This is a genomic window from Oceanobacillus profundus (assembly GCF_003515705.1).
GTDB lineage: Bacteria > Bacillota > Bacilli > Bacillales > Amphibacillaceae > Oceanobacillus > Oceanobacillus profundus.
Genome location: NZ_QWEH01000006.1, coordinates 173,015 through 224,284, shown reverse-complemented (window position 1 = coordinate 224,284; position 51,270 = coordinate 173,015). Strand labels below are relative to the sequence as shown.

The 51,270-nt window shown below is 38.0% G+C and carries 56 protein-coding genes and 1 pseudogene (1 of these 57 running past the window's edge); 16 read left to right on the top strand and 41 right to left on the bottom strand.

The window, feature by feature from the left end; genetic code table 11:
- Positions 1-57: 57 nt before the first annotated feature.
- The gene (locus D1B32_RS11380; RefSeq protein ID WP_118889388.1) at positions 58-603 is read right to left on the bottom strand and encodes a hypothetical protein; all 546 of its coding nucleotides are present in this window, start codon (positions 601-603) and stop codon (positions 58-60) included.
- 581 nt (positions 604-1,184) lie between these two features.
- Here D1B32_RS11380 and D1B32_RS11375 point away from each other — a divergent pair.
- The gene (locus D1B32_RS11375) at positions 1,185-1,424 is read left to right on the top strand and encodes a hypothetical protein (protein WP_118889387.1); all 240 of its coding nucleotides are present in this window, start codon (positions 1,185-1,187) and stop codon (positions 1,422-1,424) included.
- A 220-nt stretch (positions 1,425-1,644) separates the two neighbouring features.
- On the opposite strand, the gene D1B32_RS11370 is transcribed toward D1B32_RS11375, so the two are convergent.
- The 3 genes from D1B32_RS11370 to D1B32_RS24250 all read right to left on the bottom strand — a co-directional run bounded on the left by D1B32_RS11370 (position 1,645) and on the right by D1B32_RS24250 (position 3,234).
- Positions 1,645-2,019, bottom strand: a complete 375-nt coding sequence (locus D1B32_RS11370; RefSeq protein ID WP_147379898.1) for a hypothetical protein — start codon at positions 2,017-2,019, stop codon at positions 1,645-1,647.
- A gap of 221 nt (positions 2,020-2,240) precedes the next feature.
- Positions 2,241-3,095 (bottom strand): metallophosphoesterase, encoded by an 855-nt coding sequence (locus D1B32_RS11365; RefSeq protein ID WP_240033776.1) that lies wholly within the window; start codon positions 3,093-3,095, stop codon positions 2,241-2,243.
- Positions 3,070-3,234: a hypothetical protein gene (locus D1B32_RS24250; RefSeq protein WP_240033775.1), complete on the bottom strand. Its 165-nt coding sequence runs from the start codon at positions 3,232-3,234 to the stop codon at positions 3,070-3,072. The genes D1B32_RS11365 and D1B32_RS24250 overlap by 26 nt, the downstream gene beginning before the upstream one ends.
- Before the next feature lie 195 nt (positions 3,235-3,429).
- Here D1B32_RS24250 and D1B32_RS11360 point away from each other — a divergent pair.
- A pseudogene (locus D1B32_RS11360) lies at positions 3,430-3,704 on the top strand (aldo/keto reductase); the annotation flags it as partial.
- Positions 3,705-3,863: 159 nt separating this feature from the next.
- On the opposite strand, the gene D1B32_RS11355 reads toward D1B32_RS11360, so the two are convergent.
- Positions 3,864-5,348: a hypothetical protein gene (locus tag D1B32_RS11355; RefSeq protein ID WP_118889385.1), complete on the bottom strand. Its 1,485-nt coding sequence runs from the start codon at positions 5,346-5,348 to the stop codon at positions 3,864-3,866.
- Between the two features lie 220 nt (positions 5,349-5,568).
- Positions 5,569-7,032 (bottom strand): sodium/proline symporter, encoded by a 1,464-nt coding sequence (locus tag D1B32_RS11350; protein WP_118889384.1) that lies wholly within the window; start codon positions 7,030-7,032, stop codon positions 5,569-5,571.
- Positions 7,033-7,143: 111 nt separating this feature from the next.
- On the opposite strand from D1B32_RS11350, the gene D1B32_RS11345 reads away from it, so the two are divergent.
- Positions 7,144-7,854, top strand: coding sequence for an L-2-amino-thiazoline-4-carboxylic acid hydrolase (locus D1B32_RS11345; protein ID WP_240033774.1), 711 nt, complete (start codon positions 7,144-7,146; stop codon positions 7,852-7,854).
- 76 nt (positions 7,855-7,930) lie between these two features.
- Here D1B32_RS11345 and D1B32_RS24140 read toward each other — a convergent pair whose 3' ends face one another.
- From D1B32_RS24140 to D1B32_RS11310, 8 genes are all read right to left on the bottom strand, one after another.
- Entirely contained in the window at positions 7,931-8,068 is a 138-nt protein-coding gene (locus D1B32_RS24140; RefSeq protein WP_205126981.1) for a hypothetical protein, read from the bottom strand.
- 6 nt (positions 8,069-8,074) lie between these two features.
- A complete protein-coding gene (gene phnX / locus D1B32_RS11340) occupies positions 8,075-8,869 on the bottom strand; it encodes a phosphonoacetaldehyde hydrolase (protein WP_118889383.1) in 795 nt (264 codons plus the stop codon).
- Entirely contained in the window at positions 8,866-9,960 is a 1,095-nt protein-coding gene (locus D1B32_RS11335) for a 2-aminoethylphosphonate--pyruvate transaminase (RefSeq protein ID WP_118889382.1), read from the bottom strand. Before D1B32_RS11335 ends, phnX begins: the two co-directional genes overlap by 4 nt.
- A 28-nt stretch (positions 9,961-9,988) precedes the next feature.
- Entirely contained in the window at positions 9,989-10,831 is an 843-nt protein-coding gene (locus D1B32_RS11330; protein WP_118889381.1) for an ABC transporter permease subunit, read from the bottom strand.
- Positions 10,831-11,616: a phosphonate ABC transporter, permease protein PhnE gene (gene phnE / locus D1B32_RS11325; protein WP_118889380.1), complete on the bottom strand. Its 786-nt coding sequence runs from the start codon at positions 11,614-11,616 to the stop codon at positions 10,831-10,833. Before phnE ends, D1B32_RS11330 begins: the two co-directional genes overlap by 1 nt.
- A gap of 12 nt (positions 11,617-11,628) precedes the next feature.
- Positions 11,629-12,393, bottom strand: a complete 765-nt coding sequence (gene phnC / locus D1B32_RS11320) for a phosphonate ABC transporter ATP-binding protein (RefSeq protein ID WP_118889379.1) — start codon at positions 12,391-12,393, stop codon at positions 11,629-11,631.
- 82 nt (positions 12,394-12,475) lie between these two features.
- Entirely contained in the window at positions 12,476-13,507 is a 1,032-nt protein-coding gene (locus D1B32_RS11315; protein WP_118889378.1) for a PhnD/SsuA/transferrin family substrate-binding protein, read from the bottom strand.
- Between the two features lie 18 nt (positions 13,508-13,525).
- Complete coding sequence (locus D1B32_RS11310) at positions 13,526-14,659, bottom strand: phosphonoacetaldehyde reductase (RefSeq protein WP_118889377.1); 1,134 nt, start codon at positions 14,657-14,659, stop codon at positions 13,526-13,528.
- A gap of 235 nt (positions 14,660-14,894) precedes the next feature.
- Here D1B32_RS11310 and D1B32_RS11305 point away from each other — a divergent pair, with 235 nt between their 5' ends.
- The gene (locus D1B32_RS11305; protein WP_158586242.1) at positions 14,895-15,668 is read left to right on the top strand and encodes a DeoR/GlpR family DNA-binding transcription regulator; all 774 of its coding nucleotides are present in this window, start codon (positions 14,895-14,897) and stop codon (positions 15,666-15,668) included.
- Here the strand turns inward: D1B32_RS11305 and D1B32_RS11300 are convergent, their stop codons facing one another.
- The 19 genes from D1B32_RS11300 to D1B32_RS11210 form a co-directional block, all read right to left on the bottom strand.
- Entirely contained in the window at positions 15,669-15,860 is a 192-nt protein-coding gene (locus D1B32_RS11300; RefSeq protein ID WP_118889375.1) for a hypothetical protein, read from the bottom strand.
- A 308-nt stretch (positions 15,861-16,168) separates the two neighbouring features.
- Positions 16,169-17,605, bottom strand: a complete 1,437-nt coding sequence (locus D1B32_RS11295; protein ID WP_118889374.1) for a glycoside hydrolase family 1 protein — start codon at positions 17,603-17,605, stop codon at positions 16,169-16,171.
- 53 nt (positions 17,606-17,658) lie between these two features.
- Positions 17,659-18,591 carry an ROK family protein gene (locus D1B32_RS11290; RefSeq protein WP_118889373.1) on the bottom strand — a complete coding sequence of 311 codons (933 nt, stop codon included), beginning with the start codon at positions 18,589-18,591 and terminating at the stop codon, positions 17,659-17,661.
- Positions 18,592-18,664: 73 nt separating this feature from the next.
- On the bottom strand, positions 18,665-19,690 hold the full coding sequence (locus tag D1B32_RS11285) for a LacI family DNA-binding transcriptional regulator (protein ID WP_118889372.1): 1,026 nt from the start codon (positions 19,688-19,690) through the stop codon (positions 18,665-18,667).
- A 91-nt stretch (positions 19,691-19,781) separates the two neighbouring features.
- Positions 19,782-20,633: a carbohydrate ABC transporter permease gene (locus D1B32_RS11280; protein ID WP_095310187.1), complete on the bottom strand. Its 852-nt coding sequence runs from the start codon at positions 20,631-20,633 to the stop codon at positions 19,782-19,784.
- Positions 20,630-21,583 carry a carbohydrate ABC transporter permease gene (locus tag D1B32_RS11275; RefSeq protein WP_095310185.1) on the bottom strand — a complete coding sequence of 318 codons (954 nt, stop codon included), beginning with the start codon at positions 21,581-21,583 and terminating at the stop codon, positions 20,630-20,632. The genes D1B32_RS11280 and D1B32_RS11275 overlap by 4 nt, the downstream gene beginning before the upstream one ends.
- 181 nt (positions 21,584-21,764) lie before the next feature.
- Positions 21,765-23,060: an ABC transporter substrate-binding protein gene (locus D1B32_RS11270; protein ID WP_095310183.1), complete on the bottom strand. Its 1,296-nt coding sequence runs from the start codon at positions 23,058-23,060 to the stop codon at positions 21,765-21,767.
- 452 nt (positions 23,061-23,512) lie between these two features.
- Positions 23,513-24,481 carry a sugar phosphate isomerase/epimerase family protein gene (locus D1B32_RS11265; RefSeq protein ID WP_118889371.1) on the bottom strand — a complete coding sequence of 323 codons (969 nt, stop codon included), beginning with the start codon at positions 24,479-24,481 and terminating at the stop codon, positions 23,513-23,515.
- Between the two features lie 90 nt (positions 24,482-24,571).
- On the bottom strand, positions 24,572-25,612 hold the full coding sequence (locus tag D1B32_RS11260) for a Gfo/Idh/MocA family protein (protein ID WP_118889370.1): 1,041 nt from the start codon (positions 25,610-25,612) through the stop codon (positions 24,572-24,574).
- A 122-nt stretch (positions 25,613-25,734) separates the two neighbouring features.
- Positions 25,735-26,451, bottom strand: coding sequence for a ThuA domain-containing protein (locus D1B32_RS11255; RefSeq protein WP_118889369.1), 717 nt, complete (start codon positions 26,449-26,451; stop codon positions 25,735-25,737).
- A 48-nt stretch (positions 26,452-26,499) separates the two neighbouring features.
- Positions 26,500-27,582 carry a Gfo/Idh/MocA family protein gene (locus tag D1B32_RS11250; RefSeq protein ID WP_118889368.1) on the bottom strand — a complete coding sequence of 361 codons (1,083 nt, stop codon included), beginning with the start codon at positions 27,580-27,582 and terminating at the stop codon, positions 26,500-26,502.
- Between the two features lie 26 nt (positions 27,583-27,608).
- The gene (locus D1B32_RS11245) at positions 27,609-28,430 is read right to left on the bottom strand and encodes a carbohydrate ABC transporter permease (protein ID WP_095310172.1); all 822 of its coding nucleotides are present in this window, start codon (positions 28,428-28,430) and stop codon (positions 27,609-27,611) included.
- A 12-nt stretch (positions 28,431-28,442) separates the two neighbouring features.
- Positions 28,443-29,774 (bottom strand): carbohydrate ABC transporter permease, encoded by a 1,332-nt coding sequence (locus D1B32_RS11240; RefSeq protein ID WP_118889367.1) that lies wholly within the window; start codon positions 29,772-29,774, stop codon positions 28,443-28,445.
- A gap of 322 nt (positions 29,775-30,096) precedes the next feature.
- Complete coding sequence (locus tag D1B32_RS11235) at positions 30,097-31,428, bottom strand: ABC transporter substrate-binding protein (protein WP_379601771.1); 1,332 nt, start codon at positions 31,426-31,428, stop codon at positions 30,097-30,099.
- Between the two features lie 152 nt (positions 31,429-31,580).
- Complete coding sequence (locus tag D1B32_RS11230; protein WP_118889366.1) at positions 31,581-32,333, bottom strand: SDR family oxidoreductase; 753 nt, start codon at positions 32,331-32,333, stop codon at positions 31,581-31,583.
- Between the two features lie 15 nt (positions 32,334-32,348).
- Complete coding sequence (locus D1B32_RS11225) at positions 32,349-33,332, bottom strand: LacI family DNA-binding transcriptional regulator (protein WP_118889365.1); 984 nt, start codon at positions 33,330-33,332, stop codon at positions 32,349-32,351.
- Between the two features lie 323 nt (positions 33,333-33,655).
- A complete protein-coding gene (locus D1B32_RS11220; protein WP_187393147.1) occupies positions 33,656-35,224 on the bottom strand; it encodes a BCCT family transporter in 1,569 nt (522 codons plus the stop codon).
- A 125-nt stretch (positions 35,225-35,349) separates the two neighbouring features.
- The gene (locus D1B32_RS11215) at positions 35,350-35,847 is read right to left on the bottom strand and encodes an LURP-one-related/scramblase family protein (RefSeq protein WP_118889363.1); all 498 of its coding nucleotides are present in this window, start codon (positions 35,845-35,847) and stop codon (positions 35,350-35,352) included.
- Between the two features lie 117 nt (positions 35,848-35,964).
- Entirely contained in the window at positions 35,965-37,296 is a 1,332-nt protein-coding gene (locus D1B32_RS11210; protein ID WP_118889362.1) for a BamB-related PQQ repeat family beta-propellar protein, read from the bottom strand.
- A 285-nt stretch (positions 37,297-37,581) separates the two neighbouring features.
- On the opposite strand from D1B32_RS11210, the gene D1B32_RS11205 reads away from it, so the two are divergent.
- Positions 37,582-38,706, top strand: coding sequence for an NADH-dependent flavin oxidoreductase (locus D1B32_RS11205; protein WP_118889361.1), 1,125 nt, complete (start codon positions 37,582-37,584; stop codon positions 38,704-38,706).
- A 109-nt stretch (positions 38,707-38,815) separates the two neighbouring features.
- On the opposite strand, the gene D1B32_RS11200 is transcribed toward D1B32_RS11205, so the two are convergent.
- Both D1B32_RS11200 and D1B32_RS24135 read right to left on the bottom strand, forming a co-directional pair.
- The gene (locus tag D1B32_RS11200) at positions 38,816-39,415 is read right to left on the bottom strand and encodes a histidine phosphatase family protein (protein ID WP_118889360.1); all 600 of its coding nucleotides are present in this window, start codon (positions 39,413-39,415) and stop codon (positions 38,816-38,818) included.
- 13 nt (positions 39,416-39,428) lie between these two features.
- The gene (locus D1B32_RS24135; RefSeq protein WP_187393148.1) at positions 39,429-39,578 is read right to left on the bottom strand and encodes a hypothetical protein; all 150 of its coding nucleotides are present in this window, start codon (positions 39,576-39,578) and stop codon (positions 39,429-39,431) included.
- On the opposite strand from D1B32_RS24135, the gene D1B32_RS24600 reads away from it, so the two are divergent.
- Both D1B32_RS24600 and D1B32_RS11190 read left to right on the top strand, forming a co-directional pair.
- Complete coding sequence (locus D1B32_RS24600; protein ID WP_118889359.1) at positions 39,530-39,805, top strand: LysR substrate-binding domain-containing protein; 276 nt, start codon at positions 39,530-39,532, stop codon at positions 39,803-39,805. The two genes, D1B32_RS24135 and D1B32_RS24600, sit on opposite strands and share 49 nt — an antisense overlap.
- Before the next feature lie 152 nt (positions 39,806-39,957).
- Positions 39,958-40,221, top strand: coding sequence for a hypothetical protein (locus tag D1B32_RS11190; protein WP_095310146.1), 264 nt, complete (start codon positions 39,958-39,960; stop codon positions 40,219-40,221).
- Between the two features lie 257 nt (positions 40,222-40,478).
- Here D1B32_RS11190 and hpaB read toward each other — a convergent pair whose 3' ends face one another.
- Positions 40,479-41,921, bottom strand: a complete 1,443-nt coding sequence (hpaB, locus tag D1B32_RS11185; RefSeq protein WP_118889358.1) for a 4-hydroxyphenylacetate 3-monooxygenase, oxygenase component — start codon at positions 41,919-41,921, stop codon at positions 40,479-40,481.
- A 179-nt stretch (positions 41,922-42,100) separates the two neighbouring features.
- Entirely contained in the window at positions 42,101-43,249 is a 1,149-nt protein-coding gene (locus D1B32_RS11180; RefSeq protein ID WP_118889357.1) for an ArgE/DapE family deacylase, read from the bottom strand.
- Positions 43,250-43,656: 407 nt separating this feature from the next.
- On the opposite strand from D1B32_RS11180, the gene D1B32_RS11175 reads away from it, so the two are divergent.
- The 3 genes from D1B32_RS11175 (at position 43,657) to D1B32_RS11165 (ending at position 44,977) form a co-directional block, all read left to right on the top strand.
- Positions 43,657-44,133, top strand: coding sequence for a DinB family protein (locus tag D1B32_RS11175; protein WP_118889356.1), 477 nt, complete (start codon positions 43,657-43,659; stop codon positions 44,131-44,133).
- Positions 44,134-44,225: 92 nt separating this feature from the next.
- Positions 44,226-44,615 (top strand): VOC family protein, encoded by a 390-nt coding sequence (locus tag D1B32_RS11170; protein WP_118889355.1) that lies wholly within the window; start codon positions 44,226-44,228, stop codon positions 44,613-44,615.
- Between the two features lie 41 nt (positions 44,616-44,656).
- Complete coding sequence (locus tag D1B32_RS11165; protein WP_118889354.1) at positions 44,657-44,977, top strand: hypothetical protein; 321 nt, start codon at positions 44,657-44,659, stop codon at positions 44,975-44,977.
- Between the two features lie 201 nt (positions 44,978-45,178).
- Here D1B32_RS11165 and D1B32_RS11160 read toward each other — a convergent pair whose 3' ends face one another.
- Complete coding sequence (locus tag D1B32_RS11160) at positions 45,179-45,625, bottom strand: AraC family transcriptional regulator (protein ID WP_118889353.1); 447 nt, start codon at positions 45,623-45,625, stop codon at positions 45,179-45,181.
- A 220-nt stretch (positions 45,626-45,845) separates the two neighbouring features.
- On the opposite strand from D1B32_RS11160, the gene D1B32_RS11155 reads away from it, so the two are divergent.
- Positions 45,846-46,685 carry a GNAT family N-acetyltransferase gene (locus D1B32_RS11155; protein ID WP_118889352.1) on the top strand — a complete coding sequence of 280 codons (840 nt, stop codon included), beginning with the start codon at positions 45,846-45,848 and terminating at the stop codon, positions 46,683-46,685.
- Positions 46,686-46,698: 13 nt separating this feature from the next.
- Positions 46,699-47,376, top strand: a complete 678-nt coding sequence (locus D1B32_RS11150; RefSeq protein WP_118889351.1) for a DNA alkylation repair protein — start codon at positions 46,699-46,701, stop codon at positions 47,374-47,376.
- Between the two features lie 255 nt (positions 47,377-47,631).
- Here D1B32_RS11150 and D1B32_RS11145 read toward each other — a convergent pair whose 3' ends face one another.
- The 3 genes from D1B32_RS11145 to D1B32_RS11135 all read right to left on the bottom strand — a co-directional run bounded on the left by D1B32_RS11145 (position 47,632) and on the right by D1B32_RS11135 (position 49,121).
- Positions 47,632-47,913: a hypothetical protein gene (locus D1B32_RS11145; protein WP_118889350.1), complete on the bottom strand. Its 282-nt coding sequence runs from the start codon at positions 47,911-47,913 to the stop codon at positions 47,632-47,634.
- Positions 47,907-48,578, bottom strand: a complete 672-nt coding sequence (locus D1B32_RS11140) for a hypothetical protein (RefSeq protein WP_118889349.1) — start codon at positions 48,576-48,578, stop codon at positions 47,907-47,909. The genes D1B32_RS11145 and D1B32_RS11140 overlap by 7 nt, the downstream gene beginning before the upstream one ends.
- A gap of 141 nt (positions 48,579-48,719) precedes the next feature.
- Complete coding sequence (locus D1B32_RS11135; RefSeq protein ID WP_118889348.1) at positions 48,720-49,121, bottom strand: MarR family winged helix-turn-helix transcriptional regulator; 402 nt, start codon at positions 49,119-49,121, stop codon at positions 48,720-48,722.
- Positions 49,122-49,366: 245 nt separating this feature from the next.
- Between D1B32_RS11135 and D1B32_RS11130 the strand changes: the two genes are divergently transcribed.
- The 4 genes from D1B32_RS11130 to D1B32_RS11115 all read left to right on the top strand — a co-directional run.
- Positions 49,367-49,642: an ArsR/SmtB family transcription factor gene (locus tag D1B32_RS11130; protein WP_118889394.1), complete on the top strand. Its 276-nt coding sequence runs from the start codon at positions 49,367-49,369 to the stop codon at positions 49,640-49,642.
- A gap of 177 nt (positions 49,643-49,819) precedes the next feature.
- A complete protein-coding gene (locus D1B32_RS11125; protein WP_095310123.1) occupies positions 49,820-50,203 on the top strand; it encodes a methylglyoxalase in 384 nt (127 codons plus the stop codon).
- Positions 50,204-50,323: 120 nt separating this feature from the next.
- On the top strand, positions 50,324-50,794 hold the full coding sequence (locus tag D1B32_RS11120) for a GNAT family N-acetyltransferase (protein WP_118889347.1): 471 nt from the start codon (positions 50,324-50,326) through the stop codon (positions 50,792-50,794).
- A gap of 328 nt (positions 50,795-51,122) precedes the next feature.
- Positions 51,123-51,270 carry the 5' portion of a polysaccharide deacetylase family protein gene (locus tag D1B32_RS11115; protein ID WP_118889346.1) on the top strand. 713 nt of this gene lie beyond the right edge of the window, so only the first 148 of its 861 coding nucleotides appear in the window; its start codon is at positions 51,123-51,125; its stop codon lies off the right edge, out of view.

Below are 51,270 nucleotides of genomic sequence, written 5' to 3'. Positions count from 1 at the left end.
AAGTGCAGCGCAAGGTGTTAGGAGGTTCTTTCCCTACTGGCAAGAACCTCCTAACACCTAACAATTTATATAAAGTGGCTCACTTTTTAAGTGATCGCTCTGGCTCAATTTCCTATTGACAAAAACACCCGTGAGAATCTTTATACAGCCTTCTTTGGTTTCAAGTAAGTAAACCCTTTTGTAAGACCCTAGTAATTGTAATAATACATTTCGGAAATCTTCAAAGTCCTCTTCATCTGGGATTCCTTGATTGCAAATGAGATGATATACATCATGCAACTCTACTTTTAATTGATTTCTTTTATGCTTCCTTTTGATTTTACGGACATAGGTCGGTTTGCTATACGCATACATTTTCTGACTGGGTATGAACCTCTTTACACATTCAGATCCAATTTTTGCTTCTTCTTTCGTCTTGACGTTATAAACCACGTAATTACTTTCATATATTGCTGCACCACACAACTCACAGTTCCAACTAAAATTCACCTCATAACTTTTAATTCTCCCTATACATATCCACTCAGCCATTGCTTGATTAAATTCGTCAGCTTTACTTTTATCTAGAAGTCTTTCTATAAATATTCTTCTTAGTTGGCACATAACTAACACTCCTTCAGAAATTTTTGTAAAAAAATAAAGTGCTAATCCCTAGGGAATAGCACTTTATACAATGATTATTATCCAAAAAGGTCACTCATAGCGACCTATCTTAAATATTTTTTAACTCCTATATATAAACTATATATAAGCACCTCTGAAATCACACATTCCTATTAAATTTAACAATATTTCCTTTTTTACTCTCAAAAATTTCATTTATTTTATTATAGGGCAAATCAGAATCAGAAATTTGTATGATCTTAAGGAATTAAATATACAGTTCAAGTAGCCATAATTTCGCAATTGAAGGTATTTATGACTGCTTCCTATAATAACAGGGGGTAAATAAGTGGTAAAGTCCCTAATTATGAAGTAAAGTATCTATTCGCTATCCTAAACTTTTTTATAAACTTCAAACAACCATTAAAATCTGGATCGCTACGTTACCCATACGAAGACGTTATTTCAAATTTAACTGTTACGTATCGACTTATTCGACTGGTATTAACTGTATGCATAAATCATTTTATAATTTTAAAAAATATTGTTACAATTAAGTTAAAAACGGAAAAGGTGCTTTTATGAAATGGCAAATACCACCACATGGAGAAATGTACAAGCTTGTTGCAACAAGGAAACATAAAGGCGATATTAGTTTAATCGTGCTCTACAATGGGCAACGAAGGGAATACAGTTGGAAAAATGTCCCCAATCTAAAGGATAAAGGATTAAAGGATTACCTATTATCCATGAATGAAGGGATAACGAAGGGTATTTATGATGTTGCTCTTTTGGATGAAGAATTGGGCCCCCTATTCTAATGGGGGATGTTTGTATAATTGGGGCTATACCCCTCCCTCTTCTTTTTCATCTTATTAATAAGTTATAATTTTTATAGAATTATCTATCCACGATTTACTCTTTTTCAAGATCGTGTTATTTAGTTCGCAACGCTACATACTTATTCATATTGCTTCATACCCCGCTCAGTCGCTAATTCTCTCATTTTTTTCAATTTCAAGTGCTTTAAATTCTTTGAGTTTAAAGGCGATTTTTCGGAAAAATATTATTAACCATTTCTTCGATTTTCAATTTCTTCTCAGAATTTATACAAGATTGGTTGTATGCATTAATTTCTTCTTTTAACTTCTCTACGGCATCTTCTTCGTTCCGCCCAAACCCTTTGCATATACGGTATCCATAGCTTCTGGCAGTAAAAAAGTCATCTTCCTTCTCAATAATAACAGGCATAAAAATGGGCATTTCAATGATACTATCTGTCGTCGTTTCTTCTAGTGTATCTTTGAGTAGATCAAAAACATCCTCGGGCGAAATTGACGAATTCTGTTTTGTTCTTTCTGAAATTCTTTTCGCTACCTCTTGTAAAAAATCCAGTTCTTTTTGACTATCCTTCATTTCATTACCTCCATTTTTTACAATGCATAACCTAAGTATAGGCATGCAATATTTCAAAACAACCTTTACTTTATCAAAATTAGCATATAAATCCTCTACATCTTGTTCATTATACACTCTTCCAAACTTCTCTTCCCATAAAACTGATATATATATAGAAGAAAAAGACAAAGCGAAGGATCTCGCTTTGTCAAAACTAACGCATTATGAAACTATATTGATTATTGCACCCTCATCTCTGCATGATAATCGTCTATAATCGCCTGTATCTCCGGATCTGCCGGAACATTTGTAACATCGTAGAGGAAACCATCGGATTCTACCAACTTCATTTTACCGTCAACGACTTCATAAACTAGGTCTAGGCGACCCAAATAATGTTCTTGTTCTCCACCCGCTTGAGTAATTGGCACCATTAACTCTCCATTGAATTCGTATTCTGGCGTTTCGATAACCTTATGTGTATCTGCTCCGATTACTGCTGAAACTCCAGGAACCTGAGCCAATTTGTGATCTTCTTCGTTTCCAGCATGCGAAAGAACAATGTTAATGTCCGACTTCTCACTCACCTTAGGAAGCAATGCATTCAACGCTTTGACCGGTTCGATAAATTCAAGGTCTACAACGTCATTCCAACCGCGAATTTCCGGCTTCATCGAGGTAAGGCCGATCATACCAACTTTAACGCCAGCAAAAGTGAAATTCTTCCAAGGCTTGACATTCTGAAGGTATTTTCCGGTATCCCTGTGAATGACATTCCCCGTAAGGAATTGGAAATTCACGTTGCGGTGGTAGTCCTTTAACTGTTCATAACGGCTGTCCGGTGTACCCTCTCCGGCAGGGTAAACGCGGAAGTCGTTATTTCCGAGAACCATGGCATCATAGTCCAACTCTTTCAAAAGAGACGTCTCCAACTCTCCTTGCCCCGCCTGGAACTCGCCACGCAGGAACACATCTCCGCCATCGACGAGAAGCACATTCTCCTCTTTATTACGTACATCCTCAATGATGGTGGCATACTTTGCAATCGAATTGTGGTGAACGGTTCCATCATCCAGTGTGGTGATGATGACCATGAAAGTCATTCGTCTGTAGAATGGTAAGTTCAAATGTCTCGCCTTCCTTGAGCTTTGCCGCATCAGCCGTAACAGGCATTGCAATAAAAGCGGCAGCCATCGCCAGTGAAAAGCACTGCTTCAACAAATTCTTTCTCATTTTCTATCTCCAATCAAATTTTGATAATATTAGAGACTCTATTAAATTATAAAGCAAGGGAGTAAATCTATGATTAACACTAGGTTAAGATCATGTAAAATGGAGTATCTATTTCCATAAGCGCATAAAGCATAAATTAAATGGTATGAGCCCAATTAAAAACTGAACTCATACCATGTTAACTGCTTATATAATTTAGAAGCGTGGTCACCATTAATGCAAGGCCAACTACTAGATCCCCCTACTCTAGTTGACTTGGCTAATAAATACAAAAAAACAGTGCCTCTATCATATTAAGATGGGGTTTGCAAAATGGTGTTGTCACCATTCCTAAATCAACTAAAGAACAACGGATCCTGGATAATTCAAATGTTTTCGATTTTGAGCTTTTGGATGAGGACATAGAACGTATTGACAGCTTGAACCAAAATTTAGGGGTGGGACCAGATCCTGATAATATTGACTTTTAATTAATTGCCTATCCAATGAATCTAAAAAGATGCACTCTATAATCATCTTTTTTAGGTTTATGGAACTCTAAGCTCATCTATTTATGATAAGGTCCCCCGCAAAATATCTAAGTAATCGCTACATTATTCTCTTTAAAGATTGTACTTAGCTGTCAACACTTATTCATTTATTACTCTTAACTCTTGTTCTAATTCTTTAAAAAAATAAGAATCATATTCCTCAAATACATTAGAAAATCTGTTACCTACAACTATATTAAGATTAGAAACTACTCGTGGGTATAAATGATAATTAGGAGAAATCCAATACCCAAACTGCGCTAATTCATCAGAATGCAATGATTCTATAGCTAAATAATTTTGTGTTCTATAATCTAAGTACTCAAAAAAAGTATTTATTCCATTGATTCTAGTGGAAATCCACAAGATTTTTTGCAATGCAAAAATATTAACTACCCATGTATCTTTATACTTTTCCTCTAAATATCTATTAGATAACTCTGCTAAATCTAAATATTCGTCTAGCACAACTACTATTTTATAAATTTTTTTATTTTTTGTTTTACTAATCTTTAATACTTCTTTTCTCTCCTTTTTATTGTTAGAGTTATAATAAATAACATTATTATTATTTAATAAATAATCTTTTCCTCTTTGACATTGCTTGCATGCTTTCACAATAACATCTTTAAAGTGCTTTTCTATTGTTGATGTTGCATCTTTTCCTATAAAAATACTTTTAAAATTTTGAGACTTACATTCTATGAATAAAATTATATCTTCAAATGTTATAATTAAATCTTGTTCATTTCCCTTATTGTCATATAAGGTATGATATATATCTTCAAAAAAATTTCCAATAATATCTTTTGAATATGTCTCTAAAACATCACCTTTTTTGTCATTAGATTTTTCATTTTCTAGAATTCCTCTTAAAATATTTTCGAATAAATGATGTGTTCGCGGTACATATAAACCATCAGAAAACTTTATTCCTAGTTTTCCTTTAAAGACGGTTCTTAAATTAACTTTAATAAACATTTTTTCATTAATTTCATTACTATCTATAAATAAGTTATCAAAATTCTTGTGTTTTCTAAATTCTTCTTTCAAAATTTTATTTTTAATATACAGATTATTGGTCGATGCTAATAGGATCAGCAAATTATAAAAATTTCTATTTACAGATAAACCGTATATATCTTCAGATAATTCATCAAAATACTGGAACAACTTAAAATATTCATATGCATGAATAGAAGGATAATCATATTTGTAATTAAAATATCTTCTAAAATCATTTCTTTCAAGTCCATTATTAATTACTTTCTTTGACTCTAAATGATATATTTTCTCTATTATAATTATAAATATTTCTTTTTCCGCAGCTAAATCAAATTTACACTTACCAAAAGTCATAATATTAGTCTTATACAAAATAAACATAGAACTTAACTCTACGGATAACCTTAAAGAAAAATTAAATTCTTCTGAATCTTTTTGTCTATCTTGTATAACTTGATTAAAAATTTGGGCTCTTTCTATCCTATTTAATTTTCTATAATGTATCTTAGCAAATCTAATTACTTCAGCTATATCGGTATAGCTGTTTATTTCTTCCATAATTTTTTTATAATCAGCCATATACAATCTATCATCCTTTTTATTTCATTATGTATCTCGATCTATCTGTATTTATTTGATTTTATCATACCAAAAACACCTAAAACGTTTTTAAATAAGGTTTTAGGTAGTTTTTTGATAAACCTGATTTACTTATAACAAGGGTCAACGTATGATAAATGAGAGATACTAATATATTTGACTATCACAAACATCCCATAAATGAAATACAGTCATCCTGTTAAGCTGTCGCTCCTACCTCTTCTCTATCATCCTGATACAACAAGCTAAAAACAATCCCAACAACTAAACATACAAAAAACGTTCCAGCCCTAGCCGATACAATCGCCTCCAGTGGAGATAACGTCCAAATAATCGCACTGAAAAATCCTGTTATAATCGTTGCGATTACACCAATTCCAGATGTTTTTTTCCAAAAGAATGTTAATAGTACGACGACAGAGAATGTATTTCCTATTCCTGCCCAAGCGAAGCCGACGACTCCACCGACGAATGATTCCGATAACAATGAAATAATGATTCCAAGGATCCCACTGACAATCCCTGTAATCCTTGTTATTCTTAAAATGTTACGTTCTCCTGCTTTGATTCCCATTGTCTTGTGAATAATATCTTCACTAACAGATGTCATTACAACTAATAGTTGAGAGGAAGCCGTTGACATAATTGCTGATAAAATAGCCGCAATGATGATTCCTGCTATCCAAGGTGGTAATAACTCAGAAACCATGTAAGGTAAAACCATTTCCGCATCTGTTATCGTATCCGATTTATAAAGAACAGATCCAAAAATCCCCACCAAAAAGGCACCGATATACACAACAATCGTCCATAATATTGCAACCCATCTCGCAGTTTTAAGTTCTTTCTCATTCTTAATTGCCATAAAACGCGTACTCAATTGTGGTTGACCACCGAGAAAACCAAAGAACCAAGAAAAGTTCGTTAATAACATTGCTCCAAGGACCAGACCAGAAAGACCACCAAACCATTGATCTCCTCCATTACCCATGGAAGCTAGTGACGCGCTTATGGATAAATCGCTTTGCTGTATTTCTATGAAAGCTGCGATTGGCACAATAATAAATGCAAGCACCATTAGCGCACTTTGAACTGCATCTGTCCACACAACAGACAAAAATCCACCCATGCATGAATATGCAATAACAATGGCAGCGACGACGATTGTCCCTATGGTAATATCGATTCCAGAAATCGAATATAATGTTTTTCCTGTTCCGGAAAACTGACCAGCGATATAAAATAGAGAAAATGCCCCCATAATAATTGCAGACAACAGGCGAATGATTGTACCATGCTTTGGATATTTTACTGCAAAATAATCTGGCAGTGTGAATACATTATATTTTTTTCTCTCTTGAAAAAATTTCTTAGCTAAGAAAACCCATGAAAATATAATTCCGACAAACATTCCAGAAAGTAGCCAAATACCAGATAAACCAGCTAGATAAATAAAACCAACCGCACCTAGGAACATATAAGCAGATTCTGCCGTCGCCCTTTCAGAGAAGGCTAACACCCATCCAGGTATCTTTTCTCCACCTAGAAAGTAATCCGATGATTTCATTTCTTTTCGACTAAAATAAACACCAATTCCTAATACAATAAGTAGATAAATAGCTATTTCTATGTAGATAATAATACTTTCTGGTGTTAAACTCATGATTTCTTCCCTCTAATTCCTAGTAAACTAATAGATTTACATTTATAATAGACTTAGTATAATATAATTACTAATATTGTCAAACTATTAACATAAAGGAAGTGTATTGTTTTGGGCGAAACAAAGATTCATATACCACCATTGTCGATGGACACCATTACTGCCAAACTTTTTACACATTTAGAGAAGTCTGTTATTACTGCGTTTGGAGAAGATGGAAAAGTTTTGCTTCAGCAAGGTGTTGAAAAGTTTGGATATAAAGATGCAGAGGAAATTGCCCTGCAAGCTACCAAGGATGGAGAAATTCATCGATTATATAGCTACATCCCAAGGAATCACCAAGCAGAGAAGAAATATGGAGATCTAACCATCTATGCTTTGATGGCTAAACTGTTTGCTCAAATTTCGAAAGCTGTTGTTGATCAATTCGGCGACAAAGGAAAAGATGCAATTCGTGAAGGTGTCCGTACTTTTGGCGAGGAGCGCGGTCTTGGAATAGCGCAGCGCGCACGAGTAAATGGAGAAAAGAATACGAGAGAAAACTACTTAACGAACTACGATATGGGTAGAAGTGAACTATTCACTTATACAACCGAATATAAAGAAGGAGAAATCGAGCAAAACTTTACAGTATGTCCGTTTGGTCAGCAATGGGCAGATGATGAGATGCATGAATATGGAATTTTATATTGCGAAATGATTGATCCCGCTGTAGCCAGAGGTTACAATCCCGAATTTAAAGTTGAACATGATAAATATGTATTAAAAGATGGACATTGTCATTTCCGCTTTAAATTGGAAGACAATAAATACAATGATTAATCAAAAGGAGGCCGTTCTAAATAACATGACGGCCTCTCTCATTTTAAGTTAGTCTTTGATTTTTATTCATTATCTCTTATTCTAAACTAACAATCATCTCATCATAAACAAACGGAAGCTTTCGCAATATCTGTTGCAGATCCTCATTTTCATACAAGTCATCAAAAACATCCAATAGGTCTATCAAAACGATGAAGACTGACCCCAAATCCAAACCCGCTTACTCTAAAATAAGCTGATTAATTTGCTCAATTACTCCAGGCAGCTCGCCCATTGACTTGATTGTATAATCTGCACCATTTTGTTTAAAAGTTTGTTCTGTTTTAGCGATAATTTCTTCTTGCTCCACTTCAGACAGCGCATCGAATTCAGCTTCGCTTAGACCCATTTCAGAGCTGCCAATAATAACACCTACAGCCCAAACACCCGCACTGTTCGCCTCTGCAAAGTCTGGGATGGTATCCCCTACTTTTACGACGTTGCGAGCTGCTGATAATTTCAATGCTTCCATGTTGCGGTAAATCATATAAGGGTACGGTCTGCCTAATGAGTCTGTTCCATCAGGTGTGATATAAAAATCTGGACTATAGCCTTTTTTCGCTGCTTCTGGAACAACAACATCCATCATCTTTTGCGTGTAGCCGGAAGTGGAACCAATTTTCAGCCCTTGGCTTTTTAAGCTTTCCACAGTCTCAAGAACCTCTGGCTTCGGATCGGTATACGTTGCTAATGTTTCCATTAGGGAAGATTCAAATGCCTGAAACAGATTCTCTACATCTTGTTCATTAAACGCTCTTCCATATTTCGTTTCCCATAAACCGGAGATTCTCGGCATCTCCAGCATCGCACGAATATGATCAATCTTAAGCAGTCCCATCGGTTCTCTTGCTTCTTCTATTGTCACGTCTATCCCTGCGTTTTTAAAAATATTAACAAATGCATTTACCGGTGCAAAACATCCAAAATCAACTGTTGTTCCTGCCCAATCAAATATTACGCCTTCAACCTTTTTCATTTTACCACCACTCCCATATATTCTTCGATTACACTGCATAATGTTTCGATATCTTCCTCATGGATTTCTCCAATGTTCCCAATTCGAAATGTATTGACTTCTGTCAGCTTTCCTGGATAAAGCACAAATCCTCTCTCTTTCACATAGAAATAAAAGTCCTCAAACTGAAAGCTGTCATGCGGGAAAAGAAACGTTGTAATGATTGGTGATTGCTTTTCCTCCGTTATATACGTCTGGAATCCAACCTTCGCTAATTTCTCCCGTAGTAGTTGATTATTATGCTGATAACGTTGAAATCTTGCTGGAATCCCTCCTTCTTCTATTAATTCATCAATTGCTTTAGAAAATGCTGCTACAACATGGGTTGGCGATGTGTAGCGCCATTTTCCGTCCTTGTCCATTTCCTTCCATTGGTCATATAAATCTAATGATAAACTGCGGGCATTCCCTTCACACGCTTGAAGCTTATCCAGCTTCGCAATGACAAAGCCAAACCCAGGAACACCCTGAATACATTTATTGGCACTGCTAATTAAATAATCAATACCGAGAGCACGGACATCCATTTCCACTCCAGCAAAACTGCTCATCGCATCGATAATAAGTGTTTTCTCATATGCTTTAGCAAGATCAGAGACCATCTCAATTGGATTTAGTATTCCTGTTGTTGTTTCACAATGAACCATGACAATATGTGTAATCTGCTGGTCCTCTTCTAAAATACATCTTAGTTCAGCTTCATCTGGATATGCATTGTATGCAACACTATATTGCTGGTATTGCAGACCAATAGAATCAGCTATTTTGACAATACGCTCTCCATAAGCACCATTCGTTATGATTAATGCTTTATCCTGCTTTTTCAATGAAGTTGTCATCACCGATTCAACTGTGAAAGTACCACTTCCTTGCATTAATACCGTTGTATATTCATCAGCGGTCACCCCTGCGAGTTCAAGAAGCTGCGTTCTTATTTTTTGGGTAATATTCTTATAATCTTGATCCCATGTACAGCGATCAAAGAGCATTTCCTCTTTCACTGTAGCTGTTGTTGTTAATGGACCTGGCGTTAAAAGCTTGTAAGAATTCATGTTTTCTATATCCTCCTTCATCTATCATTTAATCAGAAGTTGCTGGAAAGAAACGTTTTTTCAAACGAGTTGAAACTACCTCTAATAGAATGGCAACAACTAGAATGGCGTAGGTAATAAAGCCGACCTCCCGCATATCAAAGTAGAAGCTGGAAGCCATAAATAAATCAAATCCAATTCCGCCTGCACCAGCAGCCGCTCCCATTGCCACTGCTACACCAAAGTTGATTTCAAACCGTAAGAAAACCCACGATAATAAATAGGTAAAGGTAGACGGTAATACACCACTTTTTACGACATGCCACCAGTTCCCGCCAGTTGATCGCACTGCTTCCAAGATTCCCTTATCGACTTCTTCAAATGCTTCCGAAAATGCTTTAACTAAATATGCAATCGAATGAAATAACATACCAAGAACCGCCGCCTCACTTCCCAACCCAGCGGCAATCGCAAAGATCAACACCCATAATACGGTTGGAACAGCCCGAATAAATGCAACAAATACGCGAACAATTCTTGCTAAGCCTAAAGGGGCTAAATTGGTTGCAGCCATTAAAGAAAGGAAAAAGGCAATAATGGCGCCAATAACCGTAGCTAAGAATGCTAGACTAAGCGTTACCCCAACTTGATAAATGGCTTCTCCTAAACTGAAATGACTTAATGCCGGCTCCAGAAACATCACTTTCAAGTTATACGCTGTTTCTGTAATCGCTGATCCTAATTCCAGTCCTGCATAGTTAAAGAATAGAAAGGCAACAAATGTCAAGAGGGTTAGAACACCCAATGTGCTCCTTAAGACTCGATCACCTTTATTACCCGATTTTATATGAATACGGCCGTCTTTCTTTCGCTTTATATAGGTTGCTTCCATTATAGAATCACCTTCCGCACATAATTTGACATAAGGTCGACAACAATAACGGTTATGACAATACATAATGTCACAAGCGCTACGACATTATAATTTAACATCTTATAATACATATCAAAGGTATATCCAATTCCTGTTCCTGTTAAGATTCCTACCAATGTAGCATTTCGAATGTTGGTTTCCACCATAAACAACACCCAGCTGATCATCTGTGGCAAACATTGTGGAATAACAGCCTTACCCACGATTTGGAAATAAGTAGAACCTGTTGCAGTCAATGCTTCAACAGAACTTTGGCTCGCTTCATCAATCGATTCAATAAATGCCCTTGTTAAAAACCCTACCGTTCCAACAAATAGAGCGAGAAAGCCTGTTACGGAATTTTGTCCAAAAGAAATAAGCAAAACCAACGCCCACGCAACAACTGGGATATTTCTTGATACGGAAGCAATAAAACGGGCAAATACACTTAGAAAATTATTTACTTTTGTCACTTTTGAACCGAATACCCCTAAGAAAAGAGAAACAACAGCTGCTATCGTTGTTGCCGCTATCGACATAAAGGTAGTTTCAGCTAGTTTTTCCAAGATGGTTGGCAATTTATCGAGCGTTTCCTGCGTCACCATTAGATTCGAAAACATCCAGCCGATAGCTTTAGGGATTGTCGCTAACCCATCTACAAAGTTAAATGATGTAATAGCTGCTGATAAATAGGTTAGAACGATGATGATGAGAAGAAAGATTACTGTCTGCCATCTGTTTTTTCGCATCTTTTTTTCATTCACAGTCATCTCTCCTTACGCTGTTATTAAATCTTCCGTTTTGGATCCGTAAATTTTGTTAATTTGCTCTTCATAAAGTTCATGACTTGTTCCAGTAAATACAATTTCACCTTTATTTAAACCGATAATACGGTCTGAATAATGTTGCGCCACATCCACTTGATGTAAATTCACCAAACATGTAATGCCCATTTCCGTACTGATTGATTTTAAAAGATCCATGATAACCTTAGATGAATTCGGATCCAGTGAAGCAATCGGTTCATCACATAAGATAAGTTTTGGTTCTTGAATAAGCGCTCTGCATATCCCTACACGTTGCTGTTGACCACCACTTAATTGGTCACATCGCTTATATGCGTGTTCATGAATTCCTAGTTTCTCCAACAGGTAAAAGGCACGTTCTTTTTCTGCTTCTGTATATCTTCCTAACAGTCCCTGCAGTGTTGTTTTATAACCAAATCGGCCATGCAGTACATTCTCAATCACGGTCAAACGAGGCACAAGATTATAGTGCTGAAACACCATCCCAATATTCGCTCGCAAATTTCGTAATTCTTTTTTATTTAAATTTCCAACATCATGATTGTTAAACATAATCTTTCCTTCATTAAATTCAACCATTCGATTAATGCAACGCAGCAAGGTAGATTTACCAGCACCAGAGGGACCAATGACAGAAACTAGTTCTCCTGCGTTTATTTCAAAATGAATATTCTTTAATATTTGTTTGTCGGCTGTATATGATTTCTCTAATCCTTCTACTTTTAACAATGACATGTGTATTGACTCCTTTTTAGAGCATATTGAGTAAGATTACGCATCGTAAGTACACGCTTCCTGGTTTCATTTCCCTCTACTATTATTTCGAAATTTCGCGAATTGGATCATACCATTCATCTTCCACTGGCAATAGTCTTTCTTTGTCACTTTTAGAGAATAAAGCGCTCTGTTCTGAATCTTCAGGGGCAAAGATTTTTTCATTATTTGCTACTTTATCTGAAGTTAATAATTCTTGAATTTTATCAAAATCCGCTTGTCCGATGACATCCATATTCACAACAAATGGTTCATTTAATACTGGGTCAGAGCTCATTAATGTAAATTCTTTGCCTGTAACTGCATTGAAAGGTTCCGCTGCATTTTCTTTCACGCGATAAACAGCACCAACCGTATTTTCTTCTCCTTCAGCAAGCTCCACATATTCTTCCACGCAAGTATCACAGAATGCTGCAACATCTGCATTTCCCGATAACAAATTGACTGCAGAACCTTGGTGAGAGTTGCCAAATAATACTTGGGAGAACAATGGCCCGCTCCCCATTAAATCCTCTTCCGTTAAATCTGCATATGCTTCTTGTTGCGAGAAATGTTCAATAATACTGGATGATGGAACTTTAAACCCTGATGTTGAACTATTGGATACAAATGAAAATCTTGTATCTGCAATCGTATCAAGGGAGAATTCCCCGTTTTCTTTAAACTTGTCTTGCTCGTCCACATTCACCGCTAACCAGCTATAGTATTTAGCATCGTCCAATGTTCCCGATTCACCCGATTTTACGGCTAGCGTTTGAACCGCATCATTTCCGTTATTCGCTTCTACATATCCTTGTGAACCCATGAATGCAAGGTCCGCATTGTTGTTGACTAACGTTTCAATCGCAATCGAGTAGTCCGTTGTTAATTGATGCTCTACCTCTTTACCTGTAGCCTCTGAAATAAGTCTTCCAATTTCATCACGAGATGATTTCAAATCATTACCAGACTCGTTCGGATACCAAACAATTTTAATCACATCATCTGCTGTTGCACTACCACTATTACCGTCACCACATGCCGTTAACAAAACAGCGAACACGGCGATCATTATCAATAAAAGTTTTGTTTTCATATATTTCACTCCTTATCCTTAATAAATAGATCGTAGAATTTGTTTGACATCTTCCTGAGTTAAAGCAACGGGATTATTATCCATTCTTCCTTTTGTAAAGGCTTTTGCAGCAACTTTCTCGATTATTTCTTCATTCGCATTGTAATCTCTGAGCTTGCTTGAGGAACCTGCCAGCTGAAGGAAATGCTCGATAAGACCTTGAACTTCACTGCAGCTGCTTACCCCAAATGCTTGTAACAACTTATCGTTCTCCATAATCGAGTCAAAATTGATTTTCATTACGTTAGCCAATGTAATACTTGCTGCTATCCCATGGACCATTCCTAGTTCCATTGTCAGAGGATAGGATATCGAGTGACAGGCAGTCGTCCGGGTGTTACTAAATGCCAATCCTGCGTACAAGCTACCCAAAGCTATTTCATTTCTATAGGTAAATTCATCGGGCTGATTTAATACCTTTTCAAAGTTGTTAACAATACGTTTGATCGCTTCTAATGAATAGATTCTTGAAATTTCATTGGAGCTTTTTGACCAATAAGCTTCCGTCGCATGGCATAATGCATCTAAAGCAGTTGATGCCGTTAATCCTTTTGGTAACGATCCAGTAAGCGTCGGATCAATGATGGCTGCATATGCATATAAGCGTTCACTATCAACCGACATTTTTACTCCGTTAGCGCAATCCCAAATCGTTGCCCAGCAAGTAACCTCAGAACCAGTACCTGATGTTGTAGGAATGCCAATCCAAGGTACGATGTTTTGATTTTCTGCATATTGCTTTTGTTCGATCATGGTACGTAATGCAGAGACAGACTCGATTTTCAAATCCTTTAATGCAGCTAATGATTTCGAGAGATCCAGAACACTGCCTCCTCCAATTCCTACGATGCATTGATAATCAACGTTTGCAATTTGCTTATAGTAATGAAACAAGTCTTCCACATCCGGATTGGATATGTTCACTTCTATCTGTTTTACTTCATAATTCTCAAGGTATTTATAGAGATTACGTCCAGCAGCAGATTCTGAAAAGTCGCCTCCCCGATGTAAAAGGACAATCTTGCTGATTTGAGGTTCGATTGTATGGAGTACCTCTTCCATGACATCCATGGTATCTATTTTAATGTTGACAGGATTGTAATAGTTTCCCATTATGCTATTTCCTCTCTTTGTCGTATTTTCTTTTGCGGTACAGTGCAAGATTAATCGGTATTTTGCTGTTTTTCAAGTGGTTTTACAGTTTATTTACATAACATTTACGCTTTTTACATAAAATGCGCGCAATATTTACTTTACAAAATGCTATTTTTTGCTTTATTTTGCTTTTTTATAATATGTGTTATGATTTATATACATGGAATATAAAGGATGATGGGAGAGCTGGATGATGTTACAGGAGCAAAGACATCAAATGATTGAATCCTTTTTAAAGCAGCAAAAAGCTGTAAAAGCTTCAGAGCTTGCTACTTTATTAGATATCTCTATTGATACTGTACGGAGGGATTTAGAGGTTCTTGAGAAAAAAGGAGTCGTAAAACGAGTACATGGCGGGGCTGTATTAACTCAAAAAAGTGATAATGCATTAAACAGACTTTTTAATGAGAGAGAAGTCAAAAATCGAGAAAAAAAACAAGAAGCTGCCACAGTAGCGATTGAATTAATTGAAGAAGGGCAGGCAATTGCCCTGAACGGCGGGACAACGACGATCGAAATTGCGAAAGTACTTGTTAACAAGTTTAAGCGATTAACGATTATTACAAATGATCTTCGGATTCTATCGATTCTTGGAGAAAATAAAAACTTCAATGTTATCCTCACCGGCGGCTTTTTTAATCCAGAGGAATACACGTTATATGGAAAACAATGCGAAGAAATTCTATCTAATTTTAATATTGATATTGCTTTTCTTACGGTAAACGGATTATCACTTGAACATGGTTTAACCGATTTTAGAATGCATGAAGTAGGCGTTATTCAATCCCTTATCTCACGTTCAAAACATAAAGTAGTCGTTGCTGATTCATCCAAGTTTGAGACATCTTCTTACATCAATGTATGTCCACTAAAGGATATTGATCTAATTGTTACGGATAGCTCACTTCCATCTGACATCGCGGAGGAATATAGTAAACAAGCTATTCGGATTCTTTCTCCAAACTAATCAAAAGCCAGCTGCAAGACCGGATTGCAAGTCACCAAGCATCAACCCAATTCCCGCCGGAAATGCTGCGCTGACCCCAGCGAGAATCGCTTTGTTCCACGGCAAGGGGGTTCTTTTAATTTCAAATGCTTGGATTAATGTTTTTATGAATGTTGAATCCATGAAAGCTGTATGTTTGTTTCTTTTTCCCATCCAAGCTACTCTCCTTTACGAATACCGTTAATCTATGTTAATTATTCCACATTCAAACAAAAAGTCTGATTCTAGTATAGGATAAATACCACGGAATTATAAAATGAAACTTTTCGGCGTTACTTCTAATTTTGAAAAATTAATGCTAACTTCTATCACCCTACTAAAACTATGCTAGCTAACAAAACACAACATAAGTAAAAATATGTTGTGTTTACATGGTAACAATAGAATCAGAAGGGCAGCCCACCCGCTCCCCTAGTTTAAAGTAGCGTAATAGGCCTGCCCCCTGTATTTATTAGATGCAATTACAGTTTGCTTCCATTCGTTTCAATGACTTCTTTATACCAATCATAACTTTTCTTTTTGATACGGCGAAGATCATGGTTACCTTCTTCATGTTGATTTACATAGACAAATCCGTAGCGTTTTTGAAAACCGTTCAGCCAGCTTAGCAGGTCTGTAAACGACCATGTACAGTAGCCGAGTATGTCTGCTCCATCGCTAATAGCCTCTTGTATCGCTTTCAAATGAACGTGAAGATAATGAATACGGTAATCATCATTAACGACATCGCCTTCCTCGAGCTTATCATATTCTCCTAAGCCGTTTTCGCTGATTAAAATCGGTAATTGATATCGATTTGTGATGCGGCGCAGGGCGATTCGCAAACCCGTCGGATCAATGTTCCAATCCCAATTTGTTCTTTCGAGATGTTCATTTTTAACAGTTTTATAAAGACCTGGTACACCCGTATCTTGTGTCGTACCTTTCTTTCCGGATGTATTCATTTTCCCTTCAGACACACCGTCTAACGGGTTCTTCTCAAATGTAGTGGTTTGATAATAGTTCAGTCCCATAAAATCGGGTTGTCCTTCTTGTAATAATGCAGCGTCACCGCTTTCGACTGTTGGAGCCAAGCCTTTTCTTTCTAGATATTTCCAAGCTACCTGAGGATACGTCCCCCATGCATAGATGTCCAGCCACCAATGCGCATTTAACTCTTCCGCATTCTCCGCGGAAAGAATATCCTCCGGCTTAGAGGATGCTGCATAAGAAGGTGAATACGCAAAGCTTGGACCTATCTTTCCATCCGGTACATATTTACGGAACTCTTTGATTGCACTTGCATTTGCGAGATTTGCATGATGGTTGACTTGATAAAAAAGCTTTTCATCCTTTACTCCCGGTGGATGAAGGGCCGTTCTGTATCCAAAACTAGTGAAAATGTTTTGCTCATTCAAGCTCACCCAATATTTAACACGGTCGCCGAAATGCTTGAATAAAGTAACCGAATAATTGGTAAAATCTTGGACAATCTCACGGGATTCCCAACCACCGTATTCGTCTTGAAGCGCCTGTGGTAAATCCCAATGATAGATGGTTAGAATCGGTTCAATTTTGTTCTTAATTAGTTCATCGATTAAATCACTGTAAAATTGGATGCCTTTTTCATTTACTTCCCCTTTCCCCTCAGGAAAAATACGGGACCATGCAACAGAAAACCGATACGTTTGCAAGCCCATTTCGGCCATAAGACGAACATCTTCTTTATATCGATGGTAATGATCGACCGCGGTATCACCAGTCGTGCCTTTAAAGGTTTTACCCGGAATCCGGACAAATTGATCCCAGTTGGAAGGTCCCTTCCCATCCTCGTCCCATGCACCTTCTACTTGATAGGCAGCAGAAGCAGATCCCCACATGAATTTACTTGGAAAAGGTTCTAACTTTTTGTGTATCATCTTATTCCCTCCTATGTATCTATTTTGCTTGCCCCTATGTTAACGCTTACTTATCAACTTAAGGCTTCACACTGTTTGTTGGATTGAAGATCTTGATTTCTTTGTAAAAAATGATATAGTGCTCCAATTAAATTGGAGTCATTGCCAAATTGGCATATTTGTACTTGAATATCTAAACATGCATCACTCGGTTTCATAATCTTAAGCTTTTCATTAATTTGATCGATGAACCCTTCACGTTTACTAATTGCACCGCCAATTAGTATTTTTTCAGGGTCAATAATATACTGCAAGTTATAAATCCCTACTGCTAAACGTTTAATGAATTTTTCAATTTCATCCTGTACGTCTAGGTCGCCCCCATCAGCCATCTTAAACACCTTGAGTCCATCAAGCGTATTTGGGTCCATGTTTTTGCGCCTTGCAACATGCATAACCAAGCCTCGAGTTGCAGCAAGCGAGCTCCAGCTCTCCCCTATCGGCTGGTTCAGATAATCTTCAAGAATCATATAACCGAATTCACCGCCGAAAAGACTGTTACCATGACGAACCTTCTTATCTAATACTACTGCCCCACCGATCCCAGATCCGATAACAATACAAATATAGTCATTAATCCCTTTAGCAGCACCAATCCAGCCTTCTGCTAATCCTGCACAATTCGCATCATTTTCCAGTTCAACCGGAAGTTCTGTGCGTACTTGTATCAGTTCCTTTATATTTGGACCATGAATATAAGAAACAGCTGTTAATCCTTTAATATATCCTGATTCCACATCTACTGCTCCAGGCATACTTAAGGCGATACCACTTAGTACGTGACTTTTTTGAAATTCCTTCACCACTGAATCAATTGTATTTACAAAAGACTCAATGCCATCTTTCGGTGTTGGAATAGAAGATTTTTCTAAAAAATGGCCTGCCCCATCCATAAGGGAATATTTTATTGCGGAACCACCAACATCAAAAACTGCATAATAGTTCACCAAAAAACCTCCTAACATCCCATACAAATCATGTTGTTATTGTTTTTTAAAATAAGCATGAAGCAATGTGAATTTACCAGAAGGTTTTATTCGTTCCACATGACTCTCTAACAACGAGTTCTGAGTCCGTAAACACGGGCTTTAATTTCGATTTACCTTCAATTAAATCATTTAACATATAGGCCGATAATTTACCGATTTTCTCCTTATCCTGTTTAACTGTAGTGAGTTTAGGATTACTATAACGACAAGCAGCAATGTCGTCACATCCGACAACTCGGATATCAGTTGGCACATGTAATCCAGCTTCTTTAATAGCCCTTAGTGCACCTAATGCCATTAAGTCTGATGCAGCGAAAACAGCTTCTGGATAATCCTTCAATTCAAGCATCCGCTTCATGGAGATATAGCCGCTTTCTTCTTGATAGTCACCGTATTGAATCCACTCATCTCTTATATCAAGGTCAAACTGACTCATTGCATCTTTGAATCCTTTTAACCTGAAATTAGAAATGACCGAATCGCGCATCCCACCGATATATCCGATCTTCCGAAGGGAACTCAGATAAAAATATTCGACTACTTTTCTTGATAAATTCACATTATCCGTCATGACATAGCTTGCTCTAGGACCTTTCAACTGAATATCAATCCCAATACAAGGGAAACCACTTTCCGCGAGTTCAAAAGTAGCATCCTCCACTTCCTCACCAGCAATTACCAAACAGCCGTCTACGTTAAAATGCTTGCATCTGGCTAAATAACTTCCTTCATCTTGTAAAAAATGTTCATTGGAAAACATTAAGATATCGTAACCTAGTAATCCAATATTCTTCTTAAAGGTTGAAATTACTTCATTGAAATATGGATGCGTCATATCAACATTGATCTTACCAGCATAAATAAGACCGATGAGATTTGATTTTTTTGTTGCCAGTGAGCGAGCAGAAAAATTAGGTGCATACCCCATTTCGTTAATAACTGCCATGACTTTATTCTTTGTTTCCTCACTAATTCCCTTATAATTATTTATTACTTTTGAAACAGTCGCTTGTGAAACCCCTGTCATTTGTGCAATGTCTTTTATCGTTAATCCCATCGTATTATCTCCTCTAATCCCTGCTAAATGTCTTTCCTACTGTTAGATTACTAAGATTCATAGAGTGAAACAATAGCCAGACAGGAAAAACTCATGATTTTACAGATCCCTCCGTAATACTAGAAATAAATAAGCGGTTAAATAATAAGAAAATGATTAATAATGGAACGGTAGCCCAAAATACTCCAGATAAAATCATGCCGAAATCGATATTATTCGTATTGCTCAACTGTGCCAATGCAACTTGAATTGTATAGCTATCCGGATCTCTTAGAACCGTAAACTGCCATAGGAATTCTCCCCAAACCGCAGTAAAGACAATAATTCCAAGTGTCGCAAATGCTGGTAAGATGATAGGCAAGACAATTCTCCAATAGATTCGGAAGTTTGAACACCCATCTAATTTCGCAGCTTCTATTAATTCATCCGGAACCGCGCCTGAAATATATTGTCGCATCAAAAATATCCCTAAAGGATTTAAAAAGGATAAAATCATAACTCCCGCTAAAGTGTCTAGAAGTCCTGCTTTCGAAATTAAAAAGTATTGCGGAATTAATCCTAACTGTGGCGGGATAATCATGGTTACTAGAATTGCGACAAAAAGGATATTTTTCCCTGGGAATTTAAACTTCGCAAAAGCAAAGCCTGCTAATGAACTAATGAACAGAACGACAATCGTAACGACCACACACAGTACAAACGAATTCCACATCCCACCAAAGAAATCAATTTGATTTAATACCTTATTAAAATTTTCAACCAGCATATTTCCTGGTGTAAGTGTTGGTGGTATTGTATTATAGGCAGCACTTGGCCGTGTCGCCATTACAAACATCCAATAAAAAGGAAAAAGAGAAAGGATTGAAGCAATGCATAAAAACGAGTAAACGACTATGCTGCCAATGGATAATTTTTTTCGATGCTTTTGGATTTGATTACTCATTTCTGAACACCTCTCTTTTTCCTACCAAAGCCTTGAACTAATCGTAAATTAATCACAGCAAATAACGTAATGATGACCAACAGAATAATTGCTGTTGCGGAAGCTGTTCCAAACGACTGTAATCTAAAGGCATCCCGGTACAGGTACATGACAATCGTCATCGCTTCGTCCCTTGTAAAGGCATCAGCCCCTAAGAATACAGTTGGCTCAGAGAATAACTGCATCGCCCCAACTGTTGATGTAAATACGGTCAGGATGATAAATGGCTTCATCATCGGAATCGTAATATACCATAGCTGTTGAAACTTATTGGCACCATCGACTGTCGCTGCTTCATATAAATCATTAGGAATACTTTGGATTCCTGCTAAATATATAATCGTGTTGTACCCGACCCATCTCCAGAATACCATCAGCGAAATCGCAATTTTTGTCCCCCATTCAGATGCAGCCCAGGAAATTGGGTCAAGTCCAAATAAATGGGTTAAAACATAATTGGCAAGCGAAGATTCATGATTACTGAATAACACACTAAAAATCAGGGCTACGGCAACCATTGAGGTTAAATAAGGCATAAATATCGTAACCCGGAAGAAACTTTTAAACTTGAGAAAAGCCATATTCAGTAAGTAGGCTAAAATAAGACCGACAATTAATTGGGGAGCAGTGCCCATAACCCCCATAATAATGGTGTTGTATACGGACTTCCAAAACAATGGATCCGTTAACACGAGTTGGAAATTACCGAAGCCATTAAAGGTCATCGGGCTTAAGCCGTTCCATTTCTGGAAAGCTAAGTAAAAACTAAAAAGTGCGGGATATAAGCCTATAAGTGTAAAAATTATGAAGAAAGGCGCTATATATAAATATCCTGAAATCATGTCTTTTTTTTCTTCAGACCTAAATCTCTTCTTTTTAAATATAGGTTCTTTCTTACGAATAGAATTCATTTTCACGCCTCTTTTCCATTTCAAAGTAGTACGGTGCCCTTAGGCGCTCATATCTTATGTTATTCACCGTTCACAAGGTTACAAAAAACGCGTTAAGAAAGGTAGTCGGCTTACCTTTTTGGGGCTAAAAATCCAAATGTTAAGCCGACTATATAGATTACTTGCTTACAAGTTTTGCAGATTAGCGTTTCATTAGATCCTCAGCACGCTTCACAGCTGCATCCCACTCTTTTTCTGGGTCTGCACCTTTGTTTTGGACATTTTTCAGGGCATTCAATATCTCGTTATGGACTGGAAAGTATTTTTCACCTTTGTATCCAATACCAGTAATGTCTTGGGCAGCTTCAGCGAATACTGGAGCTGTTGCTTGACCACCGAAGAATTCATCTTCATTTGTCTTAAATGCTTCCTCCTCATAAACAGCTTGTGCAGAAGGGAATAATCCATGGCTTTGGAATGATTTTAATTGATTTTCGGATGATACGAGCCATTCAATAAAATCATAAGCCTCTTGTGCATATTCTGTTTCACTTGGAACCGCGATGTATGAACCACCCCAGTTAGCTGCAAACTCAGTTGGTAATGTAGCCACGTTCCACTTACCAACAGCTTCTGGAGCATTTCCTTCCATCCAGCCTTTTAACCAGCCTGCACCTAGTTCTGCTGCAAACTCGCCCTTATTAACGGCATTAGCCCACTCTGGACTCCACATTTCATATTTACCTACTAATCCGAGGTCATTTAGATGAACAGCATAGTCATATGCCTTTTTCACTTCGCTGTCTCCTCCAAGATTTAATTCATTTTCGGGAGTCAAATAAGCAGTTTCTGCAGCATCCAAATAAGCTCTAAATGCCATTTCGATACTATCTACAAAGGGCATTCCAGTTTCTTCTGTCACTTGTAAACCAACTTCTTCAAATGCTTCTGGTGAATCAATTAAAGCAGCAACCTCTTCCGGATCCGTTGGGAGTCCAGCTTGTTCAAACAAGTCTGTGCGGTAGTACAATGCTTTAGGGCCGATATCTGTTGGAAGCCCGAATAAGAAATCTCCATCCACATTTTCTCCACTTTGCCATTTCCATTCCAAATACTGATCCTTCACATCATTCGCACCTAGATTATATAAATTCTCGAAACGATCCTGAGCTACCTTAAAACGGTCAAATTGATCAATCTCAAGCATCGCGATATCCGGTGCGCCGCTTCCAGCCGATAAGGAAGTAAAGAGTGCATCATGATGGTCCGCTGTTTCAGACGACTTTACTTTAATTTTTATATTTGGATTTTCCTTCTCGTATTCTTTTGCCAACTCTTCATATCCAGTTGCACCAAAGGTCCAAAAATCCAACGTGATTTCTCCCTTTTCTCCACTAGCATCATTTGTGTCTCCGTCATCACTTCCACTGCAAGCTGCTAGAAGAAATGCAAGCAATGTCGCTAATCCAAGAACAGCAATTTTTCTAATTCCTTTCATGCGTACAACCCCCAATAATAATTATTTTGATTTTTTTCAAACGTACTCAGTTCATTCTAGAAATGAAAACCTCCTTAAAATAGATTTCAATTACGAAATCGGTTTCTTAAAACTTCAAAAAAATAATAAGTAAACGCTTACAAAAATCATTATAGTACCTAAAAATATATAAATCAATATATTTTTAGAAAATTTTTAACAAAATTACCAAGATTACAGATTTTAGTTAAGCTATTTTTAATAAAAGATAAGAATTCTGTGCTGTTAAACACAAATTATTTACCGCATTATAGAAACCGCTTTCGTAGGAAGGAAACTAAATTTGATTTTTATTGCCCACAGACATACATGTCATTCAAGCATACTTCTATAACTCTCCGTGCGCTTCTTACTTAACCAAAAAAGCAAATAAAAGAGCTAGGAATCTGAATCGATACCTAGCTCATCTAACTTTAAGCCCACCACATATCAACAGGCCTATCTCGAATCAATACATCTTTCAAATTCCCTACAGCAGCTTGAAATCCCTCGTCCACAGACATCAGCGGATCCTCATGTTCAATACTCACCACATAATCATAACCATATGTCCTTAAAGCACTGATAATATTGGACCATTCCTGCGCGCTGTGTCCATAGCCGACACTGCGGAATGTCCAAGCGCGTGTCTGCACATTGGAATACGGCTGCATGTCAGTCAGACCGTACATGTTTACATTATCCCAATCAATATAGGTGTCTTTTGCATGGAAATGATGAATCGCATTTTCTTTTCCAAGGATCTTGATTGCTGCAACTGGATCAATCCCCTGCCACCATAAATGGCTCGGGTCCAGGTTTGCCCCAATGGCATCATTTGTCGCTTCTCTTAGTTTAAGCATCGTGTATGGCGTATGCACAAGAAAGCCTGCGTGCAGCTCCAGTCCCACTTTTACACCATGATCCTTCGCAAACTGCCCTTGCTTTTTCCAATATGGAATTAATTTTTTCTCCCATTGCCATTCCAGAATATCCGAATATGCTGTTGGCCAAGGTGTTACTGGCCAGTTTGGATAGGTGGAATCCTCATTGGAACCCGGCGTTCCGGAAAATGTATTCACAACTGGAACATCCATCAACTCTGCCAAACGAACCGTTTTGATAAAAATGTCATGTGAGTCCTGTGCATGCTTTTTGTCTGGTGACACAGGGTTATCATGGCAGCTGAATGCACTGATTGTTAACCCACGAGAATGAATCTTATCCAAGTATTCCTTGCGCTTATCTTCACTGTTTAAAAGTACATCAATATCACAATGTGCATTACCTGGGTTCCCGCCAGTGCCAATTTCCACTGCATCTACACCAGCTTGCTTTACATAATCCAGCATTTCTTCTAATGGTTTATCCTGAAATAATACGGTGAATACGCCAAGCTTCATATTCTCTCCGCCCCTCCGCAAGATTGTTTATTTAATTTCACGCCCACGGCAGTCGACGGATAGCCCCCCGATACCGCCTTCTAACATGTCTCATCTAAAATTAACACTTGATCTCGTCTCACTGCTTCTATAAATCGCTTCAATAATTTTGGAAACCTTCATCGCTTCTTCAGGTTTCACAACTAATTCCGCTTCACCAAGACAGCTTTCAACAAAGTTTTTAGCCTGGGCAAGTCCTGCAGCAGTTTCATCATGCTTCGCTTCGGCAGTGCTTTCCATCATCTTGCCAAGCTTCGGCTGGTATAGTTCAAATGGGTACACATTCAAACCACCGTCCGATCCAGATAGGCTGAGATGAATTTTATCTTCTTTTATATTCGCAGCCCATGAGCATTCGAATTGAAGAGAAATGCCATTTTCAAACGTAATATAGGCCGAAACATGATCATCCACTTCAAATGTTTGATGATCAAAAATTCCCCAGTCGTTAATCTGGTTCGGGGATTTGCTTAATCGGTTATATGTTGTTCCCATCAATTCCACAGGTTCCTGTTCACCAAGCAGCCAGATCGCTAAATCAAGCATGTGACAGCCAAAATCGATTAAGCTTCCACCGCCCTGGAGGTCTTTGTTTGTAAAAACTCCCCAGCCGGGAACCTTTCGTCTTCTTAATGCCTGAACTCTCACTACAAGTGGATCGCCTATTTCATTATTCAACACTGCTCTTTTGGCTAGCTGGCCAGCCTCTGTATAACGGTAGTGATAGCCAATTAAAAGGAGTTTCCCTGATTTTTTAGAGGCTTCGACCATCCTTTCACATTCCGCAGTCGTAATTGCCATCGGCTTTTCACATAGCACATGCACGCCTGCTTCCAGTGCCGCTACCGAAATATCAGAGTGGAATTTATTTGGTGTACAAATCGCTACTGCATCTACTTCTTTGAATAAATCATAGTAATTCTCGAACACATATGGAATGTCATATTTTTCGGCCACCTCACTGGCACGCTGCTGGTTCATATCATGGACTGCTGTCAGTTCAACCTTATCCTGTAATTCTAGGAAGGCAGGGATGTGCCTGCCTTGGGCAATCCCCCCAGCACCGATGATTCCCATTCGTAATTTTTTCATCGTATCACTCCTTCAAATTGCTGATTTTTCGAATTGCACTTGATTATTTTTTTACCGCTTTTCTTTGCTGCTTTACTCATACTCTCTGCTTCTTCTTTTGCTGTTGCCATCTGCTGTCACCCCTATTTCGATAATTTCTCAAGTGGCTGTCTGTTGCCATATACATGCTTTGGTGTATTGGTATTTGCAGCCCATTTCACGCCATTTTGGATTACTTTCTGGATTTCCTTGTTATGGTAGGTTGGATAGGTTTCATGTCCCGGACGGAAATAAAAGATCTTGCCACGACCACGTTTAAAGGTTGCCCCGCTTCGGAACACCTCTCCACCCTCAAACCAGCTGATGAAAATCAATTCATCAGGGGTTGGGATATCAAAATGTTCCCCATACATTTCTTCTTTTTCAAGCTCGATGTATTCCCCAAGTCCCTCTGTGATTGGATGTGTCGGATCCACAACCCAGAGCCGTTCTTTCTCACCCGCCTCGCGCCATTTCAAATCACAACCAGTGCCCATCAGCTTTTTGAACACCTTGGAAAAATGCGCCGAGTGGAGTACAACGAGACCCATACCATCCAGCACACGTTGCTTCACTCTCTCTGCAACTTCCTCGCTTACTTCTTCATGGGCCTTATGCCCCCACCATACGAGCACATCTGTTTCGGCCAGCACTTCTTCTGTCAAGCCATGCTCCGGCTCATCGAGTACAGCTGTTTTTGTTTCATGACCAGCTTCTTTTATAAAAGCTGCAATTGTTTCGTGGATGCCATGCGGATAAACCGCTGCAACTGCTGTGTCTTCCTGCTCATGTCGAAATTCATTCCATACGGTTACTTTCATTTTGTTCACTCCAATTTTTATCGTATTTATCTAGTTTCAAGAGCTATCTTAATCAAAATATACCGCCTTGCCAGTTCTCGCAGATTCATAGATTGCCTCTAAAATCTGTGTAACCACCATTGCTTCCTCCGGCTTCACAACCGGCTCTGTATCATGCAAAATACATTCAATCCACAAACGCATCTCGAGATCTGCTTCACTTTCTGTTTCTCCTTCAAAAAAAGCGACACCACCAGGATCCAGTTCGACATTTGTCGTGTATAATTTACCGAAGTCTTCGCCATGTATCCGAAGACCATTCTTCATATCAGCGCCTCCCTTGGTTCCGCTTAAGGAGCATTTTGCCTCATCCACATCGAGTGAATTCAATGCCCAGCTTGACTCTAAAACAATGGTCGCGCCATTTTGCATTTTTATAAAACCAAACGCAGAATCCTCTACCTTGAATTCATCTGGATCCCAAGATCCAAACGCATTTGCAGCGTCTTTTTGTTTTCCAAGCTTATGAAAGACAGAACCCATCACCGATTGTGGTTGATAATTATCCATCATCCATAACGTCAGATCGAGGGCATGTGTTCCGATATCGATAAGCGGACCGCCTCCCTGCTTTTCTTCATCCAAAAACACACCCCATGTAGGAACAGCTCTTCTTCGGATTGCGTGTGCTTTTGCATAATAAATCTCGCCCAGGTCACCCCGTGATACGACTTGGTGCAAGTACTGGCTGTCCGAGCGGAAGCGGTTGTTATAACCGATTGACAGCTTTTTTCCGCTTTTTTTAGCAGCTGCAAGCATTTGCCTTGCTTCCTCTGACGTCTTTGCCATCGGTTTTTCACACATCACATGCTTCCCAGCTTCAAGCGCAGCTATTGTAATTTCCGCATGGGACACATTCGGTGTGCAAACGTGAACAACATCAAGGCTTTCATCCATTAGTAGTTCCCTGTAATCCGAATAGACTTTTGCATCTGCTGTTCCGAATTCTTTTGCGACTGACTTTGCTTTTTCAATATTTCGATTGCAAAAGGCTGCAACCTCTGCCTGGCTGATTTTTTGGAGACTCTTGAGGTGCTTTTCCACCGCAATTGCCCCACAGCCGATTATTCCAACTTTCAACTTTTCTCTCATATCAAATCAACCTCATTTTCCATGAATTATTCTTTAACCGATCCAGATGTCAAACCAGAAACAATTCGTTTTTGGAAAAACAATACCAAAATAACGATTGGAATCGTCACAATGACCGTTGCTGCCGAAATATCCCCCCATGGGATGGAATATTGACTTTGATACATCGAAATCCCAACAGGAACGGTTCTCCATGCATCATCACTGTTAATAGTCAATGCGAATAAATATTCATTCCAAGCTGCGATAAACACTAGGATTCCGGTTGTAAAAATTCCAGGTGCTGCTAATGGCAGGATAATCTTCCGGAATGTCTGGAATGGACTTGCTCCATCCAGCTTGGCAGACTCCTCCAGCTCATATGGAATCTTTTTGAAAAAGGTTGCCAGAATCCAGATTGCCAATGGAAGACTGATCGTAATATAAGGGATAACGAGTCCCATATAACTATTGCGCAAACCAAGATCTGTTACCAGATTGAACATTGGTGAAATGATGGCGATTTGCGGGAACATCGATGCAGCAAGCACCAATCCCAGGATCAAGCCTTTTCCTTTAATCGGCAATCTCGTAACTGCATATGCCGTAAACGATGCAAACACCAGTGATAAAATAGTTGTTAAAGCAGATACCGCAAAGCTGTTAATCATATATCGCACCAATGGTCGATTCGTCAGCGCCGCTTCATAGGAGTCCAATGAAGGATTGCTTGTAAACCAGCTGAAAGATGAGAATATCTCTCTTGGCGGCTTAATGGATGTTAAAAATACCCAGATGAAGGGAAACATCACAAGAAAAACAAAGATGATCAGAAACAGATAAAATCCTATTCCACCGCGTTTATTCATTTATACCCCTCCTCATTTCGTACGACCATCAAATAGATCAGAACCGATTAATTTCACATACAATAGACTAATGATGGCTACACTGATAAATACAATGACAGAAAGGACAGACCCTTCCCCGAAATTCTGCTGGGCGAATAATGTTTTGTAGGCATAAACGGAAATTGACTCCGTTGCGTTTGCAGGACCTCCGCCTGTCAATACATAGATCAGATCAAATACTCGGAATGCATCCAGCGTTCTGAACAATAACGCAACTAAGATCGATGATTTCAGAAGTGGCAATGTAATACTCCAGAATTGTTGAAATCTGTTAGCTCCATCCACACTTGATGCTTCATATAAAGATTGCGGGATTGTCTGCAGGCCTGCGAGCAGTAATAGCGCCATGTATGGTGTTGTTTTCCAGACATCTGCAAGAATGATGGAAAACATGCCGCCATCTGATGTGGTCAATAGCCAGGATGATCCAGGAATGAGATTAAACGCTTCTAAATAATGTGCGATAATCCCTGACTGGCCGTCATACAGAAATCCCCACATCATCGCTGCCACCGCAGTCGGAATGGCCCACGGAATTAATACCGTTGCACGGATGATTCCTCTTCCTTTAAATGCTCGGTTGATAAGGAGAGCAATTGCCAGACCAAGCACCAATTCAAATGCTACGGAAATGACTGTGAAAAATGCGGTATTTCCCATCGCTTTCCACATTCGCTGATCCTTCATGTACTTCCCGTAGTTATCCAATCCGATAAAATTTGAGCTTAATATATTGCCTGCTGTTGATGCAAGCAAGTCAGAGGTTTGCTGGAACTGCTGTCCAGACGTATCGTCACTGCTTGACGCTGCAATTTCAGCTAGTGCTGCAGCATGAGATTCCAGCGCACCCTGGTATTCTTCGGCAAACGCATTATCTACCTTAGAATATTTTAACTCGGAATCTCTTACCGGCGTAAAACTCGCTAATAGCTCATCAATCTTCTCTACCTTTGTCTTAATCGTTTCATCACTGATTAGCTCAGCGTGATAGTTTTCAACATCCTGTTGAATTCCCTTTACCGTTTCAGCATCCGCTTCATTTTCAGCACTTTCTAGTAAACTATCAAGCTGACTCCCTATGTAAAATTGATTATCCACGTATCGTTCCAGATCAATCGTTGCACTAAGCATGAGCTGGGAACGAGAGGGATCATTCAGCCTATAGTCAAATAAGCTATTGTAAAAGGACTGTGCAACCGGCCATAGTACGACAACCATTACTAGAACAAGGGACGGGATGACCATAGCATATCCTAGCTGTTTCTCACTTAGTTGAAAGCTGCGCCTTTTCTTGTTTTTCATGTTTAACCTCCTCGTTATTAAGCTGGCTTTCTGACCCTATTAGAGGTTGTTCAAAAAGTCCGGTGAAAATGACGCTTCGAGAACAGATGACCTTCGACTAACTTCCGACACGTCCTGTGTCGAACGTCGAAGTCACCACATCCTGTGGAAGCTCGTTAGCTTGCTTTTCCGTTCCTCACGTATTAATTGCATACGCTCCGGTACTCAAAGCTACGCCGCCTCGAACTTCTCGGTCCTTTTCATCCTCCTTTTTGCACACGCACTATTATAAGAATAGCAAGATGAGTATATGCCCATCCTGCTATTTTGACTAACTTAGAATCTATTCAGCCATCGCCGCTTCAATCTTTTCCTGCATATTCTTTGCAGCTTCTTCGGAGGTCTGGTCACCTGTCAATACTTTTGAAATTTCAATTTGCATAATATCGGAAACTTCCGGGTAAATAGGTGATACCGGTCTAGGAACTGCAGACTGTAATACTTCTCTAAACTCAGGGTTTGCGAATAATGAACTGACACCCTGTACTTCTGGATCGTCATACAATGCGCTTAATGTTGGAGCACGTCCACCCTCAAGGGCACTAATTTTTTGTCCTTCTGGTCCCGAAATGAATTTCACAAACTCCCATGCCGCTTCTGGATGCTCCGAATATCGATTGATCATTGTCATCCATCCGCCAAGTGATGCTGCAGTACCTTCATCACCTGCTGGTAGTCTGGACATTTCGACATTATCAACGATTTCAGATCTCTCTTCATCATTAGAAGAAGCCATCATATACGGCCAGTTTCTAGCAAAAACAGCATTCCCTTCAATCCAAGCATTCTCTGTTTCAATTTCCATGAAGTTCACGATATTCTCTGGTACAAAATCAGATGTTACAATTTCCTTCATCTTATCGAGTGCTTTGATTGTTTCCGGGCTGTCAACGACAACATTATTATTTTCATCCACTACTTCACCGCCATAAGAAGCGATAAATTCAATGGCATTTGTAATCAAGCCTTCATATTGTGCGGCCTGCATGAGGTAGCCATATTCTGTGCCATTTTCCCCTTTCAGCTCGCTTGCCATTTCGATCAATTCATCCCATGTTGCTGGGGGCTCGTCCACAATATCTGTACGGTAATAAAAAACACCGGCATCTGTGTACTGTGGCATTGCCCATTGCTTTCCATTAAAGTTCGCTGCTGCAACTGTCCCCGGGAAGTAATCATCCATGTTGATTCCATCCTTTTCGATAAAGCGATCCAGCTCCAGCACGTAGTTAGCCTGAGCAAATTCTGCCGGCCAGATTACATCAGCGTTGAAAACATCAATCTCCGAACTTTGAGAGCTTAAAAGTGTCACATATTGGTCATGGGATTGGCCTGTATCTGCAGGCATTTCACGCTGCTCCACTTTTATGTGCGGAAACTTTTCCTCGAATGCTTTGATTACTGCTTCTGTACCCGGTGTTGTATCTACCCCTCGCGCATACACAATGGTAACCGGTTCTTCTTCACTGCCTTCTGATGCTTGTTCACCATTCGCGCTTGATGTATCGGATTCATCGTTATTGTCTTGTTCCGATGAATCTGAATTACAAGCTACTAAAAAGAAAACCAGAGCGATTAACAACATACTGCTAAGTGCTAACTTTGAAAACTTCAATGTAATGCCCCCTTTTTTTAATGCCGATTTCAATCCAAGTTATATTTAAGGAATATTCTTGAAAATGAAATCGATTACATTTGGTTATATTATACGATAATTATTTTTGATGTCAATCCTATTTATAGAATTATTTTTTCGAAACATCCGTATTATTGTCTCAAGAATCCGCCTTCGGAATTGATAACCTGTCCCGTAATCCACGCAGCTTCCTTACTTGCCAAAAACGCAATAAGCCTTGCAGCGTCCTTCGCTTCTCCAATGCGCCCCAGTATAAATTTCGGCAATAGCGCTTGCTTCAATTCCTCTGACATCCAGCCTGTATTGGTCGGTCCGGGATTGACGGCATTAACTGTAATACCAAGCGATCCCAGCTCTGCAGATAAGGAAAGCGTAAAAGCAGAAATAGCTCCTTTTGTGGCTACATAGGCAAGTTCTTCGACCATTGGACCTTGCGCCTGTCCAGAAGTCAAATTAATGATGCTTCCTGCATGATATCCTGCTTTCTTAAAACGCTTTGCAAACGCTGCAGAAAGCATCATTGCAGCTCTGATGTTTACCGCATAATGCGCATCCATCTCTGCTACTTGAAGTTTTTCATATCCGTCTCTAGTGGAATAAGCGGCATTATTAACTAATATCGAAGGTACTCCCAGCGCATTTTCGGCACCTTGAATAACCTGGAGGTATGCTTCAGGTTCGGATAAATCAATTTCAGCATGGGCACACTTCACCCCCAGTTCTTGAATCTCCCTTTGGAATGTTTCAGGCCATCCACTGTCTGATTGCCAATAGGTAAAAAATAGATCCACCCCTGCTTTTGCAAGCTCCAGACACGTGGCCGCACCAATCCCATGCTTATGACTTACGCCTGTGACAATAGCAATTTGATTAGGCATATTCATACACCTCACTTTTCATTATGTAGACTCTCTAATAATCAATTCATGATCCAATATTAGGCTTTCCACATCTTTTCCTCTAATTTTATTGATAATCATATTCGCAGAAATGCTGCCCATTTTGTACATCGGCTGGGCAATTGTTGTGAGTGTCGGGTTCGTCATGTTGGAAAAGCTGATCTTGTCAAATCCAATCACAGCAATATCATCCGGTACCTTCAAGCCCTGCAGCTGAATTTCTTTCATTGCACCAATCGCAAGCACATCAGATACCGAAAAAACAGCATTTGGCTTATCCGCTTCATTCAATAAAGAACGCATCGCCTGCTGACCGCCTTCAAATCCAAGCTGCTCCGTTTCTCGCATCCATTTAGACTCAATTGGCAAACCAAACTCATGTAAGGCTTTTTCATAGCCCCTTCTGCGTTCACGGGCATACAAGTACTTCTCATCTGTATTAATTAAAGCAACTCTTCTATTCCCTAATTTAATCAAGTGTTTAACCGCCTGATAAGCAGCAAGCTCATTATCAATGGTTACGTAGGAAATCTCCCCCTCCTCATCAAATTCACTGCATTGCACAATTGGATGCCTGCTTGCAAGGTCATACAGATTCTTCCGATTGACAGTCGGGTCCATTAGAATAATCCCGTCTGCAAGTCGGTTCCGCACCATATTAAAATAAATTGCTTCTCTTGCTGGATTAGAATCTGTTTCACAAAGAAGAATGTTATATCCCTTGCTAATCGCTGTATCCTCAATCCCATTAATGATTTCCGTGTAAAATGGATTCGAAATACTGGGAATCAAAACAAGAAGCAGCCTGCTTTCAGAGTTCCTGAGATTGCGACCAAGCGCACTCGGCTCATAATTTAATTCTTGGATAGCTTGCTCCACTCGTACTCTCGTCTTTTCTCTAACCGTTTCCCTATTATTGAGTACCCTTGAAACAGTAGCGGTAGAAACACCTGCCTTTTTCGCCACTTCCTGTATGGTTACCATATGATCACCTGTCTTTTATGTAATCGATTACATTTTTATGTTATATTTTGTGGACTGTTTTGTCAAGATTATAAAAACTCATCTAACTAGTCCATGCTGAAAAGAATAGCACGATCCCATTTTTTCACATTGACTTATCCCATCATGAAAAGCAGGAGCTTGCTTCATATATAATATGACTTGTGACTCTAAAGTTCATTTTAAAACCGCAAACACAAGACATAACCCCGTTTTATTTAAAACGGGGTTAAAAATATGGCTGTTTAATTTGATTTTTGAGGAATTAATTGTACTTAAAAACAGAATGCAACAGTCACGCTTTTTTATCTCAGTTCTCTATTGGATTTTGCTTTATCACTATATTCCTTCATTCTTTTTTTATCCGGTTTAAGTGTCAAACCTAAGTATTTCCTTTCCTGATTGGCATCTTTATAGAATGCTACAGCCATCAAAATCACCACTACACTAAATGGCAAGGCCGAAATTATGGATGCAGATTGTAATGCATTTAAGCCGGTTTCTCCACCTGATAACAGCAGTACATATGCGATTGCTGATAGCGCTAATCCCCACACAATTTTTACAAAACCAGCAGGACTTAACGTTCCAAAACTAGTTTGCATACCTAAAACAAATGTTGCGGAATCTGCTGAGGTAATAAAAAATGATGCTATAAGTACCAAAGCAACAACAGATAAAATGACACTTAAAGGAAGTTCATTGAGAATCCCAAACAACTGCGTTTCAGGTGGCATTTCAAATATTGCTGGTACATTTAGACCTACTTCCACCCCTGTTAGACCAAATGCGCTAAACCAAAATATACTCACGATAGTAGGAACAAATAATACCGCAAGGACAAATTCTCGGATTGATCGCCCTCGTGAAATCCTTGCAATAAATATACCTACAAATGGACTCCAACTCATCCACCATCCCCAATAATATATCGTCCAAGACTGCATCCACTCATGTTTTTGCTCGTTTAATGGTGCTACATCCAAGCTATTGTATAATAATGTGTTTAAGTAATCACCAGTGGCACTTGTCATCATATTGAAAATAAGTAAAGTTGGACCCAAAATTAAAACAGCAACAAACAATAATCCTGCTAACAGCATATTTAAATTACTTAAATATTGAATTCCCTTACTTAATCCACTCCAAGCACTATATAAGAACAACACAGTAACAATGGCAATAATAATACCTTGGACTAGCTGATTGTTTGGGATACCAAAGAGGTAGTTCAATCCCCCATTAATTTGCATTGCTCCTATACCTAAAGAAACTGCTACACCAATAATTGTGGCGAATACCGATAACACATCGACAACATTTCCGATTGGACCATCTACTTTATCTCCTAAAACAGGTCGTAATGTTTTCGAGATTAAACCAAGCTCACCTTTTCTAAACTGGGAATAAGCCAATGCAAGTGCTACAATACCGTATACTGCCCACGGGTGGAATCCATAATGAAAAAAAGTTGATCGCATTGCTTCAGCTAAAGCTGCTTTTGTTTCAGCATCAGCAGTAGGTGGTGCCAGGTAATGTGAGATGGGTTCGGCTGAACCATAAAACACTAAGCCAATTCCCATACCAGCACTAAACAACATGGTTAACCATGATATCGTTTTAAACTCAGGTTTATCGTGTGGTTTACCCAATTTGAGTTTACCAATTGGGCTAAATCCCAAAAATATAAAAAAGAGTAAAATTAAGGTGAAGACTGTCATATAATACCAGCCAAAAGTCTCCGTAATCCATGCACCAACACCACTGGAGACTTTACCGAACTGGTTTGGAAAAACTGCTCCAAATAGTACTAGCACTCCGACAATTATGGAAGCATACGTAAATACACTGGAAAATTTCTTCTTATTTTGCATCATGAAAAAGTTCATCCTCTTTGCATTATTTATTACAGATGTTTTCCATTTTAACATATCAAAATGTCTATTCAACCTTAGCCTTTGGATTACTATAAATAATATTATATGACATTTAATGAATATTAATTCGACACAACCGAGGAAGCGGCTGCTTGATCTGCCTTCACACAATCAATTGCAATAACAAGCGCAAGAATGATTGTCTCCATCTCTTCGTTCCATACTTGTACCTTATAGCTATCGCCCCAAGTGAACCATTCCTTGCTCACTTTCCCTACGACTTCACCATGCTGGTACACCTCAAAGTTCATGTCCCACCAGTTGCCATTTACTTCAATACCAGCCGCATCAATCGTATAGCGTGCCTTAAAGAAGGAAAACTCCTTCTTAATCGTTAACACCTCTCGGCCATCTACCTCAACCATAAACTTTGGCAAAAAGCTGAACACTTTTTTCGTAATGAGTGCAACTTCACTCCCTGTATTGTTATGGATGGAGAAGGTCTTTGGAACCCTCATAAAACTGCCCTCAACGAAATAAACATCATTTCCCTGCTGATCTTTCACCGTAAACTTGCCGCTTAGACTGAATACCTTCTGTTTTATATAAAGTTCTTTCATATCAAGTCCCCTTTATAGATTGCTATTATGCCGTATAAGATTTAAAAGTTCTAATCACGAATACTATAAAATAAAGAAAGCTATTACCCAATTTAGCTAATAGCCTCTTTTTCCACCTTATTCAATCGGCAAAATAAACCCTTGTGCCCCTTCATCATTAAAGTATTGCAGATATACCATAACATTCCCATTTTCTTCATCAATTATTGGACCGGCACCAATTGCCTTTCCAAAGGAATACTGATTTTTTACCTCACCGGTTTTGGAATCAATTACCGTAAGAAAGTTGTCACGATCATTTGCAACATTTGATTTCTCTGTAAATGCATATACATGATTACCTGTAATACCTGCAGAGAACCAATAGTTATAATCATCACCTGTTTCAGAACGATCCTTTAAATCTCCAACAGAGACCGACCATAGCTGCTCATGGCTATTGATATCATACGTTAATATTCCATTTTCAACTGTGATATAAAGAAGATCATCAACTAAATCTAATTTTATCTCTCCAATTTCGTATGGTTCTTCCACTTCTGGGGCTTCAATTATTGTTTCCTTTTTTCCTTCTTGGTCATCGAATTCCACTACCTTGTAAAGCGAGTCTGAAAATGCATCAGCTTCATCTGCCAAAGCATAGAAGGTACTTCCATCGACAGCAACGTCCCGGAATACTCCTTCTTCTTCAAATAATTTTGTTCCATCTTTTATATCGAACGCTGTTAGTCCGTATTGATCTTCATAAATAAGCGCATGATCTGTTGCATGAAGTTCAGCATATCCTGTACTAAGCTCAACTTCTCCTGTTGTTTCCCAAATTGTTTCTTTTGTATTTGTATCAAGCGCAGACAACTTATCAGCGCTGATAATATAAAGAATGTCATCTTTTTTCACCATATCTGATGGACCATCTGCGTCTGCTAAATCTTCAATTTCTCCAGTCGAAAGATCAACTTGAATGATTTTATTTGTGCCAACATCATTACCCTGAAGATAATAGTAATTACCGAATAAAAATGGCCATGTATAACTATCCGTATTTACAATGGATGACTCTGCTCTTCCTTTCAGGCGTTCAACATCGGTTTCTAAGCTTAATCTTTCTCCAGTCCGATAATCAAAAAATATACTATGATTTTCTCCGCCCATGGCTAATGCTCCACTTGATGCATATTGGTAATAATAATCATTTGGCGATGGATCCGATTCAAAGTCCACCACTTCAAATAATGACTCATCAAAGGGGGTTCCTTCTACTGTAAGTAGATCGGTATGATGACCAGATGCTCCATTTTCTTCTTTATCTGTTTTCTCAGCGTTATTTTCCTCAGCGGAAGTTTCATTACTTTCTCCACTATTCTCTTCGTTTCCATTCGAGTTATTACAACCTGCTGCGATTAAAATTGATACGAGTAAAAGTATAGGTAGGTAAAATCGCTTATACAATCGAATCGCTCCTTTGTTATTTTGGTAATTTTCATACGATTATCGGTTATAATAGGTTTCAATTCGTGAGGGAAATAGTTCCAAATGACTAAAAATTGGTTGCATGAGAGTAAAGAGAAAGGTCCAAAAAAATTATGTGGAATCTGTCAGAATAAGCGTTGGCCATTTTTCAGCAAAAAAAAGCCAGCTCCATGAGTAAAGTTAATACTCCAAGCACATTAATATACAAAACGAAATAGAACTACTATCATAACCATAAAGTAACCCTTGAAGGAGGAAGAAACGATGAATCCAAGCAATCAAAAATTTTTTTCACCATATACATTTAACAATGGAGTTCAATTGAAGAATCGAATCATAATGGCACCAATGACTAACTATTCATCCAATCCAGATGGAACAGTTTCAGAGGAAGAGCTGGCCTATTACGCACGACGTTCCAAAGATGTAAGCATGGTTATTACTGCTTGTACATATGTAACCCCGAACGGAAAAGGTTTCCATAATGAATTCGCTGGTGACCGCGATGAAATGATTCCAAGTCTGAGCCAATTAGCTAAGACCATCCAAAGTCAAGGCGCTAAAGCTATTTTGCAGATTTTCCATGGTGGAAGAATGTGTCCGCCAGAACTGGTTCCTCATGGTGACATCGTAAGTGCCAGTGCTGTTCCGGCGGAGGTGGCAGGAGCTAAAACACCTAGAGCATTAACGGAAACAGAGGTTGAGGAGATTGTCGATGCTTTTGGCGAGACGGCACGCCGGGCGATTGAAGCAGGCTATGATGGAGTGGAAATCCACGGGGCGAACGGATACTTAATCCAGCAATTCTTCTCCCCACATTCCAATCAACGTGATGATCGATTTGGTGGAAGCGTCGAAAAACGGATGACCTTCCCGTTAGCTATCGTTGAAAAAATAACAGAAGTAGTGAAGGAGCATGCCGACGATTCCTTTATCGTAGGATACCGCTTCTCACCAGAAGAAGCCGAAACAACAGGAATCACTATGGCAGACACCATTAAACTAGTGGATACATTAGCAGAAAAAGACTTGGATTATCTCCATGTGTCCTTACAGCATTTTCTTTCCAAAGCAAGAAGAGGCGTGGAAGATGTAAACAAAACACGTATTGATTACCTGCTTGAAACGATCGATAATCGCGTTCCTTTAATTGGTGTAGGTTCTATTTACAGTGCAGAAGATGCCCGCAAAGCTTTTGAGACAGGGGTTCCACTGCTCGCGCTTGGTCGAGAGCTTATTATTGATCCGGACTGGGTACAAAAAGTAGCCGAAGGACGAGAAGACGAAATTGTAACAGAAATTAATAAGGATAAACAGGAAGAATTAGTTGTACCAGGCCCATTGTGGAATGTCATTATGAATACGCCTGGATGGTTTCCGGGAGTGTAAGTGAAAGACAGAGGGCCCTTACAGGATTGTAGGGGCCTTTCTCTTTGTCGTTTGTTTTTATTCCATCTACTTATCTACATGAGAAATCCTTTTTAGTGCTTTCCCTTTCTCATGTTACTTTTACACGTGATGTCTCATTGTACGCTTGCACATGAAAAGTTTGATTACTCCATTGCAATCGCGTGAAAGAGGTATTTGCCAACTTTCCTTTTCCAGTTCCCATCTCCCCTTTTGTAATATAGTGAAGGAGTGCATTAATCGATCCCCCATGCGAAACAATTAATGTTGGAGAACCTTCTGTTACTTTAGCAATAGACGTTAGAATGGAAACCATTCGTTTTTGCATGTCTTCTAACGATTCAATTCCATATTGCATCTTTACACCAAAATTTTTATCGTAATCTGGCATAAGTTTCACAATATCATCAATATATTCACCTTCAAGCTCCCCATAAAAACGTTCTCGTAGATTGGGTTCGATAGTAAATTGACTAATTGACATCCCTTTTGTGATTAATTGGGCAGTTTGGTGGGCTCGTAATAAATCACTTGTATATACATGTTCAAAAACAATATGTTGATTTTGAAAGTGTAATCCTAATTCCCGCGCTTGATTAACTCCTACCTCACTTAATGGAATGTCCTGCTGTCCTTGTAATCTCTTATGTAAGTTCCATTCCGTTTCTCCATGACGCACTAAAAAAAGCAACCTATTTCCTCCTTTAAATTAACTTTTTGCGAATGATAGCTGAAAGCTGTTCAACCGATACCACAACAATAAAGATAATAATAATGATCATGAAAGCTTCATCGTATTTCATTAATGACATGGAAGTGGATAACTCAATACCTATTCCTCCTGCGCCAAGCAATTAAAAAGGCGATCCTTTCTAATTTAGGAATTGCAGTTGTTTCGAAGCTTTCTGTTGAACATGAGGTAAAAAAAGGAACTTTATTATTCAAAGAATTCAATTCAAGAAAAAGACGATCCATTTACTTAATTTATCACCCAAACCGTAAGCTATCCCCTATGCAAAAACGTATTATTGAGCTCATACAGGTTTCGTGGAGTAAAGGTGATAAGATAAAATCGATTTAGAGGATTTTCTATGTGTAAACAGTTTTTATTAAGAAGAATTAGTGTTTTCACTAGCTGTAGCTGCCCTTTTCCTCCTCCGAGGTTTGTAATTAGGATGTGATCTTTTAGGATAAACTAACAAAAACTAGCCTCATGGCTTAGGAGGGATTCCCATGTTGCTAACAGGTAACATTATTTCAGGTGAATTTGATGAACTCGTGAACGAATTTTCAATACAAAAAGTGAAGCATTTCACTACAGAATCCAGTATTAGAGAAAACCAGTTAAAAAGTCTTTATGATTATTTGAAAAAACACCAAAATGACACAGATGGTCAAATCATTACGTTGTATGATCAAATGCCGATACGGTTGAGTCAGGAAGAAGTGAATCTCTTTATTAGGGATCTTGAAAAGATTCAGTCGATGTATCGCTAACATTAAGTGTTCTAAAGCTTACCTCCAATTCAAAATTCAGGGATGAAGGGAGGAGCTATGTAGTTCTTTTTATTAGTATATAAAGAAAAATGTAAGGAGGAATGAATAACATGGCGACTGGACGTTGATTATCTCTATGGCAAACTTGCCAGGCAATAAAATCAAGTTGGGGGTAGGACTTTGGAATTTACCTTGGTTAATCAAGTAAATTAGATGATTACACAGAATCTGGCTTTTTAGGCCAGATTCAAATAACTTCAATCCATCCCTAACAAAGTCTTTACCCGTTTTACATACGGTTCCTTATCATATGATAAATACAATCCACTAGACAACCGGATTGGATCACCAAAGAAAAACCGTTCGTATTGGGTTTCCCGTGTACCAAATGCACTCATTGTCATTTCCCAAGCTAAACGGAAAATCTTGACACGTGATTCAGCATCATCAGCTTTCGATTGCAAATATTGATCCAAGTCTTTTCTTAGTGATGATTGAAATGCCTCTTCTGTCGGGATGGACATCAACCCACTGGCTCCTAGTTGCTGGATAATTTCACCAAATCTTGCATAGGCGCGCGGGAATACATTACAGGCTACCTGCAGTGTTTTTTGATTCGGTCTCATGAACCCCCATTCATCCAATTCAGCTTCAACTTCAGATTTGATAATCAATGCTTTCATCGTTTCCAGAGCAACGATAATTTCAGATACCTTTTCCTGAACATGTTGGTACTCACTAATATTGATTGTATCAATGATTGACTGAGCTACACCTAAGACAAATTCCGTTTTAACGATTTGTCTGGATACAGCCTGATGTAAAGTAAACGGCAGAAATGAACTAGCATCCATGAAAGTATTCGAGACTTGTAGGTTATTGTAATAAAACACGCGTTCCCACGGAATAAGTACATTATCAAAAACGACAATCGTATCCATTTCTTCATAGCGTGAACTCAATGGATAGTTAAATGCGGAAGCGCCGCCAACAAATGATTCCCGGCAGATAAATTTTAAACCTTTTGTATTACTAGGGATGGAAAATGCAAAACCATTCGCCTTATCCTGGATTCCTCCTGCCGATAAGACAACGATTTCATCTGTTATCCCACCCTGTGTTGCCAATAGCCTGGCCCCTTTAACAATAATACCTTCATTTGTTTTGTCTACAACTTTAGTGGCTATTGGTTCATCATCCGGATCTTCAAAATAAAATTGCTCACGATTGACTTGCGGATTTATAAATGTATGTGTCATGGAAATGTCGTTTTCACGGGCATATTCATAAAAAGATAATAAATGTTCAGGGAAACAGTTTTCCTTTCCCTTTAAAAGGTCTACAGATGATGCAAGTGCCATCAGCACCGTATTCATATAGTCCGGACTTCTTCCCATCATGCCATTCGTTGACAGTGCCCATTGTTGAACCATCTTCCTTCTTTTCACAAGATCCTGTTTCGTCTTTGGCTGCAAATAGGACATCCCAACTGGCTCACTAGTTGATGGCGAGGAATAAGTCATGATAGATTGTAATGATTCATCGTGTTGTAAATCATATAATGCTGCTTGACTCCTCATAACTCCCTTAAATGCCGGGTGCTCAGAGACTTTGCCTATGACCGGATGCCCATCTACCCATATATCCATTTCCAGAAGATCGATTCGATCAATATATTCGCTTCCCGTAATGATTGACATAAATTCACCCCTTGTGGTTTCTGCAGAGTATGATCAAACGCCTATGCCATTTTATTCGGATTGCATTCGGATGTTACAGTTTTTGAATTCAGTCAATGTTCATCTCAGGGGTTAAAAAACAATGCCAAAAAAGAGATGACCACCAAAGTATGGTTGCCACCTCTATTAAAAATCCCTTTTTATTTCGATAATCCTAAAATTAACGCTTTATAGATATCGAAGAATGCAAAGTAGTAATCTTTGTAAACATATTCATCTGTTTTATGTGCCATTTTTGTTTCACCTGGACCAAACATCATGAATGGGAAGTTATCATCTTTATCTCGTAATAAGTTTGATGCATCCGTTACACCCGGTGAACCTTTAACGGAAATTTCCAGGTCTAAATATTTTTTACCGAGTTCTTTCGCAAGATCAACCATTTCAGATTGTCCTGTAGTGAAGACACTTGGCAATGACATTGTCACCTCAACATCAATTTTAGAGCCCTCTTTATTGTATTTGTCAGCTGTGGTCTTGAATAAGTCAATCACTTCATCATTATCAAACTCTGGAATAGTACGCACGTTTATTTCAGCTGCTGCTTTTTCTGGTACTGAATTTACTTGGTTTCCTGCATTAAAAATAGTTGTACTCATAACCAATTTACCGAGAACTTCATTTTTACGATCATCGCCATTCAATTTTTTATCTAATTCCAGGAGGTATTCCATCAAAGGATTAATCGCATTATACCCTTGGTCAGGCATCGAGCTATGTGCCGCTTCACCAATAGACGTTACCCTCAGATTAAGCGATCCTTTGTGTGCGTAAATAATTGTGTCATGAGAGGGTTCAGCTACCCATAGATAATCTACATCATCCATATAGCCTTCTTCGTATAATTTTTTAGAACCTGCGCCCCCGACTTCTTCACCAGTCGTTGCCATAAAACGGACAGTACCATTTTGTAGTTCATTATTTTCTTTGAGTTCAATCATCACTAAAGCAAGGTTTACTAAACCTGCTTTCATGTCATTTGTTCCACGTCCGTATAGCTTTCCGTCTTTTTCTGTCAATGTGAACGGATCTGAAGTCCACTCGCTTTCATCACCAGGAGAAACAACATCCATATGACCAGAAACTCCAATTACTGGACTCCCGCTTCCAATCTCAGCCACTAAGTTAACACGAGTGTCTGTAACTGGAACAATTTTAGAATCAATGCCATATGCAGCAAATAAATCTTTCAAGTAATTTGCCACTTCAATTTCATTTGCATTAATAGATTTAATCGCTATCATGTCAGATAAAATCTTTATCTTTTCTTCTTCTGTAAAGTTTTTCATTCTAAAACCCTCCAAAGTTTTATCTGTCTATCGTCCGTGAAAATACAATTGTATTTTACCCCAAAATGCAGGTAGATATTAACAGAATGAATTTAGAACAAAAATTTGCTCCTTATCGAGCAACTGTTACTTGGGTTGATTTACAACAAATAAAGATAATTACGGAGTTTCGGAATTACAAATATTTCAAATAAAGGATGAAGCATTGTGGTAATTACCTCTCAATAAACTCGGACAAGAGTTAACAAGGCGATTATTAATTAAACACCTTTTTCTTTTTGATCAGCTACGAATATTTCGGAAGATTATGTTATTATTTAAATAGAGACACTAATCAGTTTTCTAACAAGAAGAAGCTTAAACGCTTACTATTAATATTTCAACAATTGAATTAAAGGGGTGTTCACATGATTAAGTTTTTTGAATATAACTGGCAGGTAAGAAACGAATGGTTTGACTGGAGTAACCAGCTAACACCTGAAGAGCTGTTAAAAGAACGCAAAGGTGGAGTAGGAAATATTTTATATACGCTTTTTCACATTGTTGATGTGGAATATAGCTGGATTAGGGCTATTCAAGGTAAGGAAGATATCGTATTTTCATTTGCAGATCATAATACGCTTGATAAGGTTAAATCCCTATCCGATGCACTCCGAGATGAAATTGTGGTTGAATTAAAAACAAATTTAGATGAATCAAAAGATGAGCTCATACATATTCCTTGGGATGAAGATGAATACACGAAGGATGAAATACTTCACCATATTATTGCTCACGAAATTCATCATATTGGCCAGCTTTCTGTTTGGGCAAGAGAATTAGATCGAAGCCCTGTCTCTGCTAGTTTTATAGGTAGGAAATTAAAATCTGTTAAAGATTATTAAACAAGACTGGCGCGATTATTGAATGGGGTTACGGTAGAAGTTTTATTAAAGAGGGGACTTTTATATAACAGAAACGATTAGGGGGGATTTAAGTGCTATTTGAAATGACAATTCAAGTTCGTGTTAAAGACATGAAAGAAGGACAAAGATGGTATCAAACTTTATTTAATAGACAGCCTGATTTTCTTCCACACGAAGGTTTTGCTGAATGGGAAATCATTCCGGGATGTTGGTTACAAGTTGCCGAGGGTATCCCAGCAGAAGAAAGTGGTCCTTTGCGTTTAGGGGTAAAAGACATAGTAGGCGAAAGAGATCGACTTATAAAAGAATTGAACATTGCTATGTTCGAAATATATTCAAGAGAAGAAGTTCCAGTAAAATGGGGGACGTTTACAGACCCTTGGGGCAATCTACTTGGTTTCTTTGAATACTTAAACAAAAAGGAAGAAAAAAAACGTATTCATACAATTTTGGGTAATTAGCAATTATTGGTAATCCCCTTAAAAATGTCAGGAGTGAAAAGATGTTTGTAAAAGTTTATAATTATCATATAAAGAAAGATAAAATAGAAACATATATAAACATTCAAGAAAAAGTTGGGGAAATTTATGGTAAGTATATAGATTCACATGTAATTTATTTTCAGAGTAACGAGGATAAAACAAAGTGGATGGAGATTTCTCAATATAAAGATCAAGTGGAATATAATAAGAGTATAGAACTTATTAACCAGGATAAAGAAATTCAAGACCTTTTCAAATCCTTTCAAGAGACCCTTATAGAAAAAAGCGAAATCAGTGAAGAAAATTTTACTCAGATTAGAGAAACAAATAGTTTAAAGTAATTTCCCCATCAATTGGTGCAAGATTAAACAAGAACAGCATCTTTAAACTCTTCAATACACAATTACAGATAATTGCCCGATATTGACATAAGTTCTTTTCTAGCGGGTAAGGTCAATGAAAAAAAAAGAACAAGAAACAGCTAATTCTTGTTCTTCTTTTTGTAATCTTACTTACTGATTGAACATTAAAAACTACTTTCGCTATTTCACAGGTACACATATTTCGCAATAATGATTGTTAACCATATCAGCCGTGTACTTTTCCAGAATAGGTTTAGTATCAATTTGATATCCATTGCTTTGTAGTGATGGAAAAATATCAACATATGCTTCTTGAATAGCTTCAGCAGTATGTTTTATTTTGTAAACAGCGTATTTCCCGCCAGTGAGCTCGCCTTCATAAATTGAATCATCCATTTGATAATCCTTTGAAATCACAATACAAGCATCAAATCTACAGTTTTCAGGCAGTGTCTTATCAGGGTTATCTTGTGGTATTGCAAATAGTATTCCCGATTCAAGAAGATTTCTCTCCTTAGACCATTTTTTTAACTTCTCCATTGCTTCAGTATTGGCAGGCCCATATGGACCAACTCGTCGCACATAAGCGATACGATAGTTTGGAAATGTTTCTACTTTATATTGCATACATTTCTTCTTCCTCTCTTGTTCTATATTTGTTTGGTACATTTCGAAGGTAACATGCTTTAAAAATATATACCTCTAATTTTTTAAATTTATTGAATAATTTTAAATATATTAAGTTAGTATTTAAGGCGAAGTTATGTAACTTGGGCAGCATAGTTAAAGAAGAAGATTATTGATTTTCATGTTAGCAGAAAAGAAATAGGGTTAGAGGGGGAGAAATATGATTTCTGAACTAAACAAGGATGAATTCTATAAATGTAAATATTTATTATCTGACCAAGGACTGTTAGAAGCAAGAGCAGTGATTGAGGGGATCAACCCTGGCCGTGTCTTTGTAGATGATATGGAAACTCCTACTTGTGGGCTTATTTGGTTAGGTAATAACGATGGATTTATCTTTATTGGAAATGAAAAGAATGAGCGCTTCAATAAAGATCTAAATCAATTTATTGATACAATCATTGTACCCGAAGCAAATAAAGTTGGGTTGAAATGGTTTGAAGGCATTGGTAATCACAATAAATGGGATACAACGATTAAGGATGTGTTTAAAAACCGCAAATTAGGAAGCTGGAATCAAAGGGTTTATATGATAGATATGGACGTCTATAAATATTATGACGAGCTTAGTATAGCGACCGGATATAAACTAACAAAAATATGTAAAGGCATCTTTGAAAACAAAGACAATTCAATTAAAAATATAGAATTTTTAAGATCCAATATTTTAGAGTCTTGGTCTTCATCTGAAATGTTCTTTCGTAATGGGATAGGATATTGTATGATTTATAAGAATGAAGTTGTAAGTCTTTGTTTTTCAGGGTTTGTCGCGGGAAATGTCCATGCTGTAACCATTGAAACGATAGAAGAACATCGTGGGAAAAAGCTAGCGCAAAACATAGCTAAAGCCTTCGTAAACGATTGTCTAGATAATAATAGGATTCCATCTTGGGATTGTACGGAATCAAACAAACCTTCGATTGCAGTTGCAGAAAATATAGGATTAAAAAATGTAATTACCTATAGAGGATATGAATTCTCGCTAAATAACGAAATGTAAGGTGGCCATAATGATGACGGATGCATCAAACTCATACGTTCAAGAACTTATTAATCTATATAACAAACACACGGATGCTGAATTTGCTAGATGGTCAAGCGACTATCTTAGAAACCAATTCAACTTTTTAGGTATACGAACTCCGATTCGCCGAAAAATAACGAAACAATTTATGAAAGAAAACGGACTACCTCCAAAAGAAGAACTGAAAGATGTCATTTTTATGCTGTGGGACCTGCCAGAACGTGAGTATCAAAAAGCAGCGCTTGATATAATTGAAAAAGCAAAAAAGAAATTAACCGAGGAGGATGTAACCTGGCTATCCAGTTTGATTGTGAAAAAGTCATGGTGGGATACGGTAGATGTACTTTCTCCTCATATCGTGGGCTATATGTTTTCTAAGCACGAGGAACTTATTCCATCATTTGCTGATCAATGGATTGAAGATGAGAATATTTGGTTACAGCGGTCTGCCATATTGTATCAGCTAAAATACAAAGACAAAACAGATGAGGAGCGCCTATTCCGATACATTTTAAGACGCGCCGACAGCGATGAATTTTTTGTACAAAAAGCAATTGGATGGGTACTGCGTGAGTATGCCAAAACTCGTCCCGAAAGCGTAAGATCCTTTGTCGCTAATCATAGCTTAAAACCCCTTAGTAAGCGAGAAGCTTTGAAACATCTTTAAGGCTTAATTAGTTCTTTCGCTTGAAAATGAAACATTTATTGGATATACCGCGTATGAAGATCAAGGTAAATCAAATTATTTCTGGGAGCTGTCTAAAATTCAATGGTCTTTGAAAGAGGAAGCCCCCATCTTCAAGTATTCTGAATGGTAAGAACCCGACTTTATGAAAGCATAATGAATCCAATTCGAATAACGATTATACTTTTAGGTAAGATATTTAAGTTATAAACAAATCAGCACAACAATACACACTAATTAAATTCTAATCCTCACTATACAATATCGAATCGACCTTCTCACATAGAGCGAGCCAATTACGAGTAGTATTGAGACTGCGAGTGATATAGGAATGCTTAATACTGCAGGCAGTTCAATTCCTTGCCAAATGCTCATTTGGATTTGTTCAATACCGAATGTTCGTAGTATGCCAGCTAATAGGATCAGTAATGCGCATAGCATTAATCCAACATAAAGAACATATAAGACAGGGATTGTTAGCAATAGCAGAAAACGAATGGTTAATTGCAATATCACCACGAGCTTTCCCTCCTAATAATATGCTGAACTTCTGCATGCGGAGAAATGGAATAGCTTTCTGTATAATACAGTGTATGAATTTTACAATGTTTACCGATTACAACAATATCCCCCTCTACTCTATCCGCTTCCGTATAAGATAATTGTATGTTCTTTCCTTTGATATCCTGACAGACGAGTATCTTCTTTAATAAAGGAAACGAAATTTTATCCTTCTCCACGCTTACCTCTTCTGCGATTAGCCGCACTATTTTACTTTCACCCGATAATTTTAACTGAAACTGTTTTGCCTGAATCTCTTCAGCACGAATGATTCCGACTGAATCAAATTCCTCCGTCATAAAGGTTCGTTCAATTGCCAGTCTCCCGGAACTCGTAACCTTTGATACTTCACCACAATACATCTTTAGGTTACCTGCATTGACAACATCCATAGCTTCACAGCTGGATTTCATGATGCATGACCCGGAGTTTTGGAAATGATCCACCTTAACTTTGGAGTGAAATGTACTATATCCGTGAGATGTGATTCTTTTTAACTGAACATCTTGATGTATAGAGACAGATCCACGTATTTTTACTACTTCATACTCTGGTGCTAGGTCTTTAATCGATCCACTCGTAAACGTTATACTTCGCAACTTCTGGCTTTGTACATTTGTCATTAAACACACCACCATCATTTAATTAGTATATATTTCAATTATTAAAATATATACTAATTAAATTATATTGGTTGTAGTTTTGTCAAGTGCAATTTTAAAAATTTCCATATAATAAAAAAAGGACTTCAATAACTGAAATCCTTAAAACACCGTACTCATTAATTTATTTACTTCCAATAAAACCTGCTCAATTTCCTTTAACTTTTCTTGTGGGAACTTCAGAAATAGTTCATGAACCTTAGCTTCCCCGGTCTCTGTTAAAATCATTTTTACAACACGGCGATCTTCACTTTCTCTTACTCGTTGTATAAGCCCAAGCTTTTCTAGTTTATCGCACATTGATGTTACGGCCCCAGGAGTAACGCCGAAAAAATCAGCAATCTGAGTTGCCTTCATTCCATTATTAATTTTCATTTCAATGAGGAGAACGAGCTGATTTTGAGATAGTGACTCCCCTTCACATAATAGGTCTGCAAATCTTCGCGACCGTTTTTGTATTTCAAGCATTTCTCGCATAATTACTTCGATATTGTTTTCTGGCATTTCATCCCAACCTATATTGTTTAATTATTAAAATATATGATAAGTATATAATTAATTTTGACAGGTGCCAACTAAACTAATCCAAGTTTGTTCCTAATGATTTCGCTCGGGAGGATAATAAAAGTGTAACCTTTGCGGTACAAAATACTGGGTCGAGTTTTTCTTCCGAGTAACAATTTGCTCAGATGCAACTATTCAGTTGCTCTTCATTGACAGGCAACCAATTAGTTGCTTATAATGAAAACATGTGGAATAAAGACGCTATTTTCAAGGCACTTGCCGACTCGAATCGTCGGCTCATATTAGATGAACTATCCGAACGTAACGAGATGACGTTGTATGAACTCACAGGACGACTTATTATGAAGCACAGTCTTTCCATTTCGCGACAAGGTATAGCCAAACATCTTTCTGTATTGGAAGAGGCAGGACTTGTAACATCAAAACGGAAGGGGAAATATCGGGTACTGATGTTTAACAACGAGCCACTTCAAAACTTGCTGAAAGGATGGATAGATTAATTTTACGATACGCAAGATACATTATATCTGTAGAAATAAGGGAGAAAAAAGTGGATGAAGGCGCAGCGTGCGTTTCGAATAGTTCGATATAGAAATGGTAAAACAAATTTCTGCCGAACGGTGTGGTTTTTGCTTTAGAACAGAACACACATCACAACAACCAGGAGGTAAAACAATATGAAAATCATTGTTACGAGTATATTCGTAGAAGATCAGAACAAGGCATTACAGTTTTATTCAGAGACACTTGGCTTTGTAAAAAAGCACGACGTCCCTGCCGGAGAATTTAGATGGATTACGCTTGTTTCTCCAGACGATCAAGAAGGTACCGAGATTGTACTTGAACCGAATAACAATCCAATTGCCAAGGATTATCAAAATAGACTATTTGAAGAAGGTATCCCAGTAACCATGTTTGGTGTAGAGGATATTCAAAAAGAGTATGAACGGTTATTGCAGTTGGGCGTGAAGTTTACGATGGAGCCGACTAAAATGGGTGACATCACCATCGCTGTATTTGATGATACGTGTGGCAACCTTATTCAGATAATCCAGCAATAACATAACTCAATTTTCTTCAACAGCCTTTTATTTCAATGAAACAATGAACATGCTATAATTTACATTAATATACATAATAAAGGCTTTTAAGTCGTATTAATCAGAAAGCGAGCTGGAAACATGCCTCTTCACATTCGTGAAGTAACAACAGAAAATTGGCGTTCTGTCGCTGCTTTATCTGTGTCAGAACAACAAAATCAATTTATTGAAAGCAATGCTTTTTCTTTAGCGGAATCGCAGTTTGAGAAAAACGGTATTTCTTTTGGGTTATATGATGTGGAAACTCTTGTTGGATATGCAATGTATGGCTGGTATTCGTATTCAACAGAAAGTGCCTGGTTAGATCGTTTTATGATTGATTACCGTTTTCAAGGTAATGGATACGCAAAACGTTTTCTCCCCTTATTAATTCAGCATATTACATCTCGATATGGTTGTAGGAAAATTTATTTAAGTCTTCATCCTGACAACAAACCAGCACAAAATTTATATGAATCCTTTGGTTTTTGCTTGAATGGGGAAATAGATGATTCTGGACCTGTATTTGGAGTTGTAATGCAATTAGATATGGATAAATTTAATTTAAAATGATTAAACAAGGTGATCAAGTTATGGTCGCCTTTTTTATTGGTCAAAATTAGAATGAAACTATGGAAATCTTTTTACCTTTAGTAACAAAATACTTGAATAAGGAAAATCGTCCATTTTGCTAAGCGTTTACAATTATAGCAGCAATAGAAACCTCCACCGAGAACGATACAAATTCAGTTTCCAATATGAGTGCTGCCAGATGGGTTTTCATCTTTCACAAAAGATATCAGCCTATTTCCCTTTTTACTGCATAAATCATGCCCTTTCACCTAAAATAACAGTGTGTTTTGAAAAACATGCTCCCATAACCGTAAAAGGGGATGAATAGATGAAAAAACAAATCGTTAAGTGGCTTTTGACTATTGAGGTTTTATTTTGTTTTTATCTTACAAATGACTTTACTGTAAACGCGAATGCGGTACCTTTAGAAGATTCATCGCAGCAAGTAGATGTGAAAGATAAACCAGCAGAAGATT

Excerpts from the sequence above, each read along its gene's own strand:
- D1B32_RS11380 (WP_118889388.1), bottom strand. The coding sequence starts at position 603 with ATGTGCCAACTAAGAAGAATATTTATAGAAAGACTTCTAGATAAAAGT.
- D1B32_RS11375 (WP_118889387.1), top strand. The coding sequence starts at position 1,185 with ATGAAATGGCAAATACCACCACATGGAGAAATGTACAAGCTTGTTGCA.
- D1B32_RS11370 (WP_147379898.1), bottom strand. The coding sequence starts at position 2,019 with ATGAAGGATAGTCAAAAAGAACTGGATTTTTTACAAGAGGTAGCGAAA.
- D1B32_RS11365 (WP_240033776.1), bottom strand. The coding sequence starts at position 3,095 with ATGGTCATCATCACCACACTGGATGATGGAACCGTTCACCACAATTCG.
- D1B32_RS24250 (WP_240033775.1), bottom strand. The coding sequence starts at position 3,234 with ATGAGAAAGAATTTGTTGAAGCAGTGCTTTTCACTGGCGATGGCTGCC.
- D1B32_RS11355 (WP_118889385.1), bottom strand. The coding sequence starts at position 5,348 with ATGGCTGATTATAAAAAAATTATGGAAGAAATAAACAGCTATACCGAT.
- D1B32_RS11350 (WP_118889384.1), bottom strand. The coding sequence starts at position 7,032 with ATGAGTTTAACACCAGAAAGTATTATTATCTACATAGAAATAGCTATT.
- phnX (WP_118889383.1), bottom strand. The coding sequence starts at position 8,869 with ATGAAAAAGGTTGAAGGCGTAATATTTGATTGGGCAGGAACAACAGTT.
- D1B32_RS11335 (WP_118889382.1), bottom strand. The coding sequence starts at position 9,960 with ATGAATTCTTACAAGCTTTTAACGCCAGGTCCATTAACAACAACAGCT.
- D1B32_RS11330 (WP_118889381.1), bottom strand. The coding sequence starts at position 10,831 with ATGGAAGCAACCTATATAAAGCGAAAGAAAGACGGCCGTATTCATATA.
- phnC (WP_118889379.1), bottom strand. The coding sequence starts at position 12,393 with ATGTCATTGTTAAAAGTAGAAGGATTAGAGAAATCATATACAGCCGAC.
- D1B32_RS11315 (WP_118889378.1), bottom strand. The coding sequence starts at position 13,507 with ATGAAAACAAAACTTTTATTGATAATGATCGCCGTGTTCGCTGTTTTG.
- D1B32_RS11310 (WP_118889377.1), bottom strand. The coding sequence starts at position 14,659 with ATGGGAAACTATTACAATCCTGTCAACATTAAAATAGATACCATGGAT.
- D1B32_RS11305 (WP_158586242.1), top strand. The coding sequence starts at position 14,895 with ATGTTACAGGAGCAAAGACATCAAATGATTGAATCCTTTTTAAAGCAG.
- D1B32_RS11300 (WP_118889375.1), bottom strand. The coding sequence starts at position 15,860 with ATGGGAAAAAGAAACAAACATACAGCTTTCATGGATTCAACATTCATA.
- D1B32_RS11295 (WP_118889374.1), bottom strand. The coding sequence starts at position 17,605 with ATGATACACAAAAAGTTAGAACCTTTTCCAAGTAAATTCATGTGGGGA.
- D1B32_RS11285 (WP_118889372.1), bottom strand. The coding sequence starts at position 19,690 with ATGGGATTAACGATAAAAGACATTGCACAAATGACAGGGGTTTCACAA.
- D1B32_RS11280 (WP_095310187.1), bottom strand. The coding sequence starts at position 20,633 with ATGAGTAATCAAATCCAAAAGCATCGAAAAAAATTATCCATTGGCAGC.
- D1B32_RS11275 (WP_095310185.1), bottom strand. The coding sequence starts at position 21,583 with ATGAATTCTATTCGTAAGAAAGAACCTATATTTAAAAAGAAGAGATTT.
- D1B32_RS11270 (WP_095310183.1), bottom strand. The coding sequence starts at position 23,060 with ATGAAAGGAATTAGAAAAATTGCTGTTCTTGGATTAGCGACATTGCTT.
- D1B32_RS11265 (WP_118889371.1), bottom strand. The coding sequence starts at position 24,481 with ATGAAGCTTGGCGTATTCACCGTATTATTTCAGGATAAACCATTAGAA.
- D1B32_RS11260 (WP_118889370.1), bottom strand. The coding sequence starts at position 25,612 with ATGAAAAAATTACGAATGGGAATCATCGGTGCTGGGGGGATTGCCCAA.
- D1B32_RS11255 (WP_118889369.1), bottom strand. The coding sequence starts at position 26,451 with ATGAAAGTAACCGTATGGAATGAATTTCGACATGAGCAGGAAGACACA.
- D1B32_RS11250 (WP_118889368.1), bottom strand. The coding sequence starts at position 27,582 with ATGAGAGAAAAGTTGAAAGTTGGAATAATCGGCTGTGGGGCAATTGCG.
- D1B32_RS11245 (WP_095310172.1), bottom strand. The coding sequence starts at position 28,430 with ATGAATAAACGCGGTGGAATAGGATTTTATCTGTTTCTGATCATCTTT.
- D1B32_RS11240 (WP_118889367.1), bottom strand. The coding sequence starts at position 29,774 with ATGAAAAACAAGAAAAGGCGCAGCTTTCAACTAAGTGAGAAACAGCTA.
- D1B32_RS11230 (WP_118889366.1), bottom strand. The coding sequence starts at position 32,333 with ATGAATATGCCTAATCAAATTGCTATTGTCACAGGCGTAAGTCATAAG.
- D1B32_RS11225 (WP_118889365.1), bottom strand. The coding sequence starts at position 33,332 with ATGGTAACCATACAGGAAGTGGCGAAAAAGGCAGGTGTTTCTACCGCT.
- D1B32_RS11220 (WP_187393147.1), bottom strand. The coding sequence starts at position 35,224 with ATGCAAAATAAGAAGAAATTTTCCAGTGTATTTACGTATGCTTCCATA.
- D1B32_RS11215 (WP_118889363.1), bottom strand. The coding sequence starts at position 35,847 with ATGAAAGAACTTTATATAAAACAGAAGGTATTCAGTCTAAGCGGCAAG.
- D1B32_RS11205 (WP_118889361.1), top strand. The coding sequence starts at position 37,582 with ATGAATCCAAGCAATCAAAAATTTTTTTCACCATATACATTTAACAAT.
- D1B32_RS24600 (WP_118889359.1), top strand. The coding sequence starts at position 39,530 with ATGACATGGAAGTGGATAACTCAATACCTATTCCTCCTGCGCCAAGCA.
- D1B32_RS11190 (WP_095310146.1), top strand. The coding sequence starts at position 39,958 with ATGTTGCTAACAGGTAACATTATTTCAGGTGAATTTGATGAACTCGTG.
- hpaB (WP_118889358.1), bottom strand. The coding sequence starts at position 41,921 with ATGTCAATCATTACGGGAAGCGAATATATTGATCGAATCGATCTTCTG.
- D1B32_RS11180 (WP_118889357.1), bottom strand. The coding sequence starts at position 43,249 with ATGAAAAACTTTACAGAAGAAGAAAAGATAAAGATTTTATCTGACATG.
- D1B32_RS11175 (WP_118889356.1), top strand. The coding sequence starts at position 43,657 with ATGATTAAGTTTTTTGAATATAACTGGCAGGTAAGAAACGAATGGTTT.
- D1B32_RS11165 (WP_118889354.1), top strand. The coding sequence starts at position 44,657 with ATGTTTGTAAAAGTTTATAATTATCATATAAAGAAAGATAAAATAGAA.
- D1B32_RS11160 (WP_118889353.1), bottom strand. The coding sequence starts at position 45,625 with ATGCAATATAAAGTAGAAACATTTCCAAACTATCGTATCGCTTATGTG.
- D1B32_RS11155 (WP_118889352.1), top strand. The coding sequence starts at position 45,846 with ATGATTTCTGAACTAAACAAGGATGAATTCTATAAATGTAAATATTTA.
- D1B32_RS11150 (WP_118889351.1), top strand. The coding sequence starts at position 46,699 with ATGACGGATGCATCAAACTCATACGTTCAAGAACTTATTAATCTATAT.
- D1B32_RS11140 (WP_118889349.1), bottom strand. The coding sequence starts at position 48,578 with ATGACAAATGTACAAAGCCAGAAGTTGCGAAGTATAACGTTTACGAGT.
- D1B32_RS11135 (WP_118889348.1), bottom strand. The coding sequence starts at position 49,121 with ATGCCAGAAAACAATATCGAAGTAATTATGCGAGAAATGCTTGAAATA.
- D1B32_RS11130 (WP_118889394.1), top strand. The coding sequence starts at position 49,367 with ATGTGGAATAAAGACGCTATTTTCAAGGCACTTGCCGACTCGAATCGT.
- D1B32_RS11125 (WP_095310123.1), top strand. The coding sequence starts at position 49,820 with ATGAAAATCATTGTTACGAGTATATTCGTAGAAGATCAGAACAAGGCA.
- D1B32_RS11120 (WP_118889347.1), top strand. The coding sequence starts at position 50,324 with ATGCCTCTTCACATTCGTGAAGTAACAACAGAAAATTGGCGTTCTGTC.